The organism is Bartonella sp. CM120XJJH (assembly GCF_042194715.1).
Classification (GTDB): Bacteria; Pseudomonadota; Alphaproteobacteria; order Rhizobiales; family Rhizobiaceae; genus Bartonella.
Genome location: NZ_JBHINE010000009.1, coordinates 1 through 57,671, shown reverse-complemented (window position 1 = coordinate 57,671; position 57,671 = coordinate 1). Strand labels below are relative to the sequence as shown.

Annotated in this window: 46 protein-coding genes, 1 tRNA gene and 1 pseudogene (1 of these 48 running past the window's edge); 13 read left to right on the top strand and 35 right to left on the bottom strand. The window is 37.9% G+C overall.

Annotation, left to right across the window (positions count from 1 at the left end; translation table 11 throughout):
* Together ACFIKU_RS05375 and ACFIKU_RS05370 are read left to right on the top strand one after the other, a co-directional pair.
* Nucleotides 1-126, top strand: partial view of an NAD kinase gene (locus ACFIKU_RS05375; RefSeq protein ID WP_375642156.1) — the 3' portion only. The gene continues 648 nt to the left of window position 1, outside the view; only the last 126 of its 774 coding nucleotides appear in the window; the start codon falls outside the window, past its left edge; the stop codon is at nt 124-126.
* 146 nt (nt 127-272) lie between these two features.
* Nucleotides 273-1,676 (top strand): DEAD/DEAH box helicase, encoded by a 1,404-nt coding sequence (locus ACFIKU_RS05370; RefSeq protein ID WP_375656900.1) that lies wholly within the window; start codon nt 273-275, stop codon nt 1,674-1,676.
* 59 nt (nt 1,677-1,735) lie between these two features.
* Here the strand turns inward: ACFIKU_RS05370 and gltX (ACFIKU_RS05365) are convergent, their stop codons facing one another.
* The 7 genes from gltX (ACFIKU_RS05365) to ACFIKU_RS05335 all read right to left on the bottom strand — a co-directional run bounded on the left by gltX (ACFIKU_RS05365) (nt 1,736) and on the right by ACFIKU_RS05335 (nt 12,074).
* Nucleotides 1,736-3,109 (bottom strand): glutamate--tRNA ligase, encoded by a 1,374-nt coding sequence (gltX, locus tag ACFIKU_RS05365; protein WP_375642158.1) that lies wholly within the window; start codon nt 3,107-3,109, stop codon nt 1,736-1,738.
* Between the two features lie 10 nt (nt 3,110-3,119).
* Nucleotides 3,120-4,781, bottom strand: a complete 1,662-nt coding sequence (locus ACFIKU_RS05360; protein ID WP_375656899.1) for an NAD+ synthase — start codon at nt 4,779-4,781, stop codon at nt 3,120-3,122.
* 122 nt (nt 4,782-4,903) lie between these two features.
* Nucleotides 4,904-6,283: a class II 3-deoxy-7-phosphoheptulonate synthase gene (locus ACFIKU_RS05355; RefSeq protein ID WP_375656898.1), complete on the bottom strand. Its 1,380-nt coding sequence runs from the start codon at nt 6,281-6,283 to the stop codon at nt 4,904-4,906.
* A gap of 68 nt (nt 6,284-6,351) precedes the next feature.
* Complete coding sequence (gor, locus tag ACFIKU_RS05350) at nt 6,352-7,743, bottom strand: glutathione-disulfide reductase (RefSeq protein WP_375656897.1); 1,392 nt, start codon at nt 7,741-7,743, stop codon at nt 6,352-6,354.
* A 201-nt stretch (nt 7,744-7,944) separates the two neighbouring features.
* Nucleotides 7,945-8,514, bottom strand: coding sequence for a DUF2059 domain-containing protein (locus ACFIKU_RS05345; RefSeq protein WP_375642162.1), 570 nt, complete (start codon nt 8,512-8,514; stop codon nt 7,945-7,947).
* Nucleotides 8,515-8,620: 106 nt separating this feature from the next.
* The gene (rpiA, locus tag ACFIKU_RS05340) at nt 8,621-9,325 is read right to left on the bottom strand and encodes a ribose-5-phosphate isomerase RpiA (RefSeq protein ID WP_375656896.1); all 705 of its coding nucleotides are present in this window, start codon (nt 9,323-9,325) and stop codon (nt 8,621-8,623) included.
* A gap of 484 nt (nt 9,326-9,809) precedes the next feature.
* Entirely contained in the window at nt 9,810-12,074 is a 2,265-nt protein-coding gene (locus tag ACFIKU_RS05335; protein ID WP_375642164.1) for a ComEC/Rec2 family competence protein, read from the bottom strand.
* A gap of 111 nt (nt 12,075-12,185) precedes the next feature.
* On the opposite strand from ACFIKU_RS05335, the gene gltX (ACFIKU_RS05330) reads away from it, so the two are divergent.
* The 7 genes from gltX (ACFIKU_RS05330) to ACFIKU_RS05300 all read left to right on the top strand — a co-directional run bounded on the left by gltX (ACFIKU_RS05330) (nt 12,186) and on the right by ACFIKU_RS05300 (nt 20,077).
* Nucleotides 12,186-13,616, top strand: a complete 1,431-nt coding sequence (gltX, locus tag ACFIKU_RS05330) for a glutamate--tRNA ligase (protein ID WP_375642165.1) — start codon at nt 12,186-12,188, stop codon at nt 13,614-13,616.
* 252 nt (nt 13,617-13,868) lie between these two features.
* Nucleotides 13,869-15,164: a citrate synthase gene (gene gltA / locus ACFIKU_RS05325; protein WP_375642166.1), complete on the top strand. Its 1,296-nt coding sequence runs from the start codon at nt 13,869-13,871 to the stop codon at nt 15,162-15,164.
* A gap of 644 nt (nt 15,165-15,808) precedes the next feature.
* Nucleotides 15,809-16,561 (top strand): transporter substrate-binding domain-containing protein, encoded by a 753-nt coding sequence (locus ACFIKU_RS05320; RefSeq protein ID WP_375642167.1) that lies wholly within the window; start codon nt 15,809-15,811, stop codon nt 16,559-16,561.
* 404 nt (nt 16,562-16,965) lie between these two features.
* Nucleotides 16,966-17,718, top strand: coding sequence for a transporter substrate-binding domain-containing protein (locus ACFIKU_RS05315; RefSeq protein ID WP_375656895.1), 753 nt, complete (start codon nt 16,966-16,968; stop codon nt 17,716-17,718).
* A 79-nt stretch (nt 17,719-17,797) separates the two neighbouring features.
* Nucleotides 17,798-18,520 carry an ABC transporter permease gene (locus ACFIKU_RS05310; RefSeq protein ID WP_375642169.1) on the top strand — a complete coding sequence of 241 codons (723 nt, stop codon included), beginning with the start codon at nt 17,798-17,800 and terminating at the stop codon, nt 18,518-18,520.
* A complete protein-coding gene (locus ACFIKU_RS05305) occupies nt 18,517-19,224 on the top strand; it encodes an ABC transporter permease (protein ID WP_375642170.1) in 708 nt (235 codons plus the stop codon). The genes ACFIKU_RS05310 and ACFIKU_RS05305 overlap by 4 nt, the downstream gene beginning before the upstream one ends.
* Before the next feature lie 79 nt (nt 19,225-19,303).
* The gene (locus ACFIKU_RS05300; RefSeq protein ID WP_375642171.1) at nt 19,304-20,077 is read left to right on the top strand and encodes an amino acid ABC transporter ATP-binding protein; all 774 of its coding nucleotides are present in this window, start codon (nt 19,304-19,306) and stop codon (nt 20,075-20,077) included.
* A 20-nt stretch (nt 20,078-20,097) separates the two neighbouring features.
* Here ACFIKU_RS05300 and lpxB read toward each other — a convergent pair whose 3' ends face one another.
* The 13 genes from lpxB to ACFIKU_RS05235 form a co-directional block, all read right to left on the bottom strand.
* Nucleotides 20,098-21,294 carry a lipid-A-disaccharide synthase gene (lpxB, locus tag ACFIKU_RS05295; protein WP_375642172.1) on the bottom strand — a complete coding sequence of 399 codons (1,197 nt, stop codon included), beginning with the start codon at nt 21,292-21,294 and terminating at the stop codon, nt 20,098-20,100.
* Nucleotides 21,287-22,159 (bottom strand): LpxI family protein, encoded by an 873-nt coding sequence (locus tag ACFIKU_RS05290; RefSeq protein ID WP_375642173.1) that lies wholly within the window; start codon nt 22,157-22,159, stop codon nt 21,287-21,289. The genes lpxB and ACFIKU_RS05290 overlap by 8 nt, the downstream gene beginning before the upstream one ends.
* Before the next feature lie 2 nt (nt 22,160-22,161).
* Complete coding sequence (lpxA, locus tag ACFIKU_RS05285) at nt 22,162-22,986, bottom strand: acyl-ACP--UDP-N-acetylglucosamine O-acyltransferase (protein ID WP_375642174.1); 825 nt, start codon at nt 22,984-22,986, stop codon at nt 22,162-22,164.
* A gap of 24 nt (nt 22,987-23,010) precedes the next feature.
* Nucleotides 23,011-23,478 carry a 3-hydroxyacyl-ACP dehydratase FabZ gene (fabZ, locus tag ACFIKU_RS05280; RefSeq protein ID WP_375642175.1) on the bottom strand — a complete coding sequence of 156 codons (468 nt, stop codon included), beginning with the start codon at nt 23,476-23,478 and terminating at the stop codon, nt 23,011-23,013.
* 1 nt (nt 23,479) lies between these two features.
* Nucleotides 23,480-24,526, bottom strand: a complete 1,047-nt coding sequence (gene lpxD / locus ACFIKU_RS05275; protein ID WP_375642176.1) for a UDP-3-O-(3-hydroxymyristoyl)glucosamine N-acyltransferase — start codon at nt 24,524-24,526, stop codon at nt 23,480-23,482.
* Between the two features lie 65 nt (nt 24,527-24,591).
* Entirely contained in the window at nt 24,592-26,988 is a 2,397-nt protein-coding gene (bamA, locus tag ACFIKU_RS05270; protein WP_375656894.1) for an outer membrane protein assembly factor BamA, read from the bottom strand.
* Between the two features lie 203 nt (nt 26,989-27,191).
* Complete coding sequence (gene rseP, locus ACFIKU_RS05265) at nt 27,192-28,340, bottom strand: RIP metalloprotease RseP (RefSeq protein WP_375656893.1); 1,149 nt, start codon at nt 28,338-28,340, stop codon at nt 27,192-27,194.
* A gap of 15 nt (nt 28,341-28,355) precedes the next feature.
* Nucleotides 28,356-29,171, bottom strand: coding sequence for a phosphatidate cytidylyltransferase (locus tag ACFIKU_RS05260; RefSeq protein ID WP_375642179.1), 816 nt, complete (start codon nt 29,169-29,171; stop codon nt 28,356-28,358).
* A gap of 739 nt (nt 29,172-29,910) precedes the next feature.
* Entirely contained in the window at nt 29,911-30,471 is a 561-nt protein-coding gene (gene frr, locus ACFIKU_RS05255; protein ID WP_375642180.1) for a ribosome recycling factor, read from the bottom strand.
* A 37-nt stretch (nt 30,472-30,508) separates the two neighbouring features.
* Entirely contained in the window at nt 30,509-31,228 is a 720-nt protein-coding gene (gene pyrH, locus ACFIKU_RS05250) for a UMP kinase (protein ID WP_012755043.1), read from the bottom strand.
* Between the two features lie 157 nt (nt 31,229-31,385).
* Nucleotides 31,386-32,309 carry a translation elongation factor Ts gene (gene tsf, locus ACFIKU_RS05245; protein WP_273723402.1) on the bottom strand — a complete coding sequence of 308 codons (924 nt, stop codon included), beginning with the start codon at nt 32,307-32,309 and terminating at the stop codon, nt 31,386-31,388.
* Nucleotides 32,310-32,411: 102 nt separating this feature from the next.
* Nucleotides 32,412-33,191, bottom strand: coding sequence for a 30S ribosomal protein S2 (rpsB, locus tag ACFIKU_RS05240; protein ID WP_375642181.1), 780 nt, complete (start codon nt 33,189-33,191; stop codon nt 32,412-32,414).
* A gap of 167 nt (nt 33,192-33,358) precedes the next feature.
* Entirely contained in the window at nt 33,359-34,195 is an 837-nt protein-coding gene (locus ACFIKU_RS05235; RefSeq protein WP_375642182.1) for a cell envelope integrity EipB family protein, read from the bottom strand.
* 145 nt (nt 34,196-34,340) lie between these two features.
* On the opposite strand from ACFIKU_RS05235, the gene ACFIKU_RS05230 reads away from it, so the two are divergent.
* Nucleotides 34,341-34,802, top strand: a complete 462-nt coding sequence (locus tag ACFIKU_RS05230) for a RidA family protein (protein ID WP_375642183.1) — start codon at nt 34,341-34,343, stop codon at nt 34,800-34,802.
* A gap of 134 nt (nt 34,803-34,936) precedes the next feature.
* A complete protein-coding gene (locus ACFIKU_RS05225) occupies nt 34,937-35,359 on the top strand; it encodes an HIT family protein (protein WP_375642184.1) in 423 nt (140 codons plus the stop codon).
* Between the two features lie 7 nt (nt 35,360-35,366).
* On the opposite strand, the gene clpA is transcribed toward ACFIKU_RS05225, so the two are convergent.
* Nucleotides 35,367-37,718: an ATP-dependent Clp protease ATP-binding subunit ClpA gene (clpA, locus tag ACFIKU_RS05220; protein ID WP_375656892.1), complete on the bottom strand. Its 2,352-nt coding sequence runs from the start codon at nt 37,716-37,718 to the stop codon at nt 35,367-35,369.
* A gap of 6 nt (nt 37,719-37,724) precedes the next feature.
* Entirely contained in the window at nt 37,725-38,096 is a 372-nt protein-coding gene (gene clpS / locus ACFIKU_RS05215) for an ATP-dependent Clp protease adapter ClpS (protein ID WP_375656908.1), read from the bottom strand.
* Between the two features lie 236 nt (nt 38,097-38,332).
* Here clpS and ACFIKU_RS05210 point away from each other — a divergent pair, with 236 nt between their 5' ends.
* Nucleotides 38,333-39,682: a D-alanyl-D-alanine carboxypeptidase gene (locus ACFIKU_RS05210; protein WP_375656891.1), complete on the top strand. Its 1,350-nt coding sequence runs from the start codon at nt 38,333-38,335 to the stop codon at nt 39,680-39,682.
* A 32-nt stretch (nt 39,683-39,714) separates the two neighbouring features.
* Entirely contained in the window at nt 39,715-39,993 is a 279-nt protein-coding gene (locus ACFIKU_RS05205) for a hypothetical protein (RefSeq protein WP_273790659.1), read from the top strand.
* Between the two features lie 1,501 nt (nt 39,994-41,494).
* Here ACFIKU_RS05205 and ACFIKU_RS05200 read toward each other — a convergent pair.
* From ACFIKU_RS05200 to ACFIKU_RS05140, 13 genes and pseudogenes are all read right to left on the bottom strand, one after another.
* Entirely contained in the window at nt 41,495-42,886 is a 1,392-nt protein-coding gene (locus ACFIKU_RS05200) for an L-serine ammonia-lyase (RefSeq protein WP_375656890.1), read from the bottom strand.
* 344 nt (nt 42,887-43,230) lie between these two features.
* Nucleotides 43,231-43,920 (bottom strand): nitroreductase, encoded by a 690-nt coding sequence (locus ACFIKU_RS05195; RefSeq protein ID WP_375656889.1) that lies wholly within the window; start codon nt 43,918-43,920, stop codon nt 43,231-43,233.
* 319 nt (nt 43,921-44,239) lie between these two features.
* Nucleotides 44,240-44,335 (bottom strand): hypothetical protein, encoded by a 96-nt coding sequence (locus ACFIKU_RS05190; protein WP_375656888.1) that lies wholly within the window; start codon nt 44,333-44,335, stop codon nt 44,240-44,242.
* A gap of 33 nt (nt 44,336-44,368) precedes the next feature.
* A pseudogene (locus ACFIKU_RS05185) lies at nt 44,369-44,473 on the bottom strand (MerR family transcriptional regulator); the annotation flags it as partial.
* Between the two features lie 591 nt (nt 44,474-45,064).
* Nucleotides 45,065-49,276 carry a DNA-directed RNA polymerase subunit beta' gene (gene rpoC, locus ACFIKU_RS05180; RefSeq protein ID WP_375642189.1) on the bottom strand — a complete coding sequence of 1,404 codons (4,212 nt, stop codon included), beginning with the start codon at nt 49,274-49,276 and terminating at the stop codon, nt 45,065-45,067.
* A gap of 172 nt (nt 49,277-49,448) precedes the next feature.
* Nucleotides 49,449-53,597 carry a DNA-directed RNA polymerase subunit beta gene (rpoB, locus tag ACFIKU_RS05175; RefSeq protein ID WP_375656887.1) on the bottom strand — a complete coding sequence of 1,383 codons (4,149 nt, stop codon included), beginning with the start codon at nt 53,595-53,597 and terminating at the stop codon, nt 49,449-49,451.
* Between the two features lie 289 nt (nt 53,598-53,886).
* Nucleotides 53,887-54,258, bottom strand: coding sequence for a 50S ribosomal protein L7/L12 (gene rplL, locus ACFIKU_RS05170; protein ID WP_273790654.1), 372 nt, complete (start codon nt 54,256-54,258; stop codon nt 53,887-53,889).
* Nucleotides 54,259-54,359: 101 nt separating this feature from the next.
* The gene (rplJ, locus tag ACFIKU_RS05165) at nt 54,360-54,878 is read right to left on the bottom strand and encodes a 50S ribosomal protein L10 (RefSeq protein WP_375642191.1); all 519 of its coding nucleotides are present in this window, start codon (nt 54,876-54,878) and stop codon (nt 54,360-54,362) included.
* A gap of 353 nt (nt 54,879-55,231) precedes the next feature.
* Complete coding sequence (rplA, locus tag ACFIKU_RS05160; protein WP_375642192.1) at nt 55,232-55,936, bottom strand: 50S ribosomal protein L1; 705 nt, start codon at nt 55,934-55,936, stop codon at nt 55,232-55,234.
* A gap of 4 nt (nt 55,937-55,940) precedes the next feature.
* A complete protein-coding gene (gene rplK / locus ACFIKU_RS05155) occupies nt 55,941-56,369 on the bottom strand; it encodes a 50S ribosomal protein L11 (protein ID WP_273723157.1) in 429 nt (142 codons plus the stop codon).
* Between the two features lie 150 nt (nt 56,370-56,519).
* Nucleotides 56,520-57,050, bottom strand: coding sequence for a transcription termination/antitermination protein NusG (gene nusG / locus ACFIKU_RS05150; RefSeq protein ID WP_012755024.1), 531 nt, complete (start codon nt 57,048-57,050; stop codon nt 56,520-56,522).
* Nucleotides 57,051-57,070: 20 nt separating this feature from the next.
* Nucleotides 57,071-57,283: a preprotein translocase subunit SecE gene (secE, locus tag ACFIKU_RS05145; RefSeq protein WP_012755023.1), complete on the bottom strand. Its 213-nt coding sequence runs from the start codon at nt 57,281-57,283 to the stop codon at nt 57,071-57,073.
* Nucleotides 57,284-57,487: 204 nt separating this feature from the next.
* Nucleotides 57,488-57,563 (bottom strand) — tRNA-Trp (locus tag ACFIKU_RS05140).
* Nucleotides 57,564-57,671: the final 108 nt, after the last annotated feature.

Genomic DNA, 57,671 nt, shown 5'->3' with positions numbered 1-57,671 from the left:
AATATTGAAGTTAAATCTGTCCATTCAGTTACTATTTCAATGGCAACAGAAGTAACAGCTTCAATCCTTTTTGACTCAACTCATTCATGGGATGAGCGCATTTTATCAGAACAATTTCGCTATTAATGATTGTATTATGCGTTTTATATGTATATGATTGTTATAGTTAGTTTTTTTGTGAAAACATCTTAACACTTTTAAAGAGTGTAGAATATTGGTTATAATCATCATTTAGATAGCGCAGTTAAAATCACAGAGCAATTGATAAAAAAATGATACCATCTTTAAACAGTTTTGATGATTTAGGTCTTTCCGCAAAAGTTATTAATGCGGTGAAATCAGCGGGGTATACAGCTCCGACACCTATTCAAAGTGAAACAATTCCGCATGTCCTTCAAGGAAAAGACGTTTTAGGAATTGCCCAAACGGGCACAGGTAAAACCGCCTCTTTCGTATTGCCTATGCTCACTCTCCTTGAAAAAGGTCGTGCAAGAGCACGAATGCCCCGTACGCTCATTTTAGAGCCAACACGGGAAATTGCAGCTCAAGTTGAAGAAAATTTTGATAAATACGGAATAAATCATCGTTTAAATGTTGCTCTTTTGATTGGTGGAGTTTCTTTTGAACTCCAAGATCGCAAACTTGAACGGGGAGCTGATGTTCTTATAGCAACACCAGGGCGCCTTCTTGATCATTGCGAGCGCGGTAAACTACTCCTAATGGGCGTTGAAATCCTTGTGATTGATGAAGCTGATCGCATGTTAGATATGGGCTTTATTCCTGATATTGAACGTATCTGTAAGCTAACCCCTTTTACGCGTCAAACTTTATTCTTTTCTGCAACAATGGCGCCAGAAATTGCAAAACTAACGAAACAATTTTTACATTCTCCCGTATCTGTTGAAGTTACAAAAGCTTCCTCAACGGCTACCACAATTACACAACGGCTTGTCAAATCTGGAAATAAATCATGGGATAAAAGAGCGGTTTTACGAGAGCTGATCCAAAATGAAGGTGCAGAGCTTCAAAATGCAATCATTTTCTGTAATCGAAAGAGAGATATCTCTGAACTTTTTAGATCGCTCATCAAACATAACTTTAATGTAGGGGCACTTCATGGAGATATGGACCAATATTCGCGCATGAGCACCCTAGCTGATTTTAAAAATAATAAACTTACGCTTCTTGTTGCTTCTGATGTCGCTGCCCGTGGACTCGATATTCCAGCTGTAAGTCATGTATTTAACTATGATGTTCCTACACATGCTGAAGACTATATCCATCGAATTGGTCGTACAGGGCGTGCAAATCGTAGCGGAAAAGCTTTTACAATTGTCACAAAAGCTGATCAAAAATATATCAATGCCATTGAGGAAATGAGTAATGAAAAAATTGAATGGCTCAATGGAGATCTCTCAACTTTAATAGCCGATGATCAAACAGAAGATATTGTTGTAAAGAAAAAATCTTTAAAATCATCAAAGAAAACTGCTCCCAAAGAGCCCGTTGCTCACGCTAAAAAATCTGGAGAAGAGAATAAAACAGAATATATCAAAAGTGCAAATAATAAAGAGAAGCCATCTGAGAAACAACGCCCACGAAAAAATAAGAATTACACGCCCCTTGGATTTGGTGATGATATTCCTGCTTTCATGCTTATAAAAACGTGTAAATAAACCCATTCCTTATCCCCTTTAAAAGTGAAATGAACGAAATGCTTAAAAAAAAGCCGCTCTTATTTCCTAGTGAGTCTTTCTGCTACCTTTTCACGCCCTAAAAGCTGCAAAATTTTTCCCATTTCAGGTCCATGGTCCATGCCCGTCAGTGCCTGACGTAATGGCATAAACAAAGCTTTTCCTTTTCGACCTGTTTTTTCTTTTAATGCTGTTGTCCAAATTTTCCAACTTTCCTCACTCAAAGCACCTTCAGGCAAGAAATCGAGTGATTGGCGCACGAAAGCACGATCTTCTAGTGTCACTGTATCAAAATTCTGTTCATCATGAATGATTTTCCACCACAAAACAGCATCATTGACTTTATTAATATTGCTTCTTATCGCGTTCCAGAAATATTCCGCCTTATCTCCCTCAATAGAAAGTTTTTTAAGGCGCATTTTTACTTCCTCATAGGTTAACTCATGGACAAGATGACTATTCAAAGCAAGAAGATCAGCAATATCAAATTTTGCAACGGATCTTGACGTATCTTGGAGATTGAAATGTTCTAAAAGCGCTGCTTGATTGGGATAGGGATGCACATTTTGTGATGTCCCAATCAAAACAGCAAGACACTGAACAGCTATAGATTCAAATCCTTCTTCCCGTAGAGAACGAATAGAAAGATCATTGTTACGTTTTGAAAGTCCTTTTCCTAAAACTGTTGCCAATAAATTGATATGACCAAAAACCGGTAATTCTGCATTAAGAGCTTTAAAAAGAGCAATTTGAGCGCCTGTATTTGTAATATGATCATCCCCACGAATAATATGCGTAATACCCATATCTACATCATCAACAACAGACGGCAATGTATAAAGATAGCTTCCATCTTCACGAATAAGAACAGGATCTGAAAGAGACGCCAAATCAATCGTCTGCTTTCCCTTTACGGCATCATTCCAGCAAACTTCTGTTCGCTTTGTTTGCAAAGGATCGCTTTCAAAATTAGGAAGAAGAAAACGCCAATGGGGTTTACGACCTTGAGATTCAAAGTTTTTTTTCTCTTCTGCTGTCAATTTTAATGCTGCACGGTTATAAATAGGAGGCAATTTGCGTGAAAGCTGGATTTTACGACGCCGATCTAATTCTTCCGCTGTTTCATAACAGGGATAAAGAAGACTACGTTGTTTGAGAATTTCCGCAACTTCATCATATCGATTAAATCGCTTAGATTGGTAATAAATTGCATCTGGTTGAATACCAAGCCATTTAAGGTCAACAGCAATAGCATCGATATATTCTTGTTTAGAACGTTCAACATCTGTATCATCATAGCGCAAAATAAATTCTCCTTTATGCGCTTGCGCATAAAGCCAATTGAAAAGCGCAATACGGATATTGCCAATATGAATATAACCTGTTGGAGAGGGAGCAAAACGAACTTTAACCATAAAATAATACTCAATTTTTATCGCGAAAATGATTGACTATGGGATAGCGACGATCGCGTCCGAAATTCTTGTAACTGATTTTTACACCGGGTGCAGATTGTCGTCTTTTATATTCGGCACCATAAAGAAGCTGTTCAACTTTCTCAATAGTTTCCCGTGAATGCCCACGTTTAATAATATCACAAATACTCATGTCATTTTCTACAAGAGATTGCAAGATATCATCTAAAATAGGATAAGGGGGAAGAGAATCTTCATCTTTTTGATTTTCCCGCAGCTCTGCAGAAGGCGCTTTTTCTATAATATTGTATGGAATGACAATTCCTTCTGGTCCTCTCAAATTGTGCAAGTGATTTTTATTGCGCCACTCAGCTAATGCATAAACCTGCATTTTATAAATATCTTTAAGAGGATTAAACCCACCATTCATATCACCATACAGTGTTGCATATCCCACAGCCATTTCTGACTTATTGCCTGTCGTTACCACCATTGAACCGAATTTATTTGAAAGAGCCATTAAAAGTGTACCACGTACACGGCTTTGAAGATTTTCTTCTGTCACATCAGGCGGCAACCCTAAAAAAACAGGCGCCATTGTATTCAAAAACGCTTCAACAGCTTGCACAATCGGTATTATTTCATAAGGACACCCTAAAAGTTGTGCGCATTCTTTAGCATCTTTTAATGATTCTTGCGAAGTATAATGATAGGGCATCAGAATGGCGCGAACCCTCTCAGCACCAAGAGCATCCACCGCCATTGCCATACACAGGGCTGAATCAATTCCTCCTGAAAGACCAAGAATAACATCCTTAAAGCGATTTTTATTGATGTAATCTCTCAAACCTAAAACACAAGCTTGATAATCGGCCGCTAATCCATTGAGAAGACTTTCTTTAGGACCTGAAATACAGTGCCAGCCCGTCGTTGTTTTTTGCCAATGGGTTAAAGCAATATGGCTATCAAAGTGTTTCATTTGAAATATCTTTTTTCCTTCTCCATTCAAGGCAAAAGACCCGCCATCAAAAACGAGCTCATCTTGACCACCAACTTGATTAGCATAAATAATGGGTATCCCAGATCGTAGAGCTTGCGTATGAACAATATCTATACGTTTTAAAGTTTTATTACGATAGTAGGGAGATCCGTTAAGGACAAGAATAATTTCTGCTCCTTTATCTTTAAGCTCTGTACTAAGAGAGAAATCATTCCAAAGATCTTCACAAATGACTATTCCTAATTTGATTCCATGATAAACAATAGGCTCAGGACGTGGACCTGAAGAAAATAAACGCTTTTCATCAAATTCAGCATAATTAGGTAAATCAAACTTCAAACTTTCGGCAATGACTCTCCCTTCATCAAGAAGCATGACACCGTTGTAAATATTGCCATTGCGTCTTAATGGAAGACCAATGACAATTCCTGGTCCGCCTAAAGTTATCTTTGCTAATTTCTTAACAGTCTCTTCACATGTTTTTATAAAAGCAGGTTTTAGAACAAGATCTTCCGGCGGATAAGCGCTTATAAAAAGTTCTGTGAATAAAACAAGATCAGCCCCCTCTTCTTTGGCCTTTTGATGCGCCATAACAGCTAAAGAAAAATTCCCCTCAATATCACCAACAATAGGATTTAATTGGGCTATGGATACCCGAAAATCATTTTTCATAAGCCTTTGTATCATTTCATCAGTTTAGCAACCACAACTTTATTCTTCATCATCTGAAATATTACTTTTTTAAAAATTCTCTTCTGCCATAATGACCTAAAAAATATTAGGCAAATTTTTGCCTACCCACCAGCAGCAATTGCTAACGAGTCAGTCACACGATTTTTTTTAAGGAGTTCAGCAACAAGAAAAGCCAATTCTAACGCTTGATCTGCATTTAACCGTGGATCACATTGTGTATGATAACGATCAGACAAATCGTCCACAGAAATGGCATGCGCCCCTCCTGTACATTCAGTAACATCACGACCTGTCATCTCAATATGAATACCTCCTGGATAAGTTCCCTCTCCACGATGCACTGCAAAAAAATTCTCTACTTCTTTTAAAACATAATCAAAGGGACGCGTCTTATAACCATTGGCAGTAATTGTATTGCCATGCATTGGATCACATGACCATATAACCGCACGCTTCTCGCGTTCAACGGCACGGATGAGTTTAGGCAGATAACTTTCAACTTTATCATAACCAAAGCGCGTAATGAGAGTAAGCCGCCCCAGTTCGTTTTCAGGATTTAAAATATCAATTAATTTTAAAAGCTCATCAGGTTCAATGGAAGGACCACATTTTAATCCTATAGGATTCTTAATGCCGCGACAATATTCAACGTGAGCATGGTCAATCTGACGTGTACGGTCACCAATCCATAACATATGACCGGATGTTGCATACCAATTTCCTGAAGTTGAATCAATCCGAGTCAAAGCCTCTTCATAACCAAGCAACAGTGCTTCATGACTGGTATAAAAAGATGTTTCACGCAATGAAGAATGTGTTTTAGATGTAATCCCTATAGAACGCATAAAATCAATTGATTCAGAAATACGCTCTGCCAATAATTCATAACGTTCCCCCTGAGGACTGTTAGAAACAAAACTCAACATCCATGTGTGAACATTTTCTAAATTAGCATAGCCACCTTGTGAGAAAGCACGCAATAGATTAAGTGTTGCTGCAGATTGGCGATAAGCCATAGACATCCGTTGCGGATCTGGAATACGAGAACCGGCTTCAAATTCAATGCCATTAATAATATCCCCACGATAAGCAGGAAATTCAACTCCCTCTTTTCTTTCGATATCAGAAGAGCGAGGCTTTGCAAATTGACCAGCAATACGACCAATTTTAACAACTGGTTTAGAACTACCAAAGGTCAAAACAATCGCCATTTGCAAAAATACACGAAAAAAATCACGGATATTATCAGCTTCATGTTCTGCAAAGCTTTCGGCACAATCACCACCTTGCAATAAAAAAGCTTGGCCTTTCGCAACGGCTGCTAATTCATTTTTTAAATCACGTGCTTCACCGGCAAAAACTAAAGGAGGATAGCGTCTCAGTTTTCGCTCAACATCTTCTAACATAGACTTATCCGGATAAGTCGGAACTTGTTTAATTGGCCTTGTTCTCCAAGTGTCAGGCGCCCATTCTTTTATCATTATACTCTCTCTAAAGATTAATTTTACAGATTGGCATATCAAAAACTTTTTACCATAATATATGCTGTTTAACTTTCTATTTTTTTCCCATTTTCATATATATAACTTGGTTTATACATCGTTACCAATTCTTCTGCCATCGTTGGATGCACTGCCATCGTCTCATCAAAGATATCCTTCGTCAGCTTACCCTTGAGAGATATCCCTATAAGCTGTGCCATCTCACCAGCATTTTCCCCTAAAATATGAGCGCCCACAACAATACGGCTTTCACCATCAACAATGAGCTTCATAAACATTTTTTCTGAACTCCCAGAAAGAACATTGCGCATAGGACGAAAAACTGTACGATAAATTTCAAGACGCTTATAACGCTTTACCGCCTCTTCTTCTGAAAGACCAACCGTTCCAATCTCTGGCTGTGAAAAAACTGCTGTTGTAATTAAATCATAATCAGGTGTTGTGGGAATATTCTCAAACGCAGTCTTCACAAAACACATTGCATCATGAATCGCAACAGGTGTTAATTGAATATGACCTGTTACATCACCAACAGCCCAAATATGGGGGATATTTGTTGTCATTCTTTCATCAACAACAACTGCACCAAATTCATTCACCTTAATACCGGCCCTATCAAGACCTAAACCGGCTGTATTTGGTACACGCCCCGTAGCCAACATAATCTGATCGGCACTGATCATTTCCCCGTTTGATAAAACAACTTCATAACAATTTTCTACAGCCTGCACTTTAGAAATTGTTATGCCATAGAGAATAGAAATCCCTTTTTCAATCATTGCATCGCTGAGCAATTGCCGCAAATCATGATCGAAATTACGAAGGATTAAATCACTCCGATGGAGTAGTGTTGTTTTTACACCTAATTCATGAAAAATATTAGCAAATTCAACACCAATATACCCCCCACCAACAATGACTATTGATTTTGGGAGTTGATCAAGGTCAAAAATCTCATTAGAAGTAAGGCAAAATCCACCGCCTTCTATGGGAGTATTTTGTGCAAATTTTGCCCCTGTTGCAATCAAAATTTTTTCTGCACTTACCCGCTCACCCGTGGCAGAAAGCTCCAATGTGTGATCATCTATAAAAGTAGCACGACTTTCATAAATATGCACATTGTTATTTTCTAATCCCTTACGATACAACCCTTCTAACCTTGATATTTCTTTATTTTTAGCTGCAACCAACTTTTCCCAACTAAAAATTGGATCCGCATATTTCCACCCAAAACCAACACTTTTCTTAAATTCTTTTACATATTGTGATGCATAAACATAAAGTTTTTTGGGAACACAACCACGAATAACACAAGTGCCCCCTATACGATATTCCTCTGCTATAGCGACCCGCTTGCCAAGCCCCCCAGCAAGCCGTGCTGCACGTACTCCACCAGAACCACTTCCAATAACAAATAAATCAAAGTCAAAAGAGCTCACGAATTATTCCTTCTTATATCTGCAAGAGTAGGCTAAGGTCTTTTATTATCAAATGAAAGTCTTTTTTTCTTTTGAAGAAACCTTTTTTATAAAGCCGTATTCTAAAAAGACCTCCTCTCATTAAAATATTAAAAACGGCGGGAAAACCGCCGCTATGAAAAAAATCAGACATTGCCCATTGTTGTCATGATATCGATCAAGCTATTTTTTATTTTCTGAAGATTCTGATTTTATAGGCATATTTGTAGGCATAGTAGAATTATTCAAATTAAGTGTTTCAGACATCTCTTTTTTCACATTTTCTACAAGATCCCGCATAAGAGCAGTACGCCATATATCAAATGCTGAATAAGAATCACGTGCAATATTGGGGACTTCTGTCAAAAACTTTTTACCGGTATCAGAATTATAAAATGTTGTTATCGCATCAAGCTCTTTTTGAGTAAAATATTTTGCATATACATGAGCAATCTCTTTTTCTAGATCAGAGCGCCTTTTAATTAAAGCAAGCGCCTGCTTATCAACAATATCAGAAATAGCTGTTGCCAAATTCGGATCATCGCTGATCAATTCATTTTTGAAATCATGGACCGCATTGGGTAAAAAACTATCAAATTGATCCGTTGCATGAATAGCTCTGATTGCCTTTCGCGCTGAATCTAAATGTTGATCACTCACACCTTGTGCATAAACCATTCCAACATTCACAAAAAAAATAGCAATTGCACCAAAATATACGACAAAACGCTGAAAAGAAAATATTATTTTCATTTAATGATTACCCCGATCGCTAATTATAATTTTAATTCGTTATTCTACCTAAAATCTTTAAGACCCTTTTTTACTATGCTAACATATCATCATGTAAATGCCTTTTCTAAAAATCAAACGGTTCTAAAACTTTTATTTGACCATCAGCCATAGCGACAATTGCACGTGAAGCCAACCCTAAAAAAAGGCCATGCTCAACAACACCAGGAATGGCAAGAAGTGCATCCGATAATGGTTTTGGTTGCAAAATGCAGCCCCAAAATGCATCAAGAATAAAATGGCCACCATCTGTTTCAAAAGGATTTTTTCCATTCATTCGCAATGCAATTTCTCCAGAAAGCCCTAAGTCATCAGCCACTTTTTCAATGGTTTTGCATGTTGTGTGGATACCAAATGGATTAACTTCAATTGGTAGTGCAAAAGCACCAAGCCTTTTTACCACCTTTGTTTCATCAGCAATGACAAGCATTGCACGAGATGCCGATGCTACAATTTTTTCATACAACAATGCTCCCCCTCCCCCTTTAATGAGCATCATCTCAGGACCAATTTCATCTGCTCCATCAATATCAAGATCCAGTTCAGGTATTTGTTCTAAAGTGCTAACAGGTACTCCAAACTTACGACAGAGTTGTTCAGAATATCTTGAAGTAGCAACACCAGTCACATGCAAACCATCCGCAACACGCTCGCCTAGAAGACGAATAAACTCATTGACTGTCGAACCAGATCCGATACCAAGCCGCATACCATCTTCAACAAACTCAAGCGCTTTTATAGCTGCCATTTTTTTTAACTGCTGAACATCCATGAATGACTTTGCCTTTTATCCGTATAAGCAGCATTTATCACCCCTATTACCACCGATAATAGTGATAATAAAAGATAACCTTTTGACGCAATCTATTTAAATTTACCATCATCTTTTGCTTGAAGAGATGTTACTCGTTATAGAAATATATGATAAGAATAAAATAGAATAATCAACAATTATCTTTTTTATTTCTTTAAGAAAATTTGTTAGCATTTTTCTCATTCAATAAGAATTTTTGTTTTATCTTGTTCTATCAATAGGATGCACAAAGATACACATATCAATTTTTTTGAACAATTTAAAATGATCATATATAAAAAAATCATCTATTTTTAGAAAACTGTAGATTATTATCTCGTTTCAATGACGTTGATAAACTTACCAAGTGAAATACCGTAAAATATTATCAGAAAAGTCTTCTATTATTTTTTGTTTTGTCATTATCCAAATGTGAAGCAAAATATGATAGATTATATATTTTTTATGAATGCTGTCTGTGCATATTCCATGGTCTATGAAACCCTAGCGAAGACCAAATAATATCTCCACCTTCGGTCATCATAACGCTTCCTCGTGATAACAATTGTTGAGGCGTAAATATTATTTTTGCCTTCTTGTTACAAGTTGGATTATGCATTACAAATGTCTGAATGAGAATATCTGCCTCTACACATTGATCTGTTTCTCTCTGTAAAACAATCACTTTTAATCCATTCTCTAATAATGACGTACATACATAATAATCACAAATAAATTGTCCGTGCAACGAAGGACCATATTTTGTTGGTTTAATCGTTTCATTCACACGAAATGACTTTTTCCATATGGATGTCGTGAACTTAGAGATATGGTAACGATCGATATATAGCTTTTTATCATGAATAACGCCCACGAGACGCATATTATCTGCTATAATCAGTTGTACAGGTGAATGCATTACACAAATAGAAATACCAGCCAAAATAAATAAACTAAAAAAGAGCCGGATGGGTGTTTTGCAAAAAGTCAGTCCAACCAAGCCTATACTCAATAAAACTAACGCTGATAACGGCATAAAACCAGGATTCAAATCAGGAGAAATAGCCTTGATAGCATGCGCAATCTTTATTACAAGATCAACTCCAAACCCCATAATTTGAAGGGGGAGCCATTCGAATCCTCCTAACATTGCGAGGACTGCAATTAATCCAAAGGGAATGACAAAAATTGAGATGACAGGCAAAGCAAAAGCATTACTGATAATGCTCAAAGATGCCATATTAGAAAAATGATAAGCAGCATAAATTCCACTTGCACTCCCTGCAACAAGGGAAGAAGCACAGGTTGAAAGCATCGATAAGAAAGCAAAATTTATCACTCCTCCTCCAACATACGAGGGCGTTGTTTTTCTTTTACGAAAAAATGACCTTCCACTCCACCAATCAAAAAAAGCGATCAAAGCAGCAGTCGCAGAAAAGGACATTTGAAAGCTAGGACCTAATATTTCATGGGGTGTCATCGCCAGAGTTATCAACCCTGCAATAGAAAAATTACGCATTGTTATAGCTGAGCGATTACACAATATAGCAACCAACATAACAGCAATCATCACAAAACTTCTTTGCGCTGATATTGCTAGGCCCGACAATAACAAATAAAAAGCTGTTATCATAAACGCAACGATAGCAGCAAATTTTTTACTGGAATAATAGGAAGAAAAAACTGGAAAAAATGCTAAAAAACTACGGATACTCAAAAGAACTATGCCGCTTAACAACGCCATATGTAAACCTGATATTGATAAAATATGGGCTAAACCAGCCGTACGTAATGCTTCATTTGTCTCATTTGAAATACCAGCACGCTGCCCTGTTATGAGAGCAGCTGCAACATTCCCCTTTTCTCCTTCAAGGGCTATACGGATTCTTTGTGTCATCTTCGTGCGTAAATTTTCAATTTTCTGTAAAATGATAGCAAATATTCCATCAGGCTGCGAAACGGATATTTTTCTTGGTTTTCCTAAATAAACGCCTTGTGCCCCAATTCCTTTAAAATAATTATGAAAACTAAAATCGTAGCCTCCTGGACGCACTGGCCCAGAGAATGCACGAATCCTAACTTTTCCATGCAGTCCATCACCAATCGCTAAGCCAGATGGCAAATATCTTGCCGATAAACGAACACGATGAAGACTATGGCGTAATATGGGCTTTTCTGTACTCAAAATATCCAAAACTAAACGAAATCCTCCTTTGGCGCCTGACTCAATAGAAACAATTCTTCCCGTCAATGTAGTGATAATGTCACTGCTTAACATAGGTGTTGCAATACGCCACGTTTCTATTTTTGCCGCTAAAGAACCTAATATAATACAAAACAAAAATCCCACGGGAATCCATATTTTTCGATAAAAACGTACCACATAGAATATTCCCAGAAAAATACTGACCAACGCCCCCAATTGTCCCCAACTTGGTTCCCACTCTAAATGAAAATAGAAAATAATTCCTAGGGCAAAAAAGACTAAAATCAGCGAAAAAAGGATACCAAAAGAAACTTCTTTACTGATACAATCTTCTAACCATTTGCGAAAAAAAATGATTATTCCTTTTAAGAGTGTCAATAAAAAAAGTTTTTGTTGGTTATAACTGCTGTTCTTTGTATCATCATATTCAGAAAAAACACTTTGCCCTATTTGGCATGGCTTTTTTCTTTCTGTAACAGATTTTTCGGATAAACCCTCTTTAACTTTACTTTTATAAAACATCCGTCCCCCACTTTAACTCGCAATACGGCTATTGCACACCCCATCACTTATGTTAACATGACTTTTCTATAAAATTCCATAAGTAATATCTTAGTTTAAAGGAAAATATTCGTGTCTGTTATTACTCGTTTTGCCCCTTCACCTACTGGCTTCCTTCATATTGGTGGTGCTCGTACTGCTCTTTTTAATTGGCTTTATGCAAAACATACCGGTGGAAAAATGCTTTTACGAATTGAAGATACAGACCGAGAGCGCTCAACAGAAGAAGCTGTAAAAGCTATTATAGATGGGTTACACTGGATGGGGCTTAGTTATGATGGCGCCCCTATTTCGCAATTTGAACGTTCTGAACGTCATCGCCAAATCGCCGAACAGTTGGTCAAAAACGGCAAAGCATATTATTGTTATGCTTCACCTGAAGAGTTAGCTGAAATGCGTGAAAAAGCTCGTGCAGAAGGGCGCCCACCACGTTACGATGGACGTTGGCGGGGCCGTGACTGTTCTGAAGCTCCTAAAGGTGTTAAGCCTGTTATTCGTATCAAGGCTCCACAAGATGGAGAAACAATTGTGCATGACCGAGTCCAAGGTGACGTTCGCTTCCCTAATAAAGATCTAGATGATTTTATTATTTTGCGCTCTGACGGCTCGCCTACCTACATGCATGCTGTTGTCGTTGATGATCATGATATGGGTGTAACACATATTATACGCGGTGATGATCATCTTACAAATGCAGCACGCCAAACAATTATCTTCAATGCAATGGGGTGGGATATCCCTGTTATGGCCCATATTCCTCTTATCCATGGTGAAAACGGTGCAAAATTATCAAAGCGACATGGTGCACTCGGTGTTGATGCCTACCGGATAATGGGATATCTTCCTGCTGCTTTGCGCAATTACCTTGTCCGTTTAGGTTGGAGTCATGGTGATGACGAACTGATGTCACTTAAAGATATGATTTCTTGGTTTGACATTGAGGATATTAACAAAGGTGCTGCTCGTTTTGATCTCAAAAAGCTCGATTCCATCAACGGACACTATATGCGCATGAGTAATGATCAAGAACTTTTTGATGCCGCTCTTAATATTCTACCAGAAATCGATAGGGGAGCACAAATTATTGAAAGACTTGATGAAAAACGCCGTGTTCAATTTTTAAAAGCAATCCCGCATTTGAAAGAACGTTCAAAAACACTGTGCGAACTGATTGACAATGCCTCCTTCATTTTTACGCAACGACCTTTACAACTTGATGAAAAAGCACAAATGCTCTTAGATAAAAATGGACGCACCATTTTAAACGATCTTTATCTTGCCCTGAAAGCTTGCCCCTCTTGGGATACAAAAAACCTGGATGAAATACTTCGCTCTTGTGTACAAACACAGAATCTCAAATTTGGATCTATCGCCCAACCACTTCGCGCAGCTCTTACAGGATGTGCAACATCACCAGGTGTTTTGGATGTTCTTATTTTATTAGGACGCGATGAATCTCTTCATCGCATCAAGGACCAACTTATCGCCCATGATGTGTACTGAGTATATTTCCTCAAATATGGATCTATACAGATATCTCAACGCCCCCTAAAAGAGTTTTTTATGTTATATCATTGAAATACATTTTTTATTGAGTAATAATGCTCAATAAGGAAATATTTTTAGATTGCATGTACTCACTTTTGGAGGCAATCTACCCTTAATATAAGTAAGAAAAGCTTCAGTTATACATCCCCCACTCTGATGAAGCAGAGTCTTAATTTTTAGAAGTGAAGGATCTGAAAGGAATACCGAATGTCTGAGAGTAACGCATATATTATTGTGAATGATAAAAAAGTAGAGCTTCCCTTGCGTAAAGGTACGATTGGACCTGAGGTCATTGAAATTGCTTCTCTCTACAAAAAAACCGATATTTTTACTTATGATCCTGGTTTTACTTCAACAGCTTCTTGTGAATCAAAAATTACTTATATCGACGGTGATAAAGGCATATTGCTTTATCGTGGTTATCCTATTGATCAATTAGCTGAGAAAGGAGACTTTCTCGAAAGTTGTTATCTTTTACTTTATGGAGAACTCCCAACACAGCAAGAAAAAAATGAATTTGATCGATGTATTATGCAGCATACCATGGTACACGAACAGTTTTCACGTTTTTTCCACGGCTTCCGTCGTGATTCTCATCCTATGGCCGTCATGGTTGCCTGCCTTGGCGCTATGTCTGCATTTTATCACGACTCTATTGATATTACAGATCCTCACCAGAGAATGATTGCTTCCGTTCGTCTTATCTCAAAAGTTCCAACGCTTGCTGCTATGGCCTATAAATACAGTATTGGACAAGCATTTGTTTATCCACGTAATGATCTTAGTTATGCCGCAAATTTCCTCCATATGTGCTTTGCTGTTCCTTGTGAAGAATATAAGATAAACCCCGTGCTTGCTCGGGCGATGGATCAAATCTTTATCCTTCATGCAGATCATGAGCAAAATGCTTCTACATCTACTGTACGTCTTGCTGGATCCTCGGGTGCTAATCCGTTTGCCTGTATTGCAGCAGGTGTTGCATGCCTTTGGGGACCAGCACATGGTGGTGCCAATGAAGCATGTCTAAAAATGCTACAAGAAATAGGTTCTATTAAAAGAATTCCTGAATTTATTGCACGTGCAAAAGATAAAAATGATCCTTTCCGCCTTATGGGCTTTGGGCACCGCGTCTATAAAAATTATGATCCACGCGCAAAAATCATGCAAAAAACCTGTCATAAAGTTTTAAAAGAACTCAACATTCAAGATGACCCGCTTCTTGATATTGCAATAGAACTTGAAAACATTGCCTTAAGTGATGAATATTTTATTGAGAAAAAGCTTTATCCCAATGTTGATTTCTATTCCGGCATTACATTAAAAGCTCTAGGTTTTCCAACTGAGATGTTTACTGTCCTTTTTGCATTGGCGCGCAGTGTCGGGTGGGTGGCACAATGGAAAGAAATGATTGAAGACCCTGCACAAAAAATTGGTCGTCCTCGACAACTCTACACAGGCTATGCTATGCGTGACTATGTTCCTATAGATGAACGTGCAAATTAAAAAAAGAAATCAATAAAGCTTCAATTTACTGAAGCTTTATTGAGAGTGATAAAAAACATCCTTTAAGAATTTTTATAAAACGTGATTTTTAAACTCTTTCTACAGAGATAACATCATCATAAAAATTTACCTTGTAATCCTCATTATCTTTAATGGAAATGTATTCCCTATCATTCCCTCATGTTTAAAAGCCTTATTACAGATTAAAATCTAGCAATGTCAGAATTTTTCTTTCTATCTTCTCCAGATAAAATTGCAAAAGGCTTATATTAAGTGCTTCTCTAAGATGCCAAAACTTCTTATCTCTCTTCAAGTAGATTAGAATAAAAATACTTTACATTTTGTCCTGTTAAGAGCTGAAATTTTCTTCGTATTTAAGTTGATCGTTTTTCTTTAAAGATAAATTATTGATTTTTAAATAAAATTATTAAAAATCATCATATAATCAACAAAAGGTGACCTTCTTTCCTGTATTTTTTATTCCCATACTTGATAAGAATAAATCATTTTTTTGATAATGATATCCAGCATAATGGTAGCAAAATGAACAAAGATAAATTTTTTACATTGCTCCAAAAGAGCTTACAGATTATAAAAACTCATGATGGTTTCATATTTGCCAGCTTATCTAATAGGAGAACATAATGAAATTATTAGCAGGAGCTCTTATAATAAGCGCGACACTGTTTACCCTATCGGCCAATTCTCAAACGCTGAAAATTGCAAGCGATGCTTCTTATCCACCATTTAGTTATATTGACTCAAATAACGAACTTCAAGGGTTTGATATTGATATATCTTATGCGCTTTGTAAAAAAATGAATGTTAAATGTACTATTGTCACACAAGATTTCGAGGGGATGATTCCCGGTCTTCTTGCAAAAAAATACGATGCTATCGTTTCTTCCCTTTCTCCTACAAAAGAGCGCTTACAAAAAATTGATTTTACAGATCCTTACTACAACACTGTACTCGCTGTTATTGTTACCAAAAATTCGGGAATTAAAGAAATCTCGACACAAGACTTTAAAGGTAAAAATCTTGGAGTACAATCGAATACAACACAAGCTGCATATGCAGAAGATCATTATGCCTCTGAAGGAGTGAATATCAAACTTTATCCTACAGCAACAGAAGTTAATCGTGACCTTTTAAGCCATCGGCTTGATATCATCATCTTTGATAAGTTAAAAGCATTAAATTGGCTTGAAAATGAGGGAAAAGATTGCTGTCTCCTCTTAGGAACTCTAGAAGAAACAAAATTTCCTATTGCAATTGCACTCCGTCAAAATAATAATGATCTTAAAAACAGTTTTAATAAAGCAATAGAAGAAATCCGCGCCGATGGAACCTATGAGAAAATTATGAGAAAATATTTTACTTTCGATATCGATTAGATGTCACTATGAATTAAAATTCAATCTGTATATTTAAGGAGTATTTTAAACTCTTTATATGCAAGTGTAATTGGAAATTCGGCATTTTTATAAGAAAATTTACATTTATCAAAATCTAATTTTTTCTTTATGTTCAAATTGAGTAGCCTTATTTTCACGAAAAATCTTCAGTTTTTACCCATGAAATGATTCAAATCAATCATTTCGTGAAAATTGATTTGTCATACAATCAATAAGATATTTATTCTTTTTTTATCAATAAAAAAGATAATTTTTTGGTAATAATATCCAACATAATAATCTAAAATAAACATCAGTAAATTTTTGAATTGCTCCCAAAAAGCTTACAGATTATAAAAACATAATGATCTCATATTTGCCCGCTTATCCAATAGGAGAACATCATGAAATTATTAGCAGGAGCTCTTATAATAAGCGCCGTACTATTCACCCAATTGGCTGATGCGAAAACATTAAGAATTGCGAGTGAAGGCACCTACCCTCCCTTTAGTTATATTGACTCAAATAATAAATTGCAGGGACTTGATATTGATATATCTTATGCACTTTGTAAAAAAATGAATGTTGAGTGTACTATTGTTACACAAGACTTCGAGGGAATGATCCCTGGACTTATTGCAAAAAAATATGATGCGATCATTGCTTCCCTCTCTCTCACACAAGAGCGCTTACAAAAAATTGACTTCACAGATCCTTACTACGATACAGCACTGGCTGTTATTGTTACCAAAGCTTCGGGAATTAAAGAAATCTCGACAAAAGATTTTAAAGGCAAAAATCTTGGTGTGCAATCAAATACAACACAAGCTTTCTATGCAGAAGATCATTATGCCTCTGAAGAGGTAAAAATCAAACTCTATCCTTCCACAATAGAAGTAAATCGTGACCTTTTAAATCATCGACTTGATGTGATTATTGTTGATAAATTACAAGCATTAAATTGGCTTAAAAATGAAGGAAAAGATTGCTGTCTCCTCTTGGGAACTCTAGAAGAAACAAGATTTCCTATTGCAATTGCAGTCCGTCAAAATAATAATGATCTTAAAAATAAATTCAATAAGGCGCTAAAAGAAATCCGTTTGGATGGAACTTATGAAAAAATTATGAGAAAGTATTTTACAGGTGATGTTTATTAAATATCAATATAATATTTGAATGAAACCCGCTGGTTATTGATAAAAAATATTATCTAACTCTTTCATGAGGAACACAAGGATGATTGAAAATTTAGCATTGCTATCATTTAGCAATGGTGGATGGGGAGTGGTTATACTTTCCAGTGCAGGAATGACTTTGTCATTGGCATTATGTTGTGGCCTTCTAGGATTTCCTCTAGGACTTCTCAATGCAGTGATGATTCGATCCAATATTAAGATGGCCAAAGCTATGGCACGCCTCTTTTCAACAATATTTCGTGGGCTCCCAGAGCTTTTAACTTTGTTTTTAGTTTACTACGGATTACAAAGCCTTATTCAAAATTTATTTGACTATTTTAATTTTGAAATCATGTTCAGTATCAATGCTTTTGTTGCTGGTGTTCTTGCTCTTAGTATGGTTCTTGCAGCTTTTTCTTGTGAAGTTTGGCTTGGAGCATTTAATATTTTTGATAAAGGTCAATATGAAGCAGCTAAAGCTTTAGGACTTTCACGGTCAACCACATTTTTTCGTATTGTCTTTCCTCAGCTCATCCGAAATGCCTTGCCAGGACTTTCTAATAATTGGCTTACTTTACTGAAAGATACATCCCTTGTTTCCACCATCGCGCTTGTTGACCTCATGCGACAAACGAATCTAGCTGTCGCTGCTACCAATAAACCCATGCTATTTTATTTTGTAGCATGCTTACTCTATTTGTTATTTTCAGCGTTTTTTACTGCAATCCTACGCCATTTAGAAACATACACTCAAATAGGCTATAAAAAGGTGCTAGGTCAATGATTCCTGAGTGGCTTTATTTTCTTTTTAATCCTGATCTTTTAAGTCATTATGGACCAAAATTTATTAATGGCTTCATTGTTACTGTTGAGCTTGTTTCTATTTCTTGTTCTCTAGGTCTTTTTCTTGGTATGCTTATCGCTTTTGCACGTCTATCAAAGAATACATTTTTACAATATTTTGCAAATGCTTATGTCTATTTTTTCCGTGGCTCTCCTTTATTAGCTCAACTCTTTCTTTTTTATTATGGGCTTGGTTCAATGAACAGTTTATGGCAACAAGTGGGGCTATGGTGGTTTTTTCAAAACGCATGGTATTGTTGTCTTTTTATTTTTACACTCAATTCTGCTGCCTATCAATCTGAGATTTTTAAAGGAAGTTTTCTATCCGTAACAACTGGACAACGTGAAGCATCAAAAGCTTTAGGTTTAAGCAACTCTGTCACATTTTTTAGAGTTATTCTTCCACAAGCAATGATTGTAGCATTACGCCCCCTAGGAAATGAGTTGATTTTAATGATTAAATCCAGTGCTCTTGCCTCACTTATTACTGTTTATGATTTAATGGGGGTTGCTAAACTCACTTATTCACGGACTTTCGATTTTCAAGTTTACGTTTGGGCTGCTCTTATCTATCTCTTTATCGTTGAACTCATTCATCGTTTTATTGTTTTTATCGAGCAACGCCTCACTCGATATTTACGGTAAATAAAATGATCATAAAAAACTTTACCAAACCAAAATGTTGAATTAATCAAGTTCTTCATCCATGAAAGAATAAAATAAGATGAATTTGAAAAATAATAAATCGATCTCTCACAGTGAAAACCCTGTGATCTCTATTCGAAATCTAAATAAATGGTATGGAAACTTTCAGGTCCTACATGATATCAACCTTAATGTTCAAGCTGGTGAACATATCGTTATTTGTGGACCATCCGGATCAGGAAAATCAACGTTAATTCGTTGTATTAATCAATTAGAACAAGCACAAAAAGGTTCAATCTGTATCCATAACGTTGATATCCATACTGCTCCTATGCAACAACAAAAAAATGTTCTTCGTAAGATAGGAATGGTCTTTCAGAACTTTAATTTATTTCCCCACATGAGCGTTATACAAAATTGTATTTTAGCACCCATGACAGTTCAAGGGCTTTCCAAAAAACAAGCGCAAGAACGGGCAATTCGTTACTTAACGCATGTTGGTATTGAAAAACACTGTGAAAAATATCCTTTACAACTTTCTGGTGGGCAACAACAACGTGTTGCGATTGCCCGTGCACTTTGTATGGAACCTGAAGTCATGCTTTTTGATGAACCAACCTCTGCTCTTGATCCAGAAAGTGTGGGAGAAGTTTTGGAAGTGATGGCTCGATTGGCCGATACAGGAATCACAATGCTTTGTGTTACCCATGAAATGGGCTTCGCACGTAAAGTCTCAGAAAGAATACTCTTTCTAGAAAATGGAAAAATTATTGAAGATGCAGCCTCTGAAGAATTTTTTACCAATCCTAAAAGCCAACGTGCTTGTAATTTTCTTGCTAAAATTAAATATTAATCATTAAAATATTGCTTTATTTATACAATTTTATTCCTGCTTTTTAAAAGAGTGATAATTGTTTGTGCGCCAACATCCCCCGATGGCACTTCAGTTTTCATTTTCTGTTCTAGCATCTCAAAGGAATCAAGTTGTGCCTGTCGTATTAAAGGATTATACAAAAGTTGTTCTACTTGTCTTGCTAACATGCCTGGGCGTAGAAATTCATTCAAATATTCCGGTACAATAGGCTTATCAGCAATAATATTGGGAAGAGCAGCACTCCATAACATCATTTTAGGAAAAATAAATAATTTAGAAAAGCGATCAAGTTTATAGCAAAGAACCATAGGGATTTTTGCTAACGCTAATTCAAGTGAAACAGTTCCATGTGCAGCAAGTGCAACATCTGCTTGTGCAAAAGCACGCCATTTTTCATCTTCACCAACTACAATTTCTATCTTGCTTTTCCAGCCTTGCACAAAGTCACGGATTCTATCTACCAAATGAGGTAAGGTTGGTAAAATAATACGTAAATGAGGAATACGTTGTACAAGAATCTCTACTGTTTCTTGAAAAATAGGCATTAAGGAACGAATTTCTGAATTGCGTGATCCTGGCAGAATAACTAATCTAGGAGATGATTTTTGTGCATCGATCAAATTTCTTTGTTTTAATTGGCACTCTTTTTCTGATTGAACTCTCAAAAGGGGAGGATATGTTAAAAGACGATGTCCAACATAGGTTGTGGCAGGGCCTCCCAAATCTTGCATAATCTTTTCTTCAAAAGGAAAAACCGCTAAAACATGATCAACAAATCCACACATAGCTTTTGCACGTTCTGGCCTCCATGCCCAAACGGTTGGTGCAATATATTTAATAATAGGAATAGAGGGCGCTAAAACGCGCACCTTTTTTGCAACACGATGCGTGAAATCAGGACTATCAATAATAATGAGGCAATCAGGTTGTTCTTGTGCAATAAATTTGGATAAATTGCGAATATGTAGCAACAACAATGGTAGTTTTTTCAACACCTCCTTCAAACCTATTAAAGCAATATCATGGGAATCAAAAAAGCTTTTTAAACCTAATGCCTTTAAATGCCTCCCCCCAACACCAATCAAATGAATATTGCACCCTGTTTGTTGTGATAAACAAGAAATCAAATCTGCCCCAAGTAAATCACCAGATTCCTCACCTGAAACCACAGCAATCTTTAAGGAACAATTATTCATGACCAAACCTTTCAAATGTCTCTATAAATAGAGAATATTTGTTGGCTTTTTCTACTGTTGTTTTCACCGATAATATTAGACTTCTATTTGCCTCCACCGCAACACCAGATAAGCCACTCTTTGCAACATTCATTATTGTCGCGGGCCCAATTGATGGTAAATCAACGCGATTATCCTGTTGTGGTTTTGCACATTTTACAAGAATGCCACCTTTAAGGGGAATTTGCCCTCTTTCTCTCATTTCACAAACCCGCCACAGCATATTATCAGTTCCCTCTGCACCCTCCAGTGCAACCACTCTCCCATTGATAGCCACAACTGCTTGCCCGATATCTAATTGACCTAAAAGCTTTGCTGCTTCTGCTGCTAAAAAAATATCTTTTTTCTCTTTTGGAGTAGCACGCCGCACTGTTAAATTAAATTCTATGGGAGCTAAAAGGTCTGGGACTATTTCGTGAGCACCAACAACGCGAAAACCATACGTTTCAATAACCCGTATAAAAGCTTTTAATAACGCATCGTCCCCCCTCTTCAAAGCTCGGATTAACTTAGGAAGAGCTAAAAATGTTGTCCAGTCCAGTCGCAATTGTTTAAGAAGTGGACGCTTTTTCACACCACCTGCCAAAACAACATTATATACACCAGCCTCTTTTAAAATTTTAACGAGTCGTGCTAACTCTACTATTGATAGCTCGCAATGCTCATAGCGATAAAGAACAGAATCTGCCTCACCACGCAAAAGAACAAGAAAAGGATTTTCTCCATTCTTCTCAAGAGTCTGCGCAACGGTAATCGGTAGAACACCATTTCCTGCTATAATAGCAGTACGGCCGGAAAGAAAACTTCTGGCTCCCCAAATAGGCATTTTTAATCCTTATGTTCTTTTATTCTATCACCTTCAAATTTTGGTGTACAATAAAAACGCTTTCCTTCTTCTTTAATAAAATTAACAACTTCAGAAACAGATTGAGAAGAAGAATAGAAAGAAGCAACATCACTGATACGCTCTTTAAAGGGTTTGCTATGATCAAAAAGCATGGCAACCGCATGACGGAGTGCATGAATATCTTGACGCTCAAGTCCTGCACGCTTCATACCAATAATATTGAGGCCAGCAAGTTTTGCCTGCACACCAACAGCTGTTCCATAAGGTATCAGATCACCAACCAGGGCAGATACGCCGCCGATAAATGCATGATGTCCAACACGAACAAATTGATGAACAGCAGCACCACCACCGATAATCACATAATCACCAATAGTAACATGACCAGCAATCATTGCGTTATTGGCAAATGTTACATGATTGCCTACATAACAATCGTGAGCGATATGCGCATAACAAAAAAATTGGCAATTATCACCAACAACTGTCATTCCTATACTCGAATCGGAACCCCTATGCATTGTTACACCTTCACGAATCGTACAATTCTTACCAATAAAAAGAGTTGTAGCCCCTCCTTTATGTTTATTATTTTGCGGATCTGCTCCTAAAACGGCATGAGAAAATACTTTACTCTTAGCTCCTAACGTTGTCTTTCCCATTATTACAACATGACTTGTCAAACTACATTCATCACCAATAACAGCCTCTGAACTAATATGGCAAAATGGTCCAACGCGTACATTCTCACCAAGCTGCGCTCCCTTCTCCACAAGAGCAGTTGGATGGATTTTCGTACCGGACATTTTTAAATTCCCATCAAATATCGTTTATTCTTCTTCAACAATCATCGCAGCAATTTCAGCTTCAGCGACGCGGACATCTTCTACTTTTGCAACACACGAAAAACGTCTCATACCAGATCTTTTTTTCAAAAGCTGAACATGAATCTTGAGCTGATCACCAGGCATAACCGGCTTGCGAAATTTTGCCTTATCAACCGTCATAAGGTAAACTAAATTTGTTTTCTTATTGCCTAAATTTAAAAGTGCTATTGCTCCTGCCGTTTGTGCCATAGCTTCTAAAATCAAAACTCCAGGCATAACAGGCTTTGCGGGAAAATGTCCCGTAAAATGCGGCTCATTAATCGTTATATTTTTAATACCAATAGCTCCTTGTTCACCATCAATATCAACGATACGATCAATCAATAAAAATGGATAACGGTGCGGTAATATTGATAATAGTTTTTCAATATCGACAACCTCTAAGTTTTTAGTCTTTTCATTGCTGATCATATCAGCGTTTCTCCTTTTTAACTTTTCCCATACTGCGCAACGCCGCCACTTCACGAAACCATTGTTTAAATGGTCGAGCTGGACTACCTCCCCATTTTTCTCCATCCGGAATGTCATTCATAACACCACTACGAGCAGCAATCTGAACAGATTTACCTATTATGATGTGATCGGCTACTCCAACACCTCCACCAAGCTGAGACATATCCCCTATAGATGTACTTCCCGCAATGCCACATTGAGCGGCAATAAGACAATAGCGGCCAATTTTTACATTGTGGGCAATTTGTACAAGATTATCAATCTTGCTTCCTTCACCAATAACAGTATCTTGAAATGTTCCACGATCAATTGTCGTGTTCGCACCAACTTCTACACCATCCTCAATAATAACGCGACCAAGCTGTGGAATTTTCTCGATTCCAGAAACACCCCCAACATAACCAAAACCATCTTGCCCAATGCAAACACCAGGATAAAGCTGAACCTTATCACCTATTATAGAACACTGAACTGTTACCTTAGGAGCAATATAGCAGTCACATCCAATACGGCAGTTTTCACCGATAACAGCTGTGGATGAAATAAGAGTTCCTGCACCAATCTCAACATTTCTACCAATAACAGCTCCCGCTTCAATACACACATCATGTGCCAACTTAGCCGTTGGATGAATATGCGCATGCGATGAAATTCCCTTCTGTCCCAACCAAGACATTGGCTTGACAGAATCTGGAAACAAAATACGACCAATCTGAGCAAAGTCACGCTGTGGTGTGGATGTCACCAAAATTGCCATAGTTTCGGGAACTTTAAAAACAATCTCATTCGTACAAAAAACAGCAACAGCAGAACTGTCCAGTAAAGCATCAGAAAACTTCCGATGCTCTACAAAAACAAGAGAACCTTCCACAGCACTCTCAAGTGAAGAAAGAGTATTGATAACTTTATGAGAAAACTCTGGATTAAGAAGCTTTGCACCCGTCAACTCAGCAGCATTTGCAACTGTCAATCGTCGGGACGGCGTAAAAAAAAATGTATCCGCCATCAAAACACTTTCTCTCCCAGCTTAAGCTATTCTCTTCAAGTTTTTCCTTCTTAAAATCGCTCAAATCAGAACTTCGTAGAAATACCAAAGTTCAATTGTTGCAAACGATCACCTTCCTGCTTCGTTATTGGCCAAGCATAATCAAAACGCAAAGGACCAAACGGAGAATCCCACATCAAACTTACACCTGCAGATGAACGCCAAGCACTTTTGGTATTGGTAACAGGCGGTTCACCCTTAAAAACGGCTTTATAATTATTGCCATAAAGCGTGGCAATATCCGCAAATAAAGCACCGCGCAACCCGAATCCTTCAGGCACAACAGGGATAGGAAACTGTACTTCAGCAGTCGCATTCATATATGTCGTTCCCCCCAAGAAATAAACCTCACCCTTACTGGAAACCTGACGCGGACCTATTCCATTATATTTGAACCCTCGAATCATATCAGAATTTACTTTAAACATATCGAAAATACGAACACCATCTCGGCCCATTCCGTGGATATAACCACCGCCAAAGGAAAGCAAACCAACAATATCCTTCTGTTCAGAAAGAGTCTTGTACATCATCGCCTTACCCGTGGTCTTCAAGAACTTTGCACGTCCACCAAGCCCTGCATATTCCTGAAGAAGATGCACGTACCACCCATCATGGGGGGATCTCATATCATCAATCGTATTATAGGTGAAACCATAACTAATTGATGAACGTTTCCAAGGGCTGTTTTTTGCAGCTTGAACAATCGCACCAGAATATTTCCCATATAATTCTATTATGTCACTCTCTTTGTCAAAATCATACTCTCCGCCAAAATCATATTCTTCCTGCACATAAGAATAAGCTACATTAGCAGATAATTGATTATTAATAGGTAACGAAAACCGCAACGATCCACCTGTCTGTCGTACATCATAGGCTTTATCAGCACGATAAGTACTACGAAAAACATCAACGCCAGCAGATAAACGATACCCTAAGAAATAAGGATCAACGAATGACAAATTATAATTACGAGATTTCTCTTGCCCCGCACCTAATCCTAAACGAACATATTGACCACGTCCCCCAAGATTACGTTCAGTAACAGAAACTTCAAGTGACATACCAGGACTTGTTCCCCCTGTTGTATACCCTCCAGAAAGAGAGAGATCTCCTGTTGAAGCTTCAACGACATCTATTACCAAAATAACTTGGTCAGATTGATCTGTGGGAACCATTGAAATATTAACGGCTTTGAAGAAACCTAAACTTTCTAGACGACGTTTTGCCCGCTGTAATAAAGTTTGATTGTAAGCATCTCCTTCGTTTAAATCAATCTCACGGCGAATGACGTAATCACGTGTTTTCTCATTGCCACGTATATCAATACGCTGAATATAAGCACGTGTACCCTGTTCAATATTATATAAAATTGAAATTGTATGATTTGCTAGATTACGATTTCCCCGCGGTTCAACTTTAGCAAAAGCATATCCCGAATCAGCAACCTTGTTATTAATAATTGCAACAGACTGCTCAATATCTTCTGCACTATAAATATCACCTGGCTGGGTTTTAAGCACCCTTTTCACAGATTGAACGTCAATTCCATCAACATCACTTTCAACCTGAATATCGCTAATTTTATAGAGCGCCCCCTCATCAAGAACGAAAGAAATTTTATACGTATTGCTTGCTGCATCAAAAGTTGCTTTAGAAGAGACTACACGAAAATCTGCATAACCACGGTTATAATAAAAGCGACGTAAAGCTTCTTCATCAACAGCGAGGCGCTCTTCACTGTAAACATCACCCCCCAACAACTTCGAAAAAATTCCTGAAGTTTTTGTTGAAATCACATCACGCAAACGGCGACTTCCAAAGACACTATTTCCCTTAAAAGTGATATCACCAATCTTTGTTTTTTTCCCTTCAACAACATTAAATACCACATTAACCCGCCCTTTTCCAAGGTTAATCGTTTGAACGTTAACAGTGATATTATTACGACCAAGAGTTTTATAAGCTTCACGAATTGTATTTATATCAGCAGAAAGCTTAGCAGAATTAAAAGGCTCATTCGGTTTTAAAGAAATAAACCGCTTAAGATCTGGGTCTTTAAAAGATTTATTTCCCTGAAACAATATTTGATTGACAACCTCATATTCTTTTACGAATACAATCAATTTATCACCCACCGGATTTATTTTAACATCATAAAATAAACCCAATTCGAAAAGGTTCTTTACAGCATTATCAACATCACCACTGGAAACCCCCTGCCCAACCTTAATCCCCATATTGTCTCGAATCGCTTGAGAACTTACAAACTTATTCCCACGAACCTCAATAGAGCGGACTACAGACGCTTGTATTTCTCCAACCGCAGCAATTGACATAAAAACCGTTGCTGGGGCAATCATCCCCATCTTTAACACCAATATAGATGCTGCATTTAAAAACTTTGAATTCGTAGTCATTGGTTTTTTTACCTTACTCTTGTTCCTCGGACATGATGCCTTAAAAAGCTAACTGCCATAACAACCTTTTTACAGCGAGACTTTTCATTCCTTAATTACTCATTATAATGTACAACGCCACAACATTTTGTAGACATGGTAAACAACCTTCAATTTGTTTTCGCTATTATTACTTAATTTATAAAGCTTTTTCCATAATTTAATTAGCTAAACCAACAAAAATAATCATTAAAAAAGACAAAGATCATAAAAAGGAGAAGAATGGAAAAACCTAAACGAAAAACGATTCCCTGAATTTTAGCAGATATTCTCCTCCCTGTAATGACCTCAATGACATGCAATAAAAGATGCCCACCGTCAAGCGGTAGAATCGGAAAAAGGTTAATAAGCCCAACACTTATTGAAAGAAAAGCTGCCAAATTCAACAAAGAGATAAAACCTGTCTCGCTCACTTTCCAAGCAATTTTAACGGTTTTAGAAGGTCCACTTAGCCGACAATGATCCTCTTTGCCTCCTATTAAACGACTCATAAAAAGAACGGTTTGAGTGGCGATAAACACAGTACGGTCTGACGCTTCTCTTACAGCCGTTACAAAACCATAGCGAATATGTTTTATATAAGCTGGATCTAAATGTGCAGGATTATTTAAATCAACAGGAACACCTACACCTATCATAGCACTTCGTGTTCGATTACCAAATCCATCATCTCGCTCAACGACTTTCGGGGTAATCATCGTTGTAAAGACTCGCCCCATGCGTTCTATTTTAAACTCTATGGGTTCTCTTCCGTGAAAAGCTACATAATTCATCAAATCTTCAAAGCTTTTAACCCGTCGTCCATCCATTTCAACAAAACGATCCCCTAATTCCAAACCGGCTTGAAGAGCAGGGCTATCTTTTACCAAAGAACCAACAACGGGCTCAATGGCTACACGACCATAGATAAAGAAAAAAAATGTTAGAATAACAACAGTAAAAAGAGCATTGAAGAAAGGGCCGGCAAAAACAGTTGCTGCTTTCTTCCAAGCATGCGCACTAGCAAATGAACCCTCAGCAATCAGAGATGATTGGGATGATTGCGTATCGATTTTTTCCTCATCCCCAACAAATTTTACATAACCTCCTAAGGGGATAAGTGCTAAACGCCACTTCGTGCCATGCTTATCTGTATAACTCGCTATTTCTGGTCCAAATCCAAGCGAAAAAACTAACGCCTTAATACCACACCACCGACCAATAAGATAATGCCCAAATTCGTGCACAAAAATGATAACCATAATGATGAAAAGAATACTCAAACTTCTTAAAAGAAAACCACCCATAGTGACAATATGATTTAAAAGTTCCAAACTATCTTCTCCCAATTAGATCATACTAAAAAGATTAAAAGGCGCATCCATACCAGACATAAATGAACCAATTAAATAAAGAAGAAAAGCTGCCCCTACCAATCCATCTATACGATCCATAAAACCACCATGTCCGGGCAATAAAGAACTAGAATCTTTGACAGAAAATCGTCTTTTGAGCCATGATTGCCCTAAATCACTCAATTGTGAAACAATTGACAAAACAAGTGTAAGGAGTGGTACAAAAAAGCTGGCTAAATTTATATCAAAAAATCCAAAAGCAACCCATATACCACCGAAAACTCCGACAAATGTACCACCAAGTGCTCCTGACCATGTTTTATTAGGAGAAAATTGTGGTGCTAATTTAGGCCCTCCTAATGCACGTCCGATAAAATAACCACCAATATCTGTTCCCCACACTATCGTAAATAAGAAAATAACAACTTGGAACCCCAACATTTCATGATCCCGTAGAAAGCATAGAGCAACAACAGGAAAAGACGCATATAAAAAACCACAAAAAACCCAACCACTCTTTTTTATAGATATAATAGCCAACACCGCAGCCAAAACGATTAAAATACAAAAAATCAATGAAGCAGATACACTCAACACTAAAAAGAAGCCAAAGCTTAAATAAAAGATACTTGCTAATATTTTTTGTAAAACACACCATTTCTCTTTAGTAATACTCATCCACTCATAAAGAACAAAACCGCCTATACACCATACAAATAAAAAAAAGAAGTTTCCTCCCAACCATGTTAGATACAACGCAATAACGCCAAAAACAAAAGCTGTCAGAACACGATAAACCAAATTAGACAAAACAACATCCAAACCATAAAAATAGAAAATACAAGCTCTAAAATTGACGCAAGAAAAACTCCCCTACGCAGTATTTTCATTTCATACTTGTATAATTTCTCTTATAATTTATCATAAACAATTCAGTCTACTAAAATAGCGCTTATGAGACTAATAATCAATGAAAACAGCTTCAAAAATCTTCGTCAAGATTAATCCTAAAATATTTTTTAATATTTTCTCAAATATAAAGTGAAAAAGTCGTTACCTCTGCCCCAAACAAATTAACGAATATAGGTTTCGTGTAAAAATACTTTTCTATCAACTATTCGTCGTTAAAAAACGAATTACGCCACATAACATCTGCTTGATCGATTATACTCACATGTTTTATAATGGGAAATATAAGAGAAAGGTTAGGCTTATTTTTTTGCTTTATATTCTGTCCCCAACCCTCATCTTAGAATATTTGAATAATTTCTAATAATGCTTTCATTATACAGTTTAACAAAGACGTGCCCAACTAAAAGCCCGCACCATGCTGTTAAATACTGTCTTCCAGAAAAGGGCACAATTTACCACGCAGATTAAAAAATTAAAACATCTACCTTTTCAAATCAATCTCTCCCATATCAAAATGATAAAATACCTTCCTGCATCACACCTTGCTATCACAGAACACACCACTCCCTACTATTATCCCTAGAAAAAATTTACAGGCTGGGAAGCATAACATCCTTTTTCTAGCGACAAAACCGTCTTAAACGTGCATAATTTCAGATTCTTTTACGGCTAAAATTTTATCAATATCAGCAATAGTTTCATCCGTGAGTTTTTGAACTTTTTCAGACAAACTATGGGCTTCATCTTGTCCAATTTTACCATCTTTTTCTAACTTTTTCAAATTATCCAGACCATCCCGACGAACATGACGTGTAGCAACACGCGCTTGCTCTGCATAGTGATGCGCAATTTTTACAAGTTCTTTACGGCGTTCTTCATTCAGCTCAGGCAAAGGAATACGTAAATTCGTACCATCAGTTATGGGATTTAAACCAAGACCAGAATCGCGAATAGCGCGCTCTACAGCTCCGACCATCGTTTTATCCCATACAGAAACAGAAAGCATCCGAGGTTCTGGAACAGAAATATTAGCAACCTGATTTATGTGCACAACAGAACCATAAGATTCAACGGTCAACGGTTCTAATAAACTGGCCGATGCACGCCCAGTTCGCAAACCACCTAATTCATGTTTAAAAGCCGTAATGGCACCATCCATGCGACGTTTCAGATCATCCATAATTGATGTAACATTCATATTTCTGTCTCCTTCAATTGTCCTTTGAAGCTTACCCTTATTCCGATACTATTGTAAAGCGTCCTGTTCCATTCAAGACCTTAGCCAAACCGCCCTTTTCATGAATGGAATACACAATAATCGGTACATTGTTCTCACGTGCTAGAGTGACCGCCGTTGAATCCATAACAGATAATCCCCATTGCAAAACTTCAACATGTGTTAATTGATCAAAACGCTTAGCCGTAGGGTCTATCTTTGGATCTGCTGAATAAATACCATCAACTTGTGTTCCTTTAAGAAGAACATCCGCACCAATTTCTGCTGCACGTAAAGTAGCGGCAGAATCAGTGGTAAAAAATGGATTTCCTGTACCACCCGCAAAAATAACAACTTTTCCCTGATTCATATAAGCTATTGCTTTACGTTGCGAGAAACTTTCACAAATTTGTGGCATAGCAATCGCAGAGAGTACAACAGTTTCAACCCCTAATTTTGTCAAAGATGTTCGCAATGCTAAAGAGTTAATAGCGGTTGCAAGCATTCCCATATGATCACCTGTCACTCGGTCCCCACCATGTGAAGCAACAGCAACGCCACGAAAAATATTTCCCCCACCGATAACAACCGCAACCTCTATCCCCATTGTGCGCACTTCTGCAATATCAGCGGCAATACGGTCTACAACAGAAACATCAATGCCAAAACTCTGCCCCCCCATAAGAGCTTCACCAGAAGCCTTTAAAAGAATACGTTTATACGGAAGTGCTAATGCCATTAATAATCTCCCCAAAAGCACATTTACTTTTTGCTTTTGACATCACGAAGGGCATCACCTTTTTCATGTGACGCCCTCTCAACAATTATATTGTTCCCATCAGAGATTCTACAACCAACGATATGATTTTAAATCTCTGATAAAGAGTTTGCAATAACTAGCCTTTTACAGCAGCAGCAACCTCTGCAGCAAAATCAGACTCCTCTTTTTCCACACCTTCACCTAATGCAAAACGAATAAAGCCTGTAATTTTTGCTGGTGCACCAATTGATTTTTCAGCATCCTTTAAAGCTGCCTCAACAGTCACATCAGGATTCATAACGAAAGCTTGAGAAAGCAAAACAACCTCTTCAAAAAACTTACGCATACGTCCTTCTACCATTTTTTCAATGATATTTTCAGGCTTTCCAGACTGACGTGCTTGATCTGAAAAAATCGCCTTTTCACGTTCAACAGCAGCAGCATCAACATCTTGCGCTGTAAGCGCTAACGGATTGGTTGCCGCAATATGCATCGCAACCTGTCGACCAAAAGCAAGAGCAGCCTCTTTATTTCCTGTTGTTTCAATCGCAACCAAAACACCAAGCTTACCAAGACCATCAGCTACACTATTGTGTATATAAGTCGCAACAACACCACTCTCAACAGACAATTTAGCGGAACGACGAAATGTCATATTTTCGCCAATTGTACCAATTGCATCTTTAATCGTAAGCTCTACAGTCTTCTCAGAACCGGGATAAAGAGAAACAGAAACAGATTCAACATCACCTGGCGTATCTAAAGCAGCAGTTGCCACATTGCGCACAATGTCTTGGAATCCGGCATTGCGTGCAACAAAATCTGTTTCAGAATTAATCTCAACCAAAACCGCATTTAAATCTTTTGATACGACACCGATTAATCCTTCAGCCGCTGTACGACCAGCCTTTTTATCTGCTTTAGCTATTCCTTTTTTACGAAGCCAATCAACAGCAGCTTCCATATCACCACTCGTTTCAGCTAGAGCGGCTTTACAGTCCATCATACCAGCGCCAGATAGTTCTCGAAGTTCTTTTACTTGTGCAGCAGTAATGCTCATATTTGCCTCTTTATTTTGTAACAGTGAAAGCGTGCAAAATCTCTCTGCACGCCTATAACTTCTTCTTTAGACAATAAAAGTACCTTAATTAGGCGTTTTATATTATTCAGAAACTTCTGAAACCGTATTTTCTTCCAAAACAGGCTCCACAGGCGCATCAACTTGAGCTCCTAAATCGATACCCATTGCTCCTTGCTGGCGTGCAATACCATCAAGAGCAGCACGGGCAAAAAGATCGCAATAAAGAGAAATTGCACGTGAAGCATCGTCATTACCTGGTATTGGATGTGTTACGTCATCGGGATCACAATTTGTATCAATAATAGCAATCACTGGAATACCTAAACGCTTTGCTTCTTGGAGTGCAATATTTTCTTTATTCGTATCGATAACAAAGATAAGATCTGGAACAGAACCCATATCTTTAATACCACCAAGCGCACGATTAAGCTTTTCACGATCACGTTCAAGATTTAAACGTTCCTTTTTGGTAAAGCCTTGCGCTTCAGCAGCAAGAATTTTGTCAAGCTTTCGCAAACGATGTATCGAATTGGAAATCGTTTTCCAGTTTGTGAGCATGCCGCCAAGCCAACGTGCATTAACGTAATACTGGGCAGAACGATTCGCCGCATCAGCGATAATGTCAGATGCTTGCCGCTTCGTACCAACGAAGAGAATACGACCACCACGCGCAACAGTATCTGAAACAAGTTTAAGCGCTTGGTGTAAAAGTGGAACGGTCTGAGCGAGGTCAATAATATGGATATTATTACGCTGACCATAAATATAGGGAGTCATTTTTGGATTCCAGCGATGAGTCTGGTGACCAAAATGCACACCGGCTTCTAAAAGCTGGTGCATAGTAAAATCGGGTAGTGCCATAAATCTTATCCTTTCCGGTTCAACCTCCGCGGAAAAAGCAGGAAGACCTGCTACCGGCGGATGCTTGCTAGAATTTTCTCACAGATCATTTGCAAACACCCAGACTCCGCGTGTGGAATAGCGCAAACATACTAATATTTGATTCTTTTTCAAGTCATTTTCTTTAATCATTTAATATTTGCATTTTCACATTCATTAAGATCTTTTCCAAGTTCCAAGAATTCGAGACTGTTCAATTTTGCACGCACTGAAAAAGTTCCATAATCTATATGAAGATCACGCATGACACCATTCTCATGTAAGAGAAAACTGCTACGATAAACCGGCAAACCATCTTTATTTTCTCCATCATCAAAATAAGAAATTGTAACAGGCCAATATTCTTCTTCATCCAATTTTCTAACTTTTTCCGTTTCGCTATCAGATAAAAGCGTCTTCTTTTCCCCTATGACGATACTTTCTTTTATAACTTTATCTGCTTTATTTGTCCCATCAAATACAGTAACATTGTAAAAATGATCTCCTGCTTTTGCATGGCGGATGATATTTTTTAGTTGCATCATTGGAAATTCAGCCATTGCGAGCTTATACTCTTTTTCCTTTGGCTTTTTTAAGGTAACTGTAATACCATCTTGAGTACGCTCCGCGACCCCCTCGGCACGATGCGCAACCTCTTCTCCCTCTTGATCTGTAATATTAAAACGAAATGTACGGCTGTCTCCTGTTTCATAACTCGTCGTCTGTTGATCCGTCAAACGTACCGGCATATCTTCAATGTGAACACGGCTAATGAAGCGAAAACGTGTGCTATAGCCTTGGCATGCCGAACCAGTAAGCTCGTAAACCATTCGCCCTGACATCGCAGAAATTGTCATTTCATGAGAAACGCTATCGAGATGAAAATCATAAATTGCTCGATGAGGCACAATAAAAACAGGCTCTTCAGCTCTCGCAGTACATAAAAAAACAATATATAAAATTATTATAAATAATGATCTAATCATTCCCAACTTCCGAACTTTATCCCCGTTGCATAACATCATACAATAAGGCAAAAAAGGCTAATTTCTCAATTAACCACACATTTCCTTAAATCAAAAAATAGATTATGCAATGAATATATCATAAAGTAGCTATGGAGTTTAAATTATGACCAATATGATTGAAAAAAACTTAGAGAAGTTCGGAATCACTCTTCCTGAAGTAATCTCCCCCCTTGCCAATTACATCACCACTTCACAAAGTGGCAATCAACTCTTTATTTCTGGACAACTCCCTCTTATTAATGGAAAACCAATAGCCATCGGTAAAGTTGGTGCAGCTGTGAATAGCGAACAAGCCCAAAAAGCATCCGAAGCTTGCGCTCTCAATATTCTCGCTCAACTCAAGGCAACTCTAGGTGACTTAAATAAAATAAAACGTGTGGTAAAAATTACTGTTTTTGTGGCTGTAGATTCTCATTTTACCGATATTCCTTTTGTTGCCAATGGAGCTTCTAATTTATTCGTCAATATCCTTGGTGAAATTGGAAAACACGCCCGTTCTGCTATTGGTGTTGCCTCTCTTCCTATGGATGTTCCTGTAGAAGTTGAAGCTATCATAGAAATCTAAACCTTCATTAAAACAGTGCACCATCCTAAATATATCCGAAGTCAAAATACTTCTTTGTCTTACACTCTGATAAACCTTGCATTTTTTCGTTTTTAAATTAAAATTTTAAACTTACGATAAAAGGAAATATTTGTATGAAACAAGCTTATGACCATAACAATATTTTTGCTAAACTGATTCGCAATGAAATCCCTTCTGTTCGTGTCTACGAAGATGATGATGTTATTGGATTTATGGATATCATGCCACAGGCACCAGGTCATACGCTAGTCATTCCTAAAAAAGGCTCTAGAAACTTACTTGATGCAGATACTGAAACATTATTTCCTGTTATTAAAGCTGTTCAAAAAATTGCAAATGCCGTCAAAAAAGCCTTTCAAGCAGATGGCATAACTGTCATGCAATTTAATGAAGCAGCTAGTCAACAAACCGTTTATCACCTCCATTTCCATATTATACCACGTATGGAGGGAATAGAACTTACCCCTCATAATGATATGATAACGCCTACAGAAATACTTGAAGAGAATGCAAAAAAAATCCGAGAAGCCTTATAGCACACTCTTAAGTTGTTGTGCTTTTTTTTCCTAAACGTTTTTTTGTAAAATTTTCCATTTTACTTTTCTTTGAGCCTACAGATATATCGGAAGATGAAATTTCTAACTGTAAGCTTTCTTTTTTGCCATTTGATTTTTGTGTCAATACGCGAACGATGCCACCGTTACGTAACTTTCCAAATAAAATTTCATCAGCTAATGGCTTTTTAATATATTCTTGTATAACACGCCCTAATGGGCGTGCTCCCATCTGAGAATCATATCCTTTATTGGAAAGCCATAAAGTTGCAGAAGAGCTTAATTCAAAACAAATTCCCCGATCAGCTAATTGTGCTTCAAGCTGAAAAATAAATTTTTGCACTATCTGATTGATGATTAAGTGAGATAAAGGTGCAAACGGAATAATTGCATCTAACCGATTACGAAATTCTGGTGTAAATAATCGATTGATTGCTTCTATATCCTCACCATCACGATGTACTTTCCCAAATCCAATAGCTGATTTTGCCATATCTGAAGCACCAGCATTGGTTGTCATAATCAAAATAACATTGCGGAAATCAATTTTCTTACCATTATGGTCTGTTAATCTACCATAATCCATTACCTGCAATAAAATATTAAATAACTCTGGATGCGCTTTCTCAATCTCATCTAGCAATAGGACTGCGTGAGGTTTCTGATCAACTGCATCTGTAAGGAGACCTCCTTGATCAAACCCTATATAACCTGGAGGAGCTCCGATTAAACGTGCTACCGTATGCCGTTCCATATATTCTGACATATCAAAACGCAATAATTCAATGCCTAAAGATGATGCAAGCTGTTTTGCAACTTCAGTTTTTCCTACACCTGTTGGTCCTGAAAATAAATAACTTCCTATTGGTTTATCCGGTTCGCGTAAACCTGCTCGCGCCAATTTTATGGATGAAACTAAGACGGAAATTGCCTGATCTTGACCATAAACAACATGTTTGAGTTCTCTTTCAAGCTTACTCAGTATCTTCTGATCATTCCGAGAAACTGTTTTTGGTGGAATTCTTGCAATTGTAGCAACAGTCGCCTCAATTTCTTTAACACCTATACTCTTCTTGCGTTGTTTTTGTGGCAAAAGCTTTTGCGCTGCACCACTTTCATCAATAATATCAATTGCTTTGTCAGGTAACCTACGGTCAATTATATAACGTGAAGATAATTCTACGGATGCCTTCATCGCCTGATCTGTATATTTAATCTGATGAAAATCTTCAAAGTAAGGCTTCATCCCCTGCAAAATCTTAATCGCATCTGTCACAGAAGGTTCATTAATATCAATCTTCTGAAAACGACGCTCTAAAGCACGATCTTGTTCAAAGAATTTGCGATATTCTCTGTAAGTTGTCGAACCAATACATCGCATAGTTCCAGAAGATAATACAGGTTTTAAAAGATTTGCCGCATCCATATTTCCCCCTAATGTCGCTCCTGCTCCAATTAAGGTATGAATTTCATCAATAAATAAAATAGCATCTGGATACAGCTCAAACTCTTTAATAACTTGCTTTAAGCGTTCTTCAAAATCACCGCGATAACGTGTACCGGCAACAAGTCCCCCCATATCAAGAGAAAATATTGTTGCATTTGATAAAACTTCAGGCACTTGCCCATCAACAATGCGCTTTGCCAATCCCTCAATTATAGCGGTTTTCCCCACTCCAGGATCACCAACCAAAAGCGGATTATTTTTTGACCTTCGACATAAAATCTGAATCATGCGTGAAATTTCTATTTCACGGCCAATTAATAAATCAACTTTTCCATTACGTGCTTTACAATTGAGATCAACACAATAATTCGTTAAAGCACTTATTCCTCTTTCACCATTATCCGAAATCTGCTGATCTAATTGCTCTTCAAGTCCTTCAAGTAACATGGATAACCCATCATCACGCGTGATACCATGTGAAATAAAACGTACAGCATCATAGCGTGTCATTCCCATCTCTTGAAGAAAATATGCTGCATGGCTTTCATGTTCAGAAAAAATTGCAACAAGAACATTAGCCCCGGATACTTCATCTTTTCCAGCTGATTGTGCATGAATCACCGCACGTTGGATAACACGCTGGAAAAACGCTGTAGGCTTTGTATCCTCATCAGCTCTAATCTGTTCATCTAACTCTGAGCGAAGATAATTGGTTAAGCGCTCTCGCAATTCCTCCACATCTACCTGGCAAGCTTGAATAACGGAATTTGCATCGGCATCATCTAACAGCGCAAGGAGAAGATGCTCTAATGTTGCATATTCATGCCGTGCTTGAGTAGCAATTGTTAATGCACGGTGCAAAACCTCTTCAAGACTAGGTGTAAAAGATGGCATAATTCCTCACTTCCATTCCATTACACATTGTAACGGATGTTCATTTTGACGTGCACATTCCCTCACTTGTACTATTTTCATTTCAGCGACTTCATAAGTATAAGTTCCACATTCGCCTATCCCATTGTGATGAACATTTAACATAATCCGCGTTGCCTCTTCGAAATTTTTTTTAAAAAAGTTCTTCAAAACGAAAACAACAAAATCCATAGGTGTGTAATCATCATTAAGTAAAAGAACTCGACATAATTTAGGTCTTTGGAGTTTTGCTCTAGCCTTGGGCATTATAACCGCACCATGCCTACCTCCATCCCAATTTTTGCCCTTTTCATTATGCATAATATGATCTATAGAGTTTATTATGAGCGTCTGTCCCATTATCGTTTTCCATGCAGCACATTTTTTATTAATTTTAAATTCTTTCATAACTATTGCAATACCTGTTGGTATAAGAAAAAAACTTTCCCTCTATGGTTAGACTTCAATCACTTACTCATAAAGTAACTTCTGTAAACAAATTAGTAATACCATTCGTCTAAACTGCATCAACAAATTACAGAAAAGGAAGCTTTATAGAAGTTTTTCAAGATAAATGGAGAAATAGGATACTGCAAGTGTATATTAATTATCAAAAAATTATGCGCTACTATAAAAAAATAGCAATTTCTTTTGTTATGCTAGCTTTTTCTTACTGTTTGGCATCAGCCACACCTCAAGGAGCCTATCCTGATAAGTATGCGGCTATTGTTATAGATGCTACTACGGGAAAAACTCTATTTCAAGCCAATGCAACACTGAAACGTTATCCTGCTTCTTTAACAAAAATGATGACATTGTACTTACTCTTTGAAGCTATGCAGATGCGTCGTGTGACACCAAATACACCAATTCCTGTTTCACATTATGCAGCAACGCGTCCACCAACAAAAATTGGTTTTAAAGAAGGACAAACAATTTCTGCAGAAGCAGCAGCTAAAGCACTCATTACAAGATCCGCAAATGATGTTGCTGCTGCCATTGCAGAATATCTTGGGGGTAGTGAAAAAAAATTCGCTCAAATGATGACAGTAAAAGCTCGTAAACTTGGCATGAAACATACACATTTCGCAAATGCTTCAGGACTTCCGGATGTGCACAATTATTCTACAGCACGGGATATAGCGACTTTATCATTAGCTTTACGTAAACATTTTCCAAAACAATATAAACTGTTCAAAACAAAAAGTTTTAATTTCCGTGGACATACAATTAACAGCCACAATAAACTCGTTAAAATAATGAAAGGTGTTGATGGGATTAAAACAGGATACACACAAATGTCAGGCTCGAATTTAGCAACTTCGATGCGTCTTGAAGGGCGCTCTATTGTCGCTGTTGTTATGGGAGGTAAATCATCTACTGCACGTGACGAGCATATGGCTAGCTTATTGAATCAATATTTGCCCAAAGCAAGCCAAATGAAAAGTGGTGAACGTTTAATAGCTTCTGTACGCTATCACTTACCCACTGGCGCCAATACTCCTATACCAACTATTAAAGCTGATTCAAGTAATTTTGACGATGAAATTTCGACTATGTTGACAGCATTTGCAGAACAACCCAAAAACTCCAATATCGCAATAACGGCTGTAAATAAGGTAATTATACCAATACCGAATCCTCAAAAAACTATACCGGTTGAGACTCATAAAATTGTAACAGTCTCTTTGTCCGAAAACGCCGGATGGGCTGTCCAAATTGGTTCTCTTCCTAGTGAAGAACAAGCAAAAACTCTACTTTTAAAAGCAAAAAATACAGCTTTTTCTACTTTAAAGCAGGCATCTTCACACATGCAACTATTTGAAAAAAATGGGCAGCGTTATTACCGAGCGCGCTTTACAGGATTTCAATCAAAAAAAGCTGCATTTGATGCTTGCTCTACATTAAAGAAAGCAAATTTTAACTGCTATACTGTAGCCTACTAAAAATTTTTGAATTCTGCGTTAAGGATAGTATTATGACAGATAATGCTTTTGCTTCATTCCATAAAAAAGAAATTTTATTGAAGCAATCATCCCTCCTTTCATTGCGTTCTCTTCACGATGCTGCCGCAAAACTTACTGGTTTAAAATATAATTCAACTGCATTAGATACACAATCTCTTGTTAACCTTCTCATTTGCCAAACAATGCGCAACCGTCGTCTCATTATGCCTCCTGTACGCATTCATTTACGCGTTGCGAGCCAAACTGGTAATGTGCCTATTAAAATCCGTCTAGGAGCAACAAATATTTAATTCTACAAACCATCTCTAAAAAACTATTTTATTATTAATCATTATCTATAGCCTTAGAAAGCCCTTTGATAAGCATACTTTTTTCTTAAACTATGGAATTGTACTGACAGCTTTTCCAACTATCCAATACCTCCAAGCTTTCAATAAAACCATTGTTAAGGACATAAAAAATACTCAATACTTTTCCACTTTTGGATTTAATATAAAAAAATATCCTTGATATCTTTCTGGAAAAAATGAATAGCTTCATTGGATTAAAGCGTATCATTTTAGGGGTTATTGTAACAGTTTAATAAAGAAAGTCCCTCTTAATAACGCCCCTCCTACAACATAAACGCTGTAAAAAATAATCTAACGCCTCTTTCTTGTATTTCTTTCAACAGACAAAGAAAATTAGAAAATACAAATACTATCAATGAAAAAACGTAAAAGAAATTATCAGATTAAATATTATGATAACAATTTCCATAAGAATTTAATTTATAATTATAATTTATTTTTTGCATATTCAATAAGAGATTTTCGTAAAATTTTCTCATTTGAAATTTGTTTATGTTGAATCAATCAAAACTGTTCTCTTGCATGTTATGAGCGAGATTAATGTGTGGCGTGAAACTGTACCAAAAATACTTAAAATACCTATAATGAACCGTTTCAAATGCCAAGGGCTTTGATTCCTATACAAGGGGGGGCTGTCAAAGTGTGTAACCGTGCCAGCGTACTCTTTTTATTAAGCATAAAGATGGGAACAACTCAATAAATTTACCCGTATATCATTCACAGATGCTATCGTGAAATGGGCTTGGAAGCCGTTGAGGGATATTTTTTAAACAAATTCACGAACGAGTAACACGATAATGTTCTATTGTGTGCATTCTATTCTCATGAGAATTTTTATAAATATTTTTTTAATGTATACGTTATTATTTATTTTAATTTTTTTGTCAGTACAGAATTTATAAATAAAAAAGATATTTCCAATATATCTCTTAATTATTGTAACTTAGCGTTTCTTTTCAAGGTATTTTTTTACCATACTAGGTAGCAAAAAACTTCACTTTTAAAAAATTAAAATCTTTAAAACTCTCTCTCTTCATTATAATTATTCAGATTTAAAACAAATTTTCCTTGGATACTCAGGTATAATCTTCCAGTACTTAAAAGATATGGCTATGAAAACTTTTTAAAGTCATAAAACCCAGCTAAAAATAATGGTCGATTGATCACTAATTTTACTTTACGCTCTTTTATTTTTTCCAAATTAAACTTCTTTTCCATTTTAGAGACAAATCATACAGATATCAACAATACTTTCCCTCCAAATTTGCATGCAAGAGCTATTATTCGTTAAGAAAGTACTGAGCATCTCAAATTTATTTTAAGCATGCTGCTGAATTAAATTGGAGTTTTGATTTATAATGAACAAAAAACATAAGCTTTATCAGGAAAAATACGATCGCTCTCACAAAATCCAGTTATGGATTGAAAAATGTTCCAGCCCCTAACAAGATATTGCATTGACTGCAAGACCACCTTTACTTGTCTCTTTATAGCGTTCACTCATATCATGACCAGTCTGGCGCATTGTTTCTATACAAGCATCAAGAGAAACAAAATGATCTCCATTACCATATAATGCAAGAGAAGAAGCCGTTACCGCTTTAACCGCTCCCATTGCATTACGCTCAATACAAGGAACTTGTACAAGACCTGCAACAGGATCACATGTCATTCCCAAATGATGCTCAAGCGCAATTTCTGCCGCATTTTCAATTTGAGCTGGTGTTCCACCTAACGCTGCGGTCAACCCTGCTGCGGCCATTGAAGACGCCGTTCCAACTTCACCTTGACACCCAACTTCTGCACCAGAAATAGAAGCATTATGTTTGATAACACCGCCTATAGCTGCTGCCGTTAATAGAAAATTATGTATTCCCTCTCGATCTGAATCATCATTAAATTGAAGATAATAACGCAAAACTGCTGGAACAACACCTGCTGCTCCATTTGTAGGTGCTGTAACAACACGACCACCTGCTGCATTTTCTTCATTAACTGCTATGGCATATACCGAAAGCCAATCATTTGCCCAAAGCGGATAATTGTGATTTTTCTTTTGATTTTCCAAAAGCGTTTCATGCAGCTTTTTAGCGCGCCTTAGAACACGCAATCCACCAGGCAGCTCACCTTCTTGTGAAAGACCTCTATCAATGCAATTTGTCATCGCTGAAAAAATTTCATCAAGCCCCATATCAAGAGAAGAACGCTCTATCTTTGTTTCTTCATTTAAGCGCTTCATTTCAGCAATTGAAAGTCCGGATTTTTCTGCCATTGATAACATTGTACAAGCAGAATCAAATGGATATGGTACATCAAATGCTTCTGGTTGTATATTATCATTCATATGGCTTAATTCATCTTCAGTCACAACAAAGCCACCACCGATAGAATAATAAATCTGCCGCAACAGAACATTCCCATCAGTATTAAGTCCTTTAAAGGCTAGTCCATTTGTATGTCCAGGGAGAATTTTCTTTCGTTCAAAAACAAGATCACGTTGCACATCAAACTGATAAGCGGGATGGCCTTCTGGTTGCACTTTTTTTTCACGTATAACTTTTTCTAACAACCCCCCCATGCTATCAGGATCAACAGTAGAAGCTTTTTCTCCCAAAAGTCCTAATATGATAGCCCTATCTGTTGCATGACCAATACCCGTGAAAGCTAAAGAACCATAAAGGTAAACACGTATACAAGAAACTTGACTATCAGACGACTGAGAAAAATCTTCTATCTTTTGCAAAAACATATTAGCAGCGGTCATCGGCCCCATTGTATGTGAGCTAGAAGGACCAATTCCAATTTTAAAAAGTTCAAAAACAGATAGAAACACGTATCACCTCAAAACTATAGTACAGCTTGAGCATATATGCTTTTTCATAACGTTTGTCCCGTTTAAAATCAAATTGCGAGATAAACTAAAAAAATGACAGCAATAAACACGAATGTCGCTCGCCTTGCTACCACCCAACACTTTCTTTCTATAGTGTTTTCCATTAGCCAACCTTCAAAAAACAGACAATGCCCCTAGAGCCACCGCTCTTAATGTTCCAAACGTAGTAAAATAAGTGTTAATATGCAATATTAAAATTCAATAAGGATGAGAAATTCTTATCGGGAATATCTTTCATAATGCACCAAGTTCTTCAAAATGTATGCTTAATTATATAAAATATTTCATGGGTATGTCTCAATGAAACGTACAAAGTTTTCTAACGATTCTCGTTCTGTCTCAAAATTGTTTTCTGGAGCACTCATATCGCGATAACCAAGTGCCATACCACAGATAATATGGCGCTCAGAAGGAATAGATAAAAGCGTACGAATCTGTTTATGATAATCAGCAAAAGCAGCTTGAGGACAGGTATCTAATCCAAATCCACGTGCAGCTAACATAATAGTCTGCATAAACATACCCAAATCAAGCCAGCTCCCCATTTCCATGTCGTGATCCATTGTAAATAAGAGTCCTACAGGTGCATCAAAAAATAAAAAATTTCGCGCCTTTTGATGAAGTATTTTTTCTTCATCACCCTTTTGAATTCCAAGACTCTGATAAAGATCCAAACCAACTTTTCGACGCCTTGAAATATAAGGCTCACGCCACTGACGTGGATAATAACTATATTCACGCTCTCCTTTTACACCTGAAAGCACAAGTTGTGAAAGCTCTTGCCCTACTTTCTGTAATACACTTCCTGTAAGCACAATCACTTGCCATGGCTGAATATTTGTTCCAGATGGTGCACGTGCTGCAAGTTTTAAGATTTCTTTGATTGTTTCCAAACTAACTGGCTGATCAGTAAAAGCGCGAATTGACTTTCGTGACAAAATAGATTGAAAAACACTCATAGGAGAAACTGCCATTGTTTTTACTTTCTTTATGAAAAATAATTTTTTTGCTTATCAAAGACGATATACTGCGAAAATACCTTTGCAGCTTTTTTCAAACACTCTATTTCTTTAAATGACTTACACATTTCACGCAGTGTTAAAGATTTCCCTTAGAGATAGTATAATCCACCTCTTTTAATAGAAAGAAAATTGTCTAAAAGCAGATGAAATAAATTTTATAATCAATGATTAACCCCCCAACTCCGCTAAGCTCTTCAAAAAAACTCTCCTCAATTCGTTCTAAATCTTGTAGAAGATCATCAACACCATGCTGCATCTGCTTTAAATCAGCTTATTTTTTATGAATTCCTGCAATTAATTTCTTAAGCTTTTTCTCATCATCGGGTGGTTTTCCAACCATTGTCAACATATCAGATATTTCAGACAACGAAAATTTAACTCTTTTAGCATGCAGTATTTGTTTTAACTTATGATGATCCATTTGTGTATAAAGCCGTATACCTCCACACCGAAAAGGGTTAAGAAGTCCCTCTTCTCCATAATAACGAAAAGTCCGAGCTGTTATTGAAAACTCACGTGGTTAATTTTCCAATTGAATAATATTCGTACATTTTATCACTCTGTCTGCATAGATCACATTGTTATAAGAAATATGTCTATTTTTTATAACACTTCAGTTAAGCACCCTAATCTTTGCTTTCCTGCATTCTAATTTATAAGAAAATACATTCTTATCGTACAATTATTTTATAGTATAGAATCAATTATTTTTAGATTACAGAAAAGACTATTGATCTTTCATTATAAGTCTTTTAAATCTTTATAGAAGATATCAATCAGCAATTTTTCTAAAATTCAAAATCAATCATTATTTGATTTGTAGATAATCAACTCTTTTCCTTGAATATGGCTTTTGAATTTAACATCTTTTGAAAAAATTCAATACTGCTTTTAGAAATTAAGAAATTTTAAAATAACGTAACAAAAAAGATAAGCATCATTACAAAACAATAAGCTACTAAAGATGTTAAAAATAACTATTGCCTTATAATTTTTGATATTTTTCAAGAAAATATGCAAATTCTACATTTCGGGATAAAAAAACGTCTGAACTTTCTATTCAGACGTTTTTATATTATGTGATGTTGTATTTAAATTATTCAGCAACGGCACCGGTTGTCATATTTGTCAACATAGCCTTAGCCACTTCGTTATTACTAGACTTACGCTGCTCATCTACAATCAAATCATCACGAACTGCAGCAATACGACGGATTTGAGAAATCGTACCACCCGTACCTGCTGGAATAAGACGACCGACAATAACGTTCTCTTTAAGCCCTTGCAAAGTATCAATTTTACCAGAAACTGCTGCTTCAGTAAGAACACGTGTTGTTTCCTGAAACGATGCCGCCGAAATGAAAGAAGGCGTTTGAAGAGAAGCTTTTGTAATTCCAAGAAGAATTGGATTACCAGATGCAGGTTTCTTCCCTTCTGCAATCAAATTATCATTGATTTCATCAAGTTCAATACGATCAACATGATCACCTGGAATATAACCAGAATCTCCAGATTCAGTAATTTCAACTTTTTGCAACATTTGACGAACAATCACTTCAATGTGCTTATCATTAATAAGAACTCCCTGCAAACGATAAACCTCCTGAATCTCATTAACAAGATAAGATGCCAAAGCTTCAACTCCCTTAATCGCTAAGATATCATGAGGTGCTGGATTACCATCAAGGATATAATCTCCCTTTTCAATTTGATCGCCTTCTTGGAAGTGAAACAACTTACCCTTTGGAATCAAATATTCTACTGCCTCAAGAGTTTCATCATTTGGTTCAATGATAATACGGCGCTTATTCTTATAACCACGACCAAACCGGATTGTACCACTGACTTCGGCAATGATAGCGTGATCCTTTGGACGACGCGCTTCAAAGAGCTCAGCCACACGGGGGAGACCACCCGTAATATCTTTTGTCTTGGCACTTTCCATTGGCAAACGAGCAATAACATCACCAGCCTTAACATGAGCACCAAGCTCAACAGAAAGAATAGTTTCCACTGACATCATATAACGGGCTTCACCTCCCTTATACAATTTAGCAATGGATTCACCTTCTTTATCTGCGTGAATAATAATAGCTGGTTTAAGATCCGCACCACGTGGATTAGCGCGCCAATCAATCACCAAACGCTTCGTAATACCAGTAGATTCATCAGCTGTTTCAGTGACAGATAAACCATCAATCATATCTTCAAAACCTACATAGCCTTCAACTTCCGTTAAAATTGGACGTGTATAAGGATCCCATTCTGCTATACGTTGGCCACGTTTAACCACATCACCATCATCAACAAAAATATGGGCACCATAGCTAACGCGATGTACAACGCGCTCTTTTCCTAACTCATCCTTGATAAGGATAGCCATATTACGCCCCATAACAACCAAATGGCCTTCAGAGTTACGAACCACATTACGATTACGAATCTCCACCTTACCTTCATAAGATGCCTCTAAATACGATGAATCAACAACCTGCGCAGTTCCTCCTAAGTGGAAAGTACGCATAGTAAGCTGTGTTCCCGGCTCACCAATGGATTGAGCAGCAATAACACCAACGGCTTCTCCCTGATTAACAGGTGTTCCACGCGCCAAATCACGACCATAGCATTTTGCACAAACCCCAAGACGTGTTTCACATGTTAAAGCAGAACGAATTTGAACAGATTGAATCCCGGCTTCTTCAATCTTCACGACATCAGCTTCCTCAATCATTGCTCCACCTTCAAGGATAACCTCTCCAGAGACAGGATGTAGAATATCAACAAGCGCTGTACGACCAAGAATTCTTTGCCCAAGGGAGGCTACAATTTGTCCTGCATCAACAATTGGCTGCATGGTAAGCCCTTTTGCGGTACCACAATCAACTGCTGAAATAATAGCATCCTGTGCAACATCAACAAGACGCCGTGTTAAATAACCAGAGTTCGCCGTCTTTAACGCAGTATCAGCAAGTCCTTTACGTGCACCATGCGTGGAATTGAAGTATTCATTAACAGTTAGACCTTCTTTAAAATTTGAAATAATGGGGGTTTCAATAATTTCACCCGATGGTTTTGCCATTAATCCACGCATACCGGCCAATTGTCTCATCTGGTTAGCAGAACCACGTGCACCAGAGTGCGACATCATATAGATCGAATTCATCGGCCGTTGACGACCTGTTTTAGGATCAAAATCGACGGCTTGAATACGTTTCATCATTTCATCTGCAACGCGATCTGTACATTTACCCCAAGCATCTACAACCTTATTGTATTTTTCACCTTGTGTAATCAAACCATCATTATATTGCTGTTCGTACTCCTTAGCCAAAGCTTCTGTCTCTGCAACTAAACGCGACTTACTATCAGGAATAACCATATCATCCTTACCGAATGAAATTCCTGCACGACAAGCATAAGAAAAACCAAGCTGCATGATACGGTCACAAAAAATAACCGTCTCTTTTTGTCCACAGTGCCGATAAACATGATCAATCATTTTCGAAATGTTCTTTTTCGTCATTTCTTGATTGACAATATCAAATGAGATATCCGAATTTCTTGGCAAAAGCTCACCGATAATCAAACGACCAGGTGTCGTATCATAAAGTTTAGAAACTTCTTTTCCATCCTTCCCCATATTCTTAACACGGCCTTTAATCTTCGTATGAAGCGTTACAACCTTATTTTCCAAGGCATAATGAAGCTCACCTATATCAGAAAAAGCCATTCCTTCACCTGGTTCTTTTTCAGAAACAATTGAAAGATAATAAAGACCAAGCACCATATCCTGTGAGGGAACAATAATGGGGGCTCCATTGGCCGGATGAAGAATATTATTGGTCGACATCATCAAAACACGGGCTTCAAGCTGTGCTTCAAGAGAAAGCGGAACGTGAACAGCCATCTGATCACCATCAAAATCTGCATTAAAAGCAGTACACACCAGTGGATGAAGTTGAATAGCTTTGCCTTCAATTAAGATAGGTTCAAAAGCCTGAATCCCCAAACGGTGCAATGTTGGCGCACGGTTGAGTAAAACTGGGTGTTCACGAATAACCTCATCTAAGATATCCCAAACTTCTGGATGTTCTTTTTCAACAAGCTTCTTTGCCTGCTTTACCGTTGATGAATAGCCTTTTGCATCAAGCCGCGCATAAATAAAAGGCTTAAATAATTCAAGAGCCATTTTTTTGGGAAGACCACATTGATGCAATTTTAATTCAGGACCCGTCACGATAACAGAACGCCCTGAGTAATCAACACGCTTCCCAAGTAAGTTCTGACGAAAACGTCCTTGCTTGCCCTTCAACATATCTGATAGAGACTTGAGAGGACGTTTATTGGCTCCAGTAATCACACGCCCACGCCGTCCATTATCAAACAATGCATCAACAGCTTCTTGTACCATACGCTTTTCATTGCGCACGATAATTCCAGGAGCACGCAATTCAATCAGCCGTTTCAAGCGGTTATTACGATTAATAACACGCCGATAAAGATCATTCAGATCTGATGTCGCAAAACGCCCACCATCAAGCGGAACCAATGGACGCAAATCCGGTGGAATAACCGGAATTGTTTTCATAATCATCCACTCTGGTTTATTTCCAGATTCAAGAAAATTTTCAACGATTTTAAGTCGTTTAATCAATTTTTTTTGCTTTAATTCTGAAGTTGTTTCAGCTAATTCGAGACGCAAATCATTAGCGATTTTATCTAACTCCATACTAGCTAAAAGCTCGTAAATAGCTTCAGCGCCAATCATAGCTGTAAACTGATCTTCTCCAAACTCATCAATAGCAAGCATATACTCTTCTTCAGAAAGAAGCTGATGAAGCTTAAGAGATGTCAATCCTGGTTCGGTTACAATATAATTCTCAAAATAAAGAACCCGCTCAATATCTTTTAAAGTTAAATCTAAAAGTGTAGAAATACGACCTGGTAGTGATTTAAGAAACCATATATGCGCAACAGGTGCCGCAAGTTCGATATGCCCCATACGCTCACGGCGTACGCGCGAAAGAGTAACCTCTACACCGCATTTTTCACAAATAATGCCTTTATACTTCATGCGTTTATATTTGCCACATAGACATTCATAGTCCTTAATAGGGCCAAATATACGTGCACAAAAAAGACCATCACGCTCTGGTTTAAAAGTCCGATAATTAATAGTCTCAGGCTTCTTAATCTCACCATACGACCAGGACAAAATTTTCTCAGGACTCGCAATAGAAATACGAATAGAGTCAAATGTCTGCGCTGGCGCTTGAGGATTGAAAAGATTCATGACCTCGTGGTTCATGCTGTTCTCCTTCAAAGATTCTTAGAACCTGTTGTAATATCTCATTTATTTTATAACAAATCTTTTTTAAAAGACATTTACTTTTAAAAACGACCTGTATAACCTTAATGAGGTAATTAAGCCTCTTAAAGTAATCAGAGCGCAGCCTTTTTCCGGTGCGCTCCTTGAATTATTATTCTGCCGTATCAGACAATGCCCGCTGTGCAATAAGTTCACGCGCATCATCAAGCTCCACATTAAGAGCGAGTGAACGCATTTCTTTTACCAACACATTAAAGCTTTCGGGTATACCCGCCTCAAATGTATCATCACCACGCACAATTGCCTCATAGACTTTCGTTCGACCAGCCACATCATCTGATTTTACTGTTAGCATCTCCTGCAAAGTATATGCAGCACCATAAGCTTCAAGTGCCCAAACCTCCATTTCACCAAAACGCTGACCACCAAACTGTGCCTTACCTCCTAGTGGCTGCTGCGTAACAAGTGAATAGGGACCTATAGAACGTGCATGAATCTTATCATCAACAAGGTGATGCAATTTCAACATATAAATATATCCCACCGTTACTGGACGATCAAAAGGCTCCCCAGTACGACCATCATAAAGTGTAACCTGCCCTGAACTATCTAAGCCTGCGTCTTCCAACATCATGTTAATATCAGACTCATGTGCTCCATCAAAAACAGGCGTTGCAATTGAAACCCCTTTTTTCATCTGTAATGCTAATTTGTAAAGGCTTTCATTATCATACTGACGGACTGGTTCATTATGATTATCATCAGGCATAAGATTTTCAATACGCTGACGCAATGGTAATATATCCCCAGTCTCTTGATACAACTCTAACAAATCACCAATCTTCTTGCCCATCCCCGCACACGCCCAACCAAGATGCGTTTCAAGAATTTGTCCAACATTCATACGACTAGGCACACCAAGTGGATTCAAGACGATATCAGCATGGGTCCCATCTTCAAGAAATGGCATATCTTCTACGGGAAGAATACGTGAAACAACACCCTTATTCCCGTGACGTCCCGCCATCTTATCACCTGGTTGGATTTTGCGCTTCACAGCCACAAAAACCTTCACCATTTTCATGACACCAGGAGGCATTTCATCACCTCTTTGGACCTTTTCAACTTTATCCATAAAGCGACGTTGTAATGCTTCTTTTGATTCATCATATTGCTTGCGCAAAGCTTCAATTTCATTTTGAAGCTTTTCATCCTCAACAGCAAATTGCCACCACTGGGATCGTGGATAATTTTCCATTACAGTACTATCAAGCTTTTTGCTGCCCGCAAAGCCTTTCGGACCTTCTACAGCAACTTTACCTGTCAACATATCGGTAAGGCGCGCATAAACATTGCGATCAAGAATAGACTGTTCATCATCACGGTCTTTTGCTAAACGCTCAATTTCTTCACGCTCAATTGCCATCGCACGTTCATCTTTTTCCACACCATGGCGATTAAAAACGCGAACTTCAACAACAGTACCAAAAGTCCCAGGTGGCATACGCATAGAAGTATCACGAACATCGGATGCCTTTTCCCCAAAAATTGCACGCAGAAGCTTTTCTTCCGGCGTCATGGGACTTTCACCTTTTGGGGTAATCTTTCCAACTAAAATATCACCTGGTTGAACTTCAGCACCAATATAAATAATGCCAGCTTCATCAAGATTTCTTAACGCTTCTTCCGCAACATTAGGAATGTCGCGCGTAATTTCCTCCGGCCCAAGTTTTGTATCGCGTGCTGCAACTTCAAATTCTTCAATATGAATTGAAGTAAACACATCATCAGCCACAATGCGCTCGGATAACAAAATGGAATCTTCATAATTGTATCCATTCCAAGGCATAAAGGCTACGAGGACATTCCGCCCAAGAGCCAAATCACCAAGATCCGTGGATGGACCATCTGCAATGATATCACCTTTCTCTACCCTATCACCAACATTTACAAGAGGACGTTGATTAATACAAGTGGACTGATTAGAACGCTGAAATTTCTGTAAGCGGTAAATATCAACGCCTGATTTTGAAGGATCTAAATCTTCTGTTGCACGGATAACAATACGGGTAGCATCGACTTGATCAACAACACCACTACGTTTTGCACTCACAGCAGCTCCTGAATCGCGCGCAACAATGGATTCCATTCCCGTCCCAACAAATGGTGCTTCAGCGCGTACAAGAGGAACTGCCTGACGCTGCATGTTCGATCCCATAAGTGCACGATTCGCATCATCATTTTCTAAAAAAGGAATAAGCGCTGCTGCAACTGAAACCAACTGTTTTGGTGAAACATCCATCAAATCAACATGATCACGCGGCGCCATTAAAACTTCACCAGCATGACGGCAAACAACAAACTCTTCTATAAAACGACCTTCACTATCTAATGAAGAATTCGCTTGAGCGACGTAATGCTTTGCTTCTTCCATCGCTGAAAGATAAATGACTTCCTTTGTGACTTTTCCATCAATAATTTTGCGATACGGGCTTTCAATAAAGCCATATTTGTTAACTCGTGCAAATGTTGCTAAGGAGTTAATCAGACCAATATTGGGGCCTTCTGGTGTTTCAATCGGACAAATACGACCATAATGCGTAGGATGTACGTCACGGACTTCAAACCCCGCACGTTCACGAGTCAAACCACCTGGACCAAGAGCAGAAAGACGGCGCTTATGAGTAATTTCCGACAATGGATTGGTTTGATCCATAAACTGCGACAATTGTGAAGACCCAAAAAACTCACGAACTGCTGCTGCAGCAGGCTTTGCATTGATCAGATCCTGTGGCATAACTGTATCAATTTCAACCGATGACATACGCTCTTTTATCGCACGCTCCATACGAAGAAGACCAATGCGATATTGATTTTCCATCAACTCCCCAACGGAACGAACGCGACGGTTGCCAAGATTATCAATATCATCAATTTCACCACGTCCATCACGCAATTCAACCAACATCTTAACAACAGCAAGAATATCCTCTTGGCGTAAAATGCGAACTGTATCTGGACAATCAAGATCCATACGCAAATTCATCTTAACACGCCCAACAGCTGAAAGATCATAACGCTCTGGATCAAAAAACAATGAATGGAACATTGCTTCTGCTGTATCGATTGTGGGGGGCTCACCTGGACGCATCACGCGGTAAATATCAAATAACGCATCCTGCCGACTTTCATTTTTATCCACCTTTAAAGTATTGCGGATATAAGCGCCAATATTCATGTGATCAATATCAAGGATATTGATTTGATCAGCACTAACATCAAGCAAAACCTTTAATACTTTTTCGTCAATTTCATCACCAGCTTCAAGGTAGATTTCACCTGTTTCGTAATTGACGATATCCTCGGCTAGATAACAACCTAATAAATCATCTTCACTAACTTTAACCGCTTTAAGTCCTTTTTCTGCTAAAGACTTCGCAGTACGAACTGTTAATTTTTTACCAGCCTCCGCAACGACTTCACCACTATCTGCATCTATAAGGTCAGAAATGAGCTTCATTCCTTTAAAGCGATCAACAGAATAAGGAACTCGCCATCCTTCTCCATCACGCTCATAAGTCACTTTATCATAAAACGTCGATAAAATATCCGACGCATCCATACCTAATGCCATCAAAAGACTCGTAACAGGAATCTTGCGCCGTCGATCAATACGCGCATAAACGATGTCCTTAGCATCAAACTCAATATCAAGCCAAGAACCACGATACGGAATAACACGAGCAGCAAAAAGAAGCTTTCCTGATGAATGGGACTTTCCTTTATCATGGTCAAAAAAGACACCAGGAGAACGATGCATCTGAGAAACAATAACACGCTCCGTACCATTTACAACAAAGGTACCATTCGTCGTCATTAAAGGCATATCGCCCATATAAACGCCTTGCTCTTTAATGTCTTTGATATCTTTGGAGCCAGTATCCTCATCAACATCAAAAACAATCAAACGCAATATGACCTTTAATGGGGCAGCATAAGTTAAATCACGTTGACGGCACTCTTCAACATCAAATTTTGGTAAATCAAATTCATAACCTACAAACTCAAGCATAGCTGTACCGGAAAAATCTGAAATAGGAAAAACCGATTTAAAAACAGCTTGCAAACCTTCATCTGGTCGTCCACCTTTCGGTTCCTCAACCATGAGAAACTGATCGTATGACGCTTTTTGAACCTCAATAAGATTCGGCATTTCTGCTACTTCAGGAATCTTACCAAAAAATTTGCGTACGCGCTTACGACCATTGAATTGAGACATCATTGCGTGAGTCTGAGCCATCGTCGCTCCTTGATCTTTACTCTTCAAGGTAGACCAACCTTGAAAGCCTTATACCATTAACCTGCATATGCAGACCAGTTCACTTGACACTCAATAATGAGCATCATTAACTTTCCCCACCAACATAAGCCATTTATCTCTTTGACGCTATGATGAAGGGGTAAGTAATCCAAACCTATCCCATTCCTGTTACGAAACCATTGGGAAAAGGTTTTTACTCATTATTTTCCCTCTTTGTATTAAGAGAAAGAAAATCGGCGAACATAAATGCCCGCCGATAAAATTAAATTTACTTAAGTTCCACTTTAGCACCGGCAGCTTCAAGTTGAGATTTAATTTTTTCTGCTTCTTCTTTAGAAGCAGCCTCTTTAATAGGCTTAGGTGCACCTTCAACCAGATCTTTAGCTTCTTTAAGACCAAGTCCAGTAAGAGCACGAACTTCCTTAATAACATTAATTTTTTGCGCGCCACCTTCAACAAGAATAACATCAAATTCTGTTTTTTCTTCAGCAGCTGGAGCAGCAGCACCAGCAACAGCAGCGACAGCTACAGGAGCAGCAGCCGAAACTCCCCACTTTTCTTCAAGTAACTTAGAAAGCTCAGCGGCTTCCAAAAGGGTTAGATTAGAAAGGTCTTCTACGATCTTCTCTAGATCAGCCATTTTTAAATTCCTTCAATTAAAAGATTTGAACCATTATTAAATCTTATTCAAAAAAACAGAAAAGCATTAAAGCTCTTCCATAAACGTGAATACAAACAGCCTTAAGCCGCCTTATCCTCCTGAGCATATGCGCCAATGACACGTGCAACCTGACCAGCAGGAGCATTAACAACCTGTGCAATACGGGTCGCAGGGGTAGAAATCATACCCACAAGTTTTGCACGCAACTCGTTTAATGAAGGCAATGAAGCCAATGACTTCACAGCATCTACAGTTAAACTTGTTGCACCCATTGAACCGCCAAGTATGACAAATTTGTCATTGCTTTTCGCAAAATCAACAGCAACTTTCGGTGCTGTGATTGGATCTTCTGAATAAGCAATAAGTGTTTGTCCAGTAAACAAACCCACTATTGATTCAGATTCCGTGCCCTGAAGAGCGATTTTAGCAAGACGGTTTTTGGCGACTTTAACGGCACCGCCAGCTTCACCCATTCTCGAACGCAGATCATTCATCTGTGAAACTGTCAGACCAGAATAATGTGCAACAACAACAGAACCAGACTTCCGAAAAGCCTCGTTAAGCCATGTAACAAATTCGCGTTTTTCCGCTCTATTCACTGTCTCTCTCCATTTAACAGATTTGCTCAAAACAAACCTGTTGGTTACCTTTGATAACATAAAATACTTCATGTTACCGATGAGGATCCTGTCCCCTTTTTCACGCACAGCGTTCAAAGGCAACCTTGGCTCAAACCCTTTAAGTCTTTTAACTCTCAGTTTTTACCCCAGTCTCATGCAGGTTTTTTTGATTAAGATACTTAAAAGCATCACCTACAATCTCGGACAGGATATTCCGGAATTTCTCCCGGTAAACCTAAGCCCTATAAAGCTTAGATAGCTAGCTGACCAAAACCAGCATTTTAAATACAATTTTGATATTCCCATACCCCAAAACAAAATTATAAATCAGCTTATACTAGCTCTGAACGAACCGTTGCTGGATCAACCTTAACACCAATTCCCATAGTCGACGAAACAGCAACGCGCTTAATATACTCACCTTTTGCACCTTGCGGTTTGGCTTTAATAACTGCACTTGCAAAAGCTTTTATATTTTCTACGATTTTTTCAACACCAAAAGAAGCCTTACCAATACCAGCATGCACAATACCAGCTTTTTCCACACGAAACTCAACAGCACCACCTTTAGAAGCTTTGACAGCACCGGCGACATCAAGTGTTACAGTACCAACTTTCGGATTCGGCATCAAACTTCGTGGACCAAGAATCTTACCAAGACGACCAACAAGAGGCATCATATCTGGTGTTGCAATACAACGATCAAAATTTATAGCCCCTCCATTAACGCTTTCAAACAAATCTTCTGCACCCACAATATCAGCTCCTGCCGCCTTAGCTTCCTCAGCCTTATCCCCACGAGCAAAAACGGCAACACGAATATTTCTTCCTGTTCCATTAGGCAAATGAGCAACTCCTCGAACCATTTGATCAGCATGACGAGGATCAACACCCAAGTTCATTGAAATTTCGATTGTTTCATCAAACTTCGCAACTGCACGCTCCTTAACCATTGAAACGGCATCTTTTAAAGCGTAAAGTTCATTAAAATCAATATCTTTTCGGATATTTTTTATTCTTTTTGCTACTTTTGCCATAATATTAGCCCACCACTTCCAAGCCCATCGAGCGAGCAGAACCTTCAACCATACGCATTGCTGCCTCAATGTCATTCGCATTAAGATCTTTCATCTTCGATTCCGCAATCGAACGAATTTTATCGCGAGAAATGCTTCCTACAGACACTTTACCAGGCTCTTTTGAGCCAGATTTCAGGTTTGCTTCCTTCTTTAAAAAGAATGATACAGGAGGTGTCTTAAGAGAAAATGTGAAAGACTTATCTTGATAATACGTAATAACAACTGGAATCGGCGCCCCCTTTTCCATTTCTTGTGTAGCTGCATTAAACGCCTTACAAAATTCCATGATATTAATACCACGCTGCCCAAGAGCTGGACCAATCGGTGGAGACGGAGTAGCAGCCCCTGCAGGAACCTGCAACTTAAGCTGACCTATACTTTTTTTTGCCATAACAATCTGCCTTTAATTTCACTGGTATACTGACAATTCATCTTGCCCGTTACCCGCTTGCAGTCACGTGGTTCGGATCATTAAGCCGACAAAAGCTATAAATCACCTCCCACTCCTTCCTTAAAGTAATTAAAACTACTCTAAGTTTAATCAGAGTTTTTCAACCTGACCAAATTCCAAATCAACAGGCGTAGGACGCCCAAAAATAAGCACTTCAACCTTAAGACGAGAGCGCTCTTCTTCAACCTCTTGAACAATTCCATTAAACGAAACAAAAGGACCATCAGCAACGCGAACTTGCTCTCCCACCTCAAACAATACAGAGGACTTTGGAGACTCAACCCTTTCCTGAACTTGTTTGAGAATTTGCTCAACCTCTCGATCAGAAATGGGAACAGGACGCGCATCTGATCCTAAAAAACCTGTCACTTTAGGCGTATTCTTAATAAGATGATAAACTTCATCTGTTAACTCAGCACGAACAAGAACATAACCAGGAAAAAATTTTCGCTCAGCATCAACTTTGCGTCCACGACGAACCTCTACAACACGCTCCGTTGGAACAAAAATCTTTTCAAAAAGATGATCAAGTCCTTTTTGCTTTGCCTCCTTATCAATAGCTTCCGCTACTTTCTTTTCAAAATTTGAATATGCCTGAACAATATACCAACGAGCCGCCACAGTCACACTTCCTTACATTCTCAACTAAAAAGATATTTCAGAAGATCAATAACCCGCCAAACACCAAAATGCATAACCTGATCCACAATAAAAAAGAAAGCTGAAGCCAATGCAGTTACCAACAAAACCATAACAGTAGAAATAACCGTCTCACGACGTGTAGGCCATTTCACTTTAATTGTTTCTGCATAAACCTGCTTCAAAAAGGTAATCGGATTGGTTTTAGATGCCATCGTCACACTATACTCTCTCTAGCCCTATTGTGTTTCATACAACAAAATAAATAAGAAAAAATGCAAAAGCCAACTTTCAGACTTATGCAATTTCTTTACTTCCTATTCAATACCGTTTCACACAAAAAAAAACAAGCCCTATATCAAAAAAAGCGAAAAAGGCAGCAAAATCCACTCCCTTATATGTAAAACTCTATTCCCCTTTGGCAGGGGCAGCAGGACTTGAACCCGCGACCTGCGGTTTTGGAGACCGCCGCTCTACCAACTGAGCTATACCCCTAACTCTTAGAACTAAAACACTTTTAACATCCCTCAACAAGCATTATTTATTCAATGATCTTAGAGACGATACCGGCACCAACAGTACGACCACCTTCACGAATAGCGA

Bases quoted from the DNA above. Each gene is read 5' to 3' on its own strand.
- fabZ (WP_375642175.1), bottom strand. From the start codon at position 23,478: ATGATCAGCAATGAAAAGACTAAAAACTTAGAGGTTGTCGATATTGAA.
- ACFIKU_RS05360 (WP_375656899.1), bottom strand. From the start codon at position 4,781: ATGAAAAATGATTTTCGGGTATCCATAGCCCAATTAAATCCTATTGTT.
- ACFIKU_RS05315 (WP_375656895.1), top strand. From the start codon at position 16,966: ATGAAATTATTAGCAGGAGCTCTTATAATAAGCGCCGTACTATTCACC.
- clpA (WP_375656892.1), bottom strand. From the start codon at position 37,718: ATGCCATCTTTTACACCTAGTCTTGAAGAGGTTTTGCACCGTGCATTA.
- ACFIKU_RS05205 (WP_273790659.1), top strand. From the start codon at position 39,715: ATGACAGATAATGCTTTTGCTTCATTCCATAAAAAAGAAATTTTATTG.
- ACFIKU_RS05370 (WP_375656900.1), top strand. From the start codon at position 273: ATGATACCATCTTTAAACAGTTTTGATGATTTAGGTCTTTCCGCAAAA.
- rpiA (WP_375656896.1), bottom strand. From the start codon at position 9,325: ATGGATGTTCAGCAGTTAAAAAAAATGGCAGCTATAAAAGCGCTTGAG.
- pyrH (WP_012755043.1), bottom strand. From the start codon at position 31,228: ATGGCATTAGCACTTCCGTATAAACGTATTCTTTTAAAGGCTTCTGGT.
- ACFIKU_RS05320 (WP_375642167.1), top strand. From the start codon at position 15,809: ATGAAATTATTAGCAGGAGCTCTTATAATAAGCGCGACACTGTTTACC.
- clpS (WP_375656908.1), bottom strand. From the start codon at position 38,096: ATGGGACAGACGCTCATAATAAACTCTATAGATCATATTATGCATAAT.
- rpoC (WP_375642189.1), bottom strand. From the start codon at position 49,276: ATGAACCACGAGGTCATGAATCTTTTCAATCCTCAAGCGCCAGCGCAG.
- rpsB (WP_375642181.1), bottom strand. From the start codon at position 33,191: ATGGCACTACCCGATTTTACTATGCACCAGCTTTTAGAAGCCGGTGTG.
- ACFIKU_RS05335 (WP_375642164.1), bottom strand. From the start codon at position 12,074: ATGTTTTATAAAAGTAAAGTTAAAGAGGGTTTATCCGAAAAATCTGTT.
- gltA (WP_375642166.1), top strand. From the start codon at position 13,869: ATGTCTGAGAGTAACGCATATATTATTGTGAATGATAAAAAAGTAGAG.
- lpxB (WP_375642172.1), bottom strand. From the start codon at position 21,294: ATGAATAATTGTTCCTTAAAGATTGCTGTGGTTTCAGGTGAGGAATCT.
- ACFIKU_RS05195 (WP_375656889.1), bottom strand. From the start codon at position 43,920: ATGGCAGTTTCTCCTATGAGTGTTTTTCAATCTATTTTGTCACGAAAG.
- ACFIKU_RS05290 (WP_375642173.1), bottom strand. From the start codon at position 22,159: ATGCCTATTTGGGGAGCCAGAAGTTTTCTTTCCGGCCGTACTGCTATT.
- ACFIKU_RS05230 (WP_375642183.1), top strand. From the start codon at position 34,341: ATGACCAATATGATTGAAAAAAACTTAGAGAAGTTCGGAATCACTCTT.
- rplL (WP_273790654.1), bottom strand. From the start codon at position 54,258: ATGGCTGATCTAGAGAAGATCGTAGAAGACCTTTCTAATCTAACCCTT.
- ACFIKU_RS05310 (WP_375642169.1), top strand. From the start codon at position 17,798: ATGATTGAAAATTTAGCATTGCTATCATTTAGCAATGGTGGATGGGGA.
- tsf (WP_273723402.1), bottom strand. From the start codon at position 32,309: ATGAGCATTACTGCTGCACAAGTAAAAGAACTTCGAGAACTATCTGGC.
- ACFIKU_RS05355 (WP_375656898.1), bottom strand. From the start codon at position 6,283: ATGATAAAAGAATGGGCGCCTGACACTTGGAGAACAAGGCCAATTAAA.
- frr (WP_375642180.1), bottom strand. From the start codon at position 30,471: ATGAATGTTACATCAATTATGGATGATCTGAAACGTCGCATGGATGGT.
- bamA (WP_375656894.1), bottom strand. From the start codon at position 26,988: ATGACTACGAATTCAAAGTTTTTAAATGCAGCATCTATATTGGTGTTA.
- lpxD (WP_375642176.1), bottom strand. From the start codon at position 24,526: ATGGCGGATACATTTTTTTTTACGCCGTCCCGACGATTGACAGTTGCA.
- ACFIKU_RS05225 (WP_375642184.1), top strand. From the start codon at position 34,937: ATGAAACAAGCTTATGACCATAACAATATTTTTGCTAAACTGATTCGC.
- gltX (WP_375642158.1), bottom strand. From the start codon at position 3,109: ATGGTTAAAGTTCGTTTTGCTCCCTCTCCAACAGGTTATATTCATATT.
- ACFIKU_RS05305 (WP_375642170.1), top strand. From the start codon at position 18,517: ATGATTCCTGAGTGGCTTTATTTTCTTTTTAATCCTGATCTTTTAAGT.
- rplK (WP_273723157.1), bottom strand. From the start codon at position 56,369: ATGGCAAAAAAAAGTATAGGTCAGCTTAAGTTGCAGGTTCCTGCAGGG.
- ACFIKU_RS05300 (WP_375642171.1), top strand. From the start codon at position 19,304: ATGAATTTGAAAAATAATAAATCGATCTCTCACAGTGAAAACCCTGTG.
- rpoB (WP_375656887.1), bottom strand. From the start codon at position 53,597: ATGGCTCAGACTCACGCAATGATGTCTCAATTCAATGGTCGTAAGCGC.
- secE (WP_012755023.1), bottom strand. From the start codon at position 57,283: ATGGCATCTAAAACCAATCCGATTACCTTTTTGAAGCAGGTTTATGCA.
- lpxA (WP_375642174.1), bottom strand. From the start codon at position 22,986: ATGTCCGGTACGAAAATCCATCCAACTGCTCTTGTGGAGAAGGGAGCG.
- ACFIKU_RS05345 (WP_375642162.1), bottom strand. From the start codon at position 8,514: ATGAAAATAATATTTTCTTTTCAGCGTTTTGTCGTATATTTTGGTGCA.
- ACFIKU_RS05235 (WP_375642182.1), bottom strand. From the start codon at position 34,195: ATGATTAGATCATTATTTATAATAATTTTATATATTGTTTTTTTATGT.
- rplA (WP_375642192.1), bottom strand. From the start codon at position 55,936: ATGGCAAAAGTAGCAAAAAGAATAAAAAATATCCGAAAAGATATTGAT.